The organism is Leptotrichia sp. OH3620_COT-345 (assembly GCF_003932895.1).
In the GTDB taxonomy this organism is placed as follows: Bacteria; Fusobacteriota; Fusobacteriia; order Fusobacteriales; family Leptotrichiaceae; genus Pseudoleptotrichia.
This window is the reverse complement of sequence record NZ_RQYW01000017.1, coordinates 1-47,436: the sequence shown is the minus strand read 5'-3', so window position 1 is coordinate 47,436 and position 47,436 is coordinate 1. Positions and strand designations below refer to the sequence as shown.

The 47,436-nt window shown below is 29.2% G+C and carries 43 protein-coding genes; 8 read left to right on the top strand and 35 right to left on the bottom strand.

Features of this window, described 5'->3' with window-relative positions; all coding sequences use genetic code 11:
* The first annotated feature begins 524 nt into the window (after positions 1-524).
* Genes msrB through EII29_RS09455 form a run of 5 tightly spaced genes read left to right on the top strand, consistent with a single transcriptional unit; the run spans position 525 to position 5,284 of the window.
* Positions 525-1,634, top strand: a complete 1,110-nt coding sequence (msrB, locus tag EII29_RS09475; RefSeq protein WP_125237291.1) for a peptide-methionine (R)-S-oxide reductase MsrB — start codon at positions 525-527, stop codon at positions 1,632-1,634.
* 15 nt (positions 1,635-1,649) lie between these two features.
* Positions 1,650-2,294 (top strand): cytochrome c biogenesis protein CcdA, encoded by a 645-nt coding sequence (locus EII29_RS09470; RefSeq protein ID WP_125237290.1) that lies wholly within the window; start codon positions 1,650-1,652, stop codon positions 2,292-2,294.
* A gap of 35 nt (positions 2,295-2,329) precedes the next feature.
* Entirely contained in the window at positions 2,330-2,803 is a 474-nt protein-coding gene (locus tag EII29_RS09465; RefSeq protein WP_125237289.1) for a redoxin family protein, read from the top strand.
* A complete protein-coding gene (locus EII29_RS09460) occupies positions 2,804-3,583 on the top strand; it encodes a response regulator (RefSeq protein ID WP_125237288.1) in 780 nt (259 codons plus the stop codon).
* 33 nt (positions 3,584-3,616) lie between these two features.
* The gene (locus EII29_RS09455; protein ID WP_125237287.1) at positions 3,617-5,284 is read left to right on the top strand and encodes a sensor histidine kinase; all 1,668 of its coding nucleotides are present in this window, start codon (positions 3,617-3,619) and stop codon (positions 5,282-5,284) included.
* A gap of 522 nt (positions 5,285-5,806) precedes the next feature.
* On the opposite strand, the gene upp is transcribed toward EII29_RS09455, so the two are convergent.
* From upp to EII29_RS09375, 16 genes are all read right to left on the bottom strand, one after another.
* The gene (gene upp / locus EII29_RS09450) at positions 5,807-6,430 is read right to left on the bottom strand and encodes a uracil phosphoribosyltransferase (protein WP_125237286.1); all 624 of its coding nucleotides are present in this window, start codon (positions 6,428-6,430) and stop codon (positions 5,807-5,809) included.
* Positions 6,431-6,524: 94 nt separating this feature from the next.
* Positions 6,525-6,764, bottom strand: coding sequence for a type B 50S ribosomal protein L31 (locus EII29_RS09445; RefSeq protein WP_125237285.1), 240 nt, complete (start codon positions 6,762-6,764; stop codon positions 6,525-6,527).
* A gap of 187 nt (positions 6,765-6,951) precedes the next feature.
* Positions 6,952-7,344, bottom strand: coding sequence for an adhesion protein FadA (locus EII29_RS09440; RefSeq protein WP_125237284.1), 393 nt, complete (start codon positions 7,342-7,344; stop codon positions 6,952-6,954).
* Between the two features lie 2 nt (positions 7,345-7,346).
* On the bottom strand, positions 7,347-7,727 hold the full coding sequence (locus EII29_RS09435; protein ID WP_125237283.1) for an adhesion protein FadA: 381 nt from the start codon (positions 7,725-7,727) through the stop codon (positions 7,347-7,349).
* A 145-nt stretch (positions 7,728-7,872) separates the two neighbouring features.
* A complete protein-coding gene (locus tag EII29_RS09430) occupies positions 7,873-8,949 on the bottom strand; it encodes an OmpA family protein (RefSeq protein ID WP_125237282.1) in 1,077 nt (358 codons plus the stop codon).
* Positions 8,950-9,251: 302 nt separating this feature from the next.
* The gene (gene glyS / locus EII29_RS09425) at positions 9,252-11,282 is read right to left on the bottom strand and encodes a glycine--tRNA ligase subunit beta (RefSeq protein ID WP_125237281.1); all 2,031 of its coding nucleotides are present in this window, start codon (positions 11,280-11,282) and stop codon (positions 9,252-9,254) included.
* Between the two features lie 671 nt (positions 11,283-11,953).
* Positions 11,954-12,823, bottom strand: a complete 870-nt coding sequence (glyQ, locus tag EII29_RS09420) for a glycine--tRNA ligase subunit alpha (RefSeq protein WP_125237280.1) — start codon at positions 12,821-12,823, stop codon at positions 11,954-11,956.
* 24 nt (positions 12,824-12,847) lie between these two features.
* Entirely contained in the window at positions 12,848-13,321 is a 474-nt protein-coding gene (gene lspA, locus EII29_RS09415; RefSeq protein ID WP_125237279.1) for a signal peptidase II, read from the bottom strand.
* Positions 13,322-13,494: 173 nt separating this feature from the next.
* Positions 13,495-16,281, bottom strand: a complete 2,787-nt coding sequence (gene ileS, locus EII29_RS09410; RefSeq protein WP_125237278.1) for an isoleucine--tRNA ligase — start codon at positions 16,279-16,281, stop codon at positions 13,495-13,497.
* 215 nt (positions 16,282-16,496) lie between these two features.
* Positions 16,497-18,053, bottom strand: coding sequence for an L-lactate permease (locus EII29_RS09405; RefSeq protein WP_233573304.1), 1,557 nt, complete (start codon positions 18,051-18,053; stop codon positions 16,497-16,499).
* Between the two features lie 101 nt (positions 18,054-18,154).
* Positions 18,155-20,320 carry a Tex family protein gene (locus tag EII29_RS09400; protein WP_125237276.1) on the bottom strand — a complete coding sequence of 722 codons (2,166 nt, stop codon included), beginning with the start codon at positions 20,318-20,320 and terminating at the stop codon, positions 18,155-18,157.
* A gap of 185 nt (positions 20,321-20,505) precedes the next feature.
* Entirely contained in the window at positions 20,506-20,823 is a 318-nt protein-coding gene (trxA, locus tag EII29_RS09395; RefSeq protein ID WP_125237275.1) for a thioredoxin, read from the bottom strand.
* Positions 20,824-21,311: 488 nt separating this feature from the next.
* On the bottom strand, positions 21,312-21,989 hold the full coding sequence (locus tag EII29_RS09390; protein ID WP_125237274.1) for an N-glycosylase/DNA lyase: 678 nt from the start codon (positions 21,987-21,989) through the stop codon (positions 21,312-21,314).
* Between the two features lie 34 nt (positions 21,990-22,023).
* A complete protein-coding gene (locus EII29_RS09385; RefSeq protein WP_125237273.1) occupies positions 22,024-22,899 on the bottom strand; it encodes an alpha/beta hydrolase fold domain-containing protein in 876 nt (291 codons plus the stop codon).
* Between the two features lie 739 nt (positions 22,900-23,638).
* Positions 23,639-25,156, bottom strand: a complete 1,518-nt coding sequence (locus EII29_RS09380; protein ID WP_125237272.1) for a YifB family Mg chelatase-like AAA ATPase — start codon at positions 25,154-25,156, stop codon at positions 23,639-23,641.
* Between the two features lie 94 nt (positions 25,157-25,250).
* Positions 25,251-25,898: a YafY family protein gene (locus EII29_RS09375; RefSeq protein WP_125237271.1), complete on the bottom strand. Its 648-nt coding sequence runs from the start codon at positions 25,896-25,898 to the stop codon at positions 25,251-25,253.
* Between the two features lie 108 nt (positions 25,899-26,006).
* Here EII29_RS09375 and EII29_RS09370 point away from each other — a divergent pair, with 108 nt between their 5' ends.
* Both EII29_RS09370 and EII29_RS09365 read left to right on the top strand, forming a co-directional pair.
* Complete coding sequence (locus EII29_RS09370; protein ID WP_125237270.1) at positions 26,007-26,429, top strand: pyridoxamine 5'-phosphate oxidase family protein; 423 nt, start codon at positions 26,007-26,009, stop codon at positions 26,427-26,429.
* A gap of 8 nt (positions 26,430-26,437) precedes the next feature.
* Positions 26,438-27,001, top strand: a complete 564-nt coding sequence (locus EII29_RS09365) for a DNA-3-methyladenine glycosylase I (protein WP_125237269.1) — start codon at positions 26,438-26,440, stop codon at positions 26,999-27,001.
* Positions 27,002-27,154: 153 nt separating this feature from the next.
* Here the strand turns inward: EII29_RS09365 and EII29_RS09360 are convergent, their stop codons facing one another.
* A complete protein-coding gene (locus EII29_RS09360) occupies positions 27,155-28,096 on the bottom strand; it encodes a YafY family protein (protein WP_125237268.1) in 942 nt (313 codons plus the stop codon).
* Positions 28,097-28,215: 119 nt separating this feature from the next.
* On the opposite strand from EII29_RS09360, the gene EII29_RS09355 reads away from it, so the two are divergent.
* Positions 28,216-28,989 (top strand): alpha/beta fold hydrolase, encoded by a 774-nt coding sequence (locus EII29_RS09355; RefSeq protein ID WP_125237267.1) that lies wholly within the window; start codon positions 28,216-28,218, stop codon positions 28,987-28,989.
* Positions 28,990-29,174: 185 nt separating this feature from the next.
* Here the strand turns inward: EII29_RS09355 and EII29_RS09350 are convergent, their stop codons facing one another.
* The 18 genes from EII29_RS09350 to EII29_RS09265 all read right to left on the bottom strand — a co-directional run bounded on the left by EII29_RS09350 (position 29,175) and on the right by EII29_RS09265 (position 47,149).
* Positions 29,175-29,939 carry a hypothetical protein gene (locus tag EII29_RS09350; protein WP_125237266.1) on the bottom strand — a complete coding sequence of 255 codons (765 nt, stop codon included), beginning with the start codon at positions 29,937-29,939 and terminating at the stop codon, positions 29,175-29,177.
* A gap of 216 nt (positions 29,940-30,155) precedes the next feature.
* The gene (gene nusB, locus EII29_RS09345; RefSeq protein ID WP_125237265.1) at positions 30,156-30,560 is read right to left on the bottom strand and encodes a transcription antitermination factor NusB; all 405 of its coding nucleotides are present in this window, start codon (positions 30,558-30,560) and stop codon (positions 30,156-30,158) included.
* A gap of 29 nt (positions 30,561-30,589) precedes the next feature.
* Positions 30,590-31,234: an alkaline shock response membrane anchor protein AmaP gene (amaP, locus tag EII29_RS09340; protein ID WP_125237264.1), complete on the bottom strand. Its 645-nt coding sequence runs from the start codon at positions 31,232-31,234 to the stop codon at positions 30,590-30,592.
* A gap of 15 nt (positions 31,235-31,249) precedes the next feature.
* Positions 31,250-31,651, bottom strand: coding sequence for an Asp23/Gls24 family envelope stress response protein (locus EII29_RS09335; protein WP_125237263.1), 402 nt, complete (start codon positions 31,649-31,651; stop codon positions 31,250-31,252).
* Positions 31,652-31,693: 42 nt separating this feature from the next.
* On the bottom strand, positions 31,694-33,049 hold the full coding sequence (accC, locus tag EII29_RS09330; RefSeq protein WP_125237262.1) for an acetyl-CoA carboxylase biotin carboxylase subunit: 1,356 nt from the start codon (positions 33,047-33,049) through the stop codon (positions 31,694-31,696).
* A gap of 54 nt (positions 33,050-33,103) precedes the next feature.
* Positions 33,104-33,502 carry an acetyl-CoA carboxylase biotin carboxyl carrier protein subunit gene (locus EII29_RS09325; protein ID WP_125237261.1) on the bottom strand — a complete coding sequence of 133 codons (399 nt, stop codon included), beginning with the start codon at positions 33,500-33,502 and terminating at the stop codon, positions 33,104-33,106.
* A 68-nt stretch (positions 33,503-33,570) separates the two neighbouring features.
* Positions 33,571-37,038, bottom strand: coding sequence for a DNA polymerase III subunit alpha (gene dnaE, locus EII29_RS09320; RefSeq protein ID WP_125237260.1), 3,468 nt, complete (start codon positions 37,036-37,038; stop codon positions 33,571-33,573).
* A 30-nt stretch (positions 37,039-37,068) separates the two neighbouring features.
* Positions 37,069-37,866 (bottom strand): Cof-type HAD-IIB family hydrolase, encoded by a 798-nt coding sequence (locus EII29_RS09315; RefSeq protein WP_125237259.1) that lies wholly within the window; start codon positions 37,864-37,866, stop codon positions 37,069-37,071.
* 16 nt (positions 37,867-37,882) lie between these two features.
* Complete coding sequence (locus EII29_RS09310) at positions 37,883-39,772, bottom strand: DUF4032 domain-containing protein (RefSeq protein ID WP_125237258.1); 1,890 nt, start codon at positions 39,770-39,772, stop codon at positions 37,883-37,885.
* Between the two features lie 22 nt (positions 39,773-39,794).
* On the bottom strand, positions 39,795-40,367 hold the full coding sequence (locus EII29_RS09305; protein WP_255411033.1) for a metallophosphoesterase: 573 nt from the start codon (positions 40,365-40,367) through the stop codon (positions 39,795-39,797).
* A 31-nt stretch (positions 40,368-40,398) separates the two neighbouring features.
* Entirely contained in the window at positions 40,399-41,541 is a 1,143-nt protein-coding gene (locus tag EII29_RS09300) for a cysteine desulfurase family protein (RefSeq protein WP_125237256.1), read from the bottom strand.
* Positions 41,542-41,588: 47 nt separating this feature from the next.
* Positions 41,589-42,242, bottom strand: a complete 654-nt coding sequence (locus tag EII29_RS09295; RefSeq protein WP_125237255.1) for a hypothetical protein — start codon at positions 42,240-42,242, stop codon at positions 41,589-41,591.
* A 38-nt stretch (positions 42,243-42,280) separates the two neighbouring features.
* Positions 42,281-43,096 (bottom strand): energy-coupling factor ABC transporter ATP-binding protein, encoded by an 816-nt coding sequence (locus EII29_RS09290; protein WP_125237254.1) that lies wholly within the window; start codon positions 43,094-43,096, stop codon positions 42,281-42,283.
* A gap of 43 nt (positions 43,097-43,139) precedes the next feature.
* Entirely contained in the window at positions 43,140-44,003 is an 864-nt protein-coding gene (locus tag EII29_RS09285) for an energy-coupling factor ABC transporter ATP-binding protein (protein WP_125237253.1), read from the bottom strand.
* Positions 43,991-44,740, bottom strand: coding sequence for an energy-coupling factor transporter transmembrane component T (locus EII29_RS09280; RefSeq protein ID WP_125237252.1), 750 nt, complete (start codon positions 44,738-44,740; stop codon positions 43,991-43,993). The genes EII29_RS09285 and EII29_RS09280 overlap by 13 nt, the downstream gene beginning before the upstream one ends.
* Before the next feature lie 19 nt (positions 44,741-44,759).
* Entirely contained in the window at positions 44,760-45,356 is a 597-nt protein-coding gene (locus EII29_RS09275; protein ID WP_125237251.1) for an ECF transporter S component, read from the bottom strand.
* Positions 45,357-45,389: 33 nt separating this feature from the next.
* Complete coding sequence (locus tag EII29_RS09270; RefSeq protein WP_125237250.1) at positions 45,390-46,286, bottom strand: alpha/beta fold hydrolase; 897 nt, start codon at positions 46,284-46,286, stop codon at positions 45,390-45,392.
* A gap of 68 nt (positions 46,287-46,354) precedes the next feature.
* On the bottom strand, positions 46,355-47,149 hold the full coding sequence (locus EII29_RS09265) for an SDR family oxidoreductase (protein ID WP_125237249.1): 795 nt from the start codon (positions 47,147-47,149) through the stop codon (positions 46,355-46,357).
* Between the last annotated feature and the right edge of the window lie 287 nt (positions 47,150-47,436).

The window sequence follows — 47,436 nt, the reverse complement described above, 5'->3', positions numbered from 1 at the left end:
CCGAAGCCGTCTTTGTTACTCTTGTCCCTATACTTGCAGGATCAGGTATTACCTCGGAAAATATATTGAAATTAAAAAACAGCAGCATTACAAAAGCTGCTATTTTTCTCGGTAATTTCTCTTGGAAATATCCTTTAAAAAATTTCACTTTAATTTTCATAATTATTCTCCTTTTCAAATTTAAAATGCGTTTATTAATTTTATTTTTATTATTCAATACATTCTAACCCAATTTTTCAAGAAAAGCAACAGTCATTTTGAATTTTAAATAAATTTATATTTATTTTTCAATATTTTTCTTTCGTAAAAGTGCAGTTAAATTATGACAGTAATAGAAAAATAAAATTGAAATATAAGTAAAAATCTAACATTCAAATTTTTTATAAAAAAATTACTAAATATTGCTATAATATGATAAAATTATAAAAAAAAATTATTATAATTTATTATAATTTCATTTTTTATGAGATATAATTTCTTCACAAGCCAAGAGAAAGAATTTTGAAAATCATAGGGAGGAAATTATGAAATACAAAGGATTGGTATTATTCGCCATATCTGCTACCCTTCTTTCAGCAGCTATGGTAATGAAAAATGACAATATGTCAAAAAAGAAAACGGAAACAAAAAATATGAATAAAAAGGACGGCACAATGATGAATGACAAACAAATTACAAAATCCGATATTAAAGAGGATATAAGAGAAATTTATCTCGCAGGAGGTTGTTTCTGGGGGATAGAAGCGTATATGGAAAGAATTTACGGAGTTAAAGATGCTACTTCAGGTTACGCTAATGGTAAAACAGATTCTACAAATTATCAGATTTTACACGGAACTGATCATGCAGAAACAGTACATGTAAAATATGATGCAAATAAAATTTCCCTTGACAAATTACTGAAATATTATTTTCAGGTTATAGATCCTACAAGTATAAACAAACAGGGAAACGACAGAGGAAGACAATACCGTACAGGTATATATTATACAAATATTAAAGATAAAGAAACTATTGTTAGAGAAATAAAAGAACAACAGCAAAAATATAGCGATAAAATCCAAGTTGAAGTTGAACCGTTAAAACATTATATATTAGCTGAAGAATACCATCAGGATTATTTAAAGAAAAATCCTAACGGATATTGCCATATAGATTTGGAACAAGCTGATAACATTATTATAGATCCTAAAGACTATCCTAAACCAAGCGACAAAGAATTACAGGCAAAACTTACACCTTTACAATACAGCGTTACTCAAAAGAAAAATACTGAACATTCATTCAGCAATGAATACTGGGATAATCATGAAGCAGGACTTTATGTAGACATAACTACAGGCGAACCTTTATTTTCTTCAAAAGATAAATATGATTCGGGTTGCGGTTGGCCAAGCTTCACTAAACCTATTGTAAAAGATGTTGTAACTTATGAAAAAGATACAAGTTTCAATATGATAAGAACCGAAGTTTTAAGTAGAAGCGGGAAAGCTCATTTAGGACACGTGTTTGATGACGGCCCGAAAGACAAAGGCGGACTTAGATATTGTATAAACAGTGCCGCAATAAAATTCATACCGTTAAAAGAGATGGAAAAACAAGGTTACGAATATCTTGTAAATTTAGTTAAATAATTTAAGGAGTAAAATATGTTTGGACAGCAATTATTAATAGGAAGTGTGTTTTTAGCAGGACTTGCTTCATTTTTTTCACCTTGTATCTTTCCTATTGTTCCTGTATATCTCGGGATTTTAAGTAAGGGCAAAAGAACTGTAATAAATACGTTTCTATTTATAATGGGATTATCCCTCACATTTGTAAGTTTAGGGTTCAGTTTCGGATTTCTAGGAAATATTTTTTTTAACGACAACATAAGAATAATCTCAGGAATAATAGTTATAATTTTAGGAATACATCAGATGGGTATATTGAAATTTAAACAGTTAGAAAAAACCAAACTGCTTGAAATAAAAACTGACGGGAAAAGTTCATCTCTTGAAGCGTTAATATTAGGATTGACATTCAGTCTAGGCTGGACTCCCTGTGTGGGACCGATTTTAACATCAGTCCTTGCCCTTTCAGGAGACAGAGGTTCTGCAATATACGGAGGAATGATGATGTTTATTTATGTTTTAGGACTGGCTACACCTTTTATCCTGTTTTCATTTTTTTCTAAAGAGCTGTTAAAGAGAACAAGATCTTTGAATAAATATCTGGATAAATTTAAAATCATCGGAGGAATACTTATTATTTTTATGGGCATTTTACTTATAACAAATAAATTGCATTTTTAAATAAAAACATAAAGTAAAGAAAGGATTTGAAAACTATGAAAAAAATTATCACGTTATTACTTGTAATATTAAGTTTTAATATTTTAGCCGCAGGAGGTAATTCATTGAACGGAATTCAATTAAAAGATATAAATAATAATACTGTTTCACTCAGTAAATATAAAGGAAAAAAAGTTTATGTAAAAATGTGGGCTTCTTGGTGTCCTATATGTCTTTCAGGACTCCATGAAATAGATGTCCTTAGTGGAGAAAAAAATAAAAATTTTGAAGTAATAACTATAGTTTCTCCGGGGCATAAAGGCGAAAAACCTAAAGATAAATTTATACAATGGTATAAAGGATTAAACTATAAAAATGTAACCGTATTGTTAGATGAAAAAGGGGAAATACTTAAAAAAGCCCAAGTTAGAGGATATCCTTCAAATTTAATATTGGATGCAAACTTAAATATTACAAAAGTATTACCCGGTCACCTGAATACAGCACAAATAAAAGGAGCTTTAAAGTAAATGTACAGTCTTTTAATAGTTGATGATGAACCTATAATAAGAAGGGGAATAAAAACATTTATAGATTTTGATAAATATGGAATAACTGATATATATGAGGCGGAAGACGGAAACTCCGCCTCTAAGGTATTTTCTGAAGTTTTACCTGATCTTGTACTTCTCGATATAAATATGCCTTTTAAAGATGGACTTACCGTTGCAAAAGAAATGAAAAATATAAAAAAAGGAACAAAAATTGCTATAATAACCGGATACGATTATTTTGAATATGCTCAGAAAGCTCTTAAAATAGGTGTAGAAGACTATATACTCAAGCCTGTTTCAAAAAAGGATATAAACGAAATTATAACAAAGCTTGTGTTTGAACTTAATGAAGAAAAAAAACATATTGAAGCTGAAAAGCTTATAAATAAAATTAAAAATGAAACTACAGATACTCTAACTTCAAATAGCAAATACAAAAGTATTATTTCAAAAAAAATTGAAGACAATTTTAGCGATGTTTCTTTTAACTTAAATTCTCTTGCGGATGATCTGAGTTTATCTTCAGGATATTTAAGTTCTCTTTTTAAAAGTTTGTTCGGTGTTCCTTTTCAGAATTATTTGAACAATGTACGAATGGAAAAAGCAAAATTACTTTTACTTACAACCGATTTAAAAAATTATGAAATAGGAGAACGTATCGGTTTTGAGAATGTTCATTACTTCAACTCCAAGTTTAAAAAAACTTTTGGGATAACACCTAAAGAATTTAAAAAAAACATAGTTGAAAAAAATTAATATATAAAAACATTTCGCACAATAGGAGAAATTATGAAATTATTAAAAAAATCCATAAGAAAATCCATGATGTTTCAAATAATAATCTACTATTTAATAGGTAATTTCCTGTTTATATTTTTTTTAAGCAGCATTTTTTATTACAGTTCAAAATATATTATAATGAAAAAGGAAATAGAATCAACACGAAAAAGTGCTGAAAAAAGTGCGGAATATGTTTCTTTGTATATGGACAAATTGAAAAATCTTATAAATCTTCTATCTGTCAATACTGACATTGCAGAAACTTTAATAAATCACAATGAAATTTCCAGAGAAAATGTTGAAAAAATGATTCAACTCATAATAAATGAAAATAATGGAAATATAAAAAGTATAACTATTATAGGAAAAAACGGGGATATTATTTCCAATGAAAAATCAGTCAATATGGATATTTCAGCTGATATGATGAAAGAAAGCTGGTATATCAGTGCTATAAACAATACTGACCATCCTGTCTTAAATCCTATCAGAAAAAAACAGACTTCTATGGATATGACAAGTTGGGTTTTATCTATAAGTAAAGATATAAAAAATAAAAGTGGAGAAAATTTAGGCGTTATTGTCTTTGACATAAAATATCAAGCTTTAAATGAATATTTGAAAGACATTTCTGTCGGAGAACACAGTGATAATCTCATAATTGACGGACAAGAAAATATTATATATTACAAAAATGTAAACTGTTTTATAAATAAAGAATGTCTGGATAAATTTTTATCTCAAAACGAGGAATACTATAAAAACAAAAATATAGCTTTGACAAAAGTACATATAGAAAATACCGATTGGCAATTAATAAGTTTTTCTGAAATGAATGACCTTGTTCTTTTGAAAAAAAGTTTTTTTGATGTTATTATAGCTATATTTCTTATTTCTCTCACATTCACTACCATTGTCACTTACTTGATTATAAGAAAATTAATTCAGCCTCTTATAAAGCTGGAAAATCATATACAAAAATTTGAAAATTCTTTAAGTGAATTTTCTCTTGAAAAAAATACAAGCTATGAAATTGAAGTTTTGGTAAAACATTTTAACTCCATGATTAATAAAATTAAATATTTGAGAGAATATGAAATTAAAGTGCTGCACAGTCAAATAAATCCTCATTTTCTTTACAATACTCTTGACACTATCATATGGATGACTGAATTTGGTGACAGTGAGCAAGTTATTACAATAACAAAATCCCTTGCGAATTTTTTCAGATTATCTCTTAGTAACGGAAATGAAAAGATTTCATTAAAGGATGAGCTTACTCATGTTCAGGAATATTTATTTATTCAGAAACAGCGATATGAAGAAAAACTTACTTACAATTTTAAAGTAGATGAAAGTTTGCTGTCTACAGTAGTTCCTAAAATAATTATTCAACCTATTGTTGAAAATTCTATTTATCACGGTATTAAAAATATTTTGGGTAAAGGAATTATAAATATCACTGTTTCCAAAAACAATAGTTACTTAAATATTATAATTGAAGATAACGGAATTGGATTTGAAAAATCGAAGCAGTTCAAAAAAACTAAAATCGGCGGTGTAGGAATAAAAAATGTAGATAAAAGAATAAAATTTTATTACGGAAATGAATACGGAATACAGATAGAACCGGTTTCTTCAGGTTCAATCGTTATATTGAAACTACCTTTAGATTAAAATTTTTAAAAGATATTTTAATAAAATTATTCCATAAGTTAAAATAATCTTTCAACTACAAACTATATATTTAAAAAATCAAAAATATTGTCTTTACTGCTTCTATAAAATATAAACTTATAATTTAATATATTTTTCTACCTTATTGGAACAGTTTTAAGTAAAATTATTTTATAAATAAAAAATATTCCAAAATTATAAATAATATTTTCAGAAAAATATAAATTGTTAATTTTAATTATAAAATCTAACAAAATGAAAAGAGAAGCTTACGGAATGAAAAATTTGATAAAATAACCAAATTAATTTTTTAAACTTTTTTATTCCCATTTCTCTTCGGGATATCCATGAAAATAATATAAAACATACGGAACAGTACATTTTCTTCGATTCTCTATACATTTAAATTTACTAAACCTTTTTAGCATTTATATATAACAAAATTTCTAAAAGATTTTAAAAACTTTACTACAAACTTAAAAATCATGGCTGACAAAATTTCTTCCATGATTTTTTACTATTTTATTTTGTTCCGAAAATTCTATCCCCGGCATCTCCCAATCCCGGATATATGTATGCTTTTTCATTAAGTCCTTCATCTATTGCCGCTATATACAAATCCACATCGGGATGCTTTTCAATAACTTTCTTAATCCCTTCAGGAGCACCGATAATACAAAGCATAGTTATATTTTTTACGCCTTTTTGTTTTAAATAATCAATTGTATAAATCATCGATCCTCCTGTAGCTAACATAGGATCAGTTATAAATACCTGACTTTCTGCTACATTTAAAGGCATTTTAGCATAATAATAAGTCGGTTCAAATGTCTCTTCATTTCTATATACCCCTAAATGTCCGACCTTTGCATTAGGAAGTAATTGCAGTATCCCTTCAACCATTCCGAGGCCTGCCCTTAAAATAGGTACTAATGTAACAGGTTCATCTAAAATCTTTGTTTTTGTTTTCTGAATAGGTGTTTCAGTTTCTATTTCTTTCAGCTGTAAATGCTTTGTAGCTTCATAAACCATTAACCCCGCGATCTCATTCAAACTCTCTCTAAAAAGTTTCGTATCAGTATTTTTATTTCTCAGATTTGTTAGCTTATGCTCAATCAAAGGATGCTTCAATTCATAAACTGCCATTAGTATAATCACTCCGTTTCATTATTTAAAATTTTTTTAATTTCTTAAAAAAAAACAGAGAATACTACTATTAAAAATAGTAACTCTGTTTATATTATAAATTATATTTTTTCTTAAATTTATCAACTCTTCCAGTTTCATCAACAAACTTAGACTTACCTGTATAAAAAGGATGTGAAGTAGAACTTGTAGCAACTTTAATTACAGGATATTCTTGACCTTCAAAAGTTGTCGTTTCTTTTGAGCTTTTTGTAGATTTCCCTAAGAACTTATCTCCATTACTTGTATCTTCAAATACAACAAACTTATAATCAGGATGTATATCTTTTTTCATATGTGACTCCTTTCTATCTATTTAGGATATTATTTCCATTAATTCAAATAATAATATCATACTTTCAGGTTATTTTCAAGTATTTTTTAACAGCAAATCGGAAATAAAAAATAGGTTTCAATACAAATTCATATTTCAAACCTATTTTTCACTAATTAAATAATCTTTTTAAGTTATTATCAAATAATTATCTTAAAGATTTTAACAATTCAAAGTCTTCTAATACTTTTTGTTCTTTTTTAATCTCTTTATCCAATTCAGCTCTTAAAGATTTGAATTCTGACATTTTTTGTTTAAATTCTTTTCCAAAGATACTTTTATCAGCATTTGCTTCGATATCAGCTATTCTTTGGTCAATAGTTGCCTGCATTGCTAAATATTTGTCTAATCTTTGTTGTGCTGCTTGTGCTAAAGCTGCCTGCTCGTTAAATTTTTGTTGTTCCATTTGGTCCAATCTTTGAAGTTGTTTTTCCAAATTGTTTAAACTATCTTCTAAAGAAGATTTTTTTGCCGGTGCAGCACCGAAAGCCATACTACTTAATACTAATACTCCTACTAAAACTGCTAATTTTTTTTTCATTACTAATTTCCTCCTTTTAATTCTTCTACTTTATCAAAGTTATTTACTACTTTAGATAATGAAGCTATTTCAGCATCTAATGCTTTTACTACATTTTTGTATTCTTTTACAAGATTTTCATATTCACCTTTAAAATATTTTGTATTTCTTGTCTGTTCCAATTTCGACATTTTTTCTTCAATTGCTGCTTTTAAAGCTTGCTTTTCTTGTAACGCTTGAGTAGCTGTTTCAGCATTTCCTCTCAATTTTGCATATTGCTGATTTTCCATGTTAACAAGCTGGTTATATTCGCCTTCCAGTTTGCTAAATTTTGCATTTATTGTTTGATAATCTGCGAAACTGATCGCACTTAACAATACAAATAAAATTCCTAATTTTTTCATAACATCCTCCTAAAGATATTTAATTAATTGTATTTCCAAATAAATCTTTTATATATTATATATTATTTATATTTCCTTGTCAATCTTTTTTAAGAAAAAAGAGCTAAGTAAATAGCTCTTTTTAAAATATTCAATTATATTCCGATTATTGGTTAATTAATCTTACGTTATTGAAATCTACATTTTGGAAGAATAATTCAACTCTTCTGTTATTGTATCTTCCACCAACAGTTTTGTTAGTATCAGCAGGTTGAGATTCTCCTCTACCAGTGATTGTTCCATAAGAAATTGAATTTTTCAATCCGTATTCTCTTAACAATCTTGCAACATTCTGTGCTCTTGCTACTGATAACTTTTGGTTATAAGCATCAGATCCTGTAGAATCTGTATGTCCAACAAAATCAATTGTTCCACCATCAGCAAATTGATTAATTACATTTGCAATAGTTCCTAAATCTCTTGCTTCTGATTGATTAGGTACTCTTCCATCAACTTTAAATCCTTTAATTACACATTTTTTCTCTTCAACTGAACAATTGAAAGGGAATACAGCAGTTGCAGTATTTATTACTTTCGGTTCTGGTTTTGGTTCTACTTTAATAGTTTCAGTTATTGTTTGAGTAATCACTTTAGGTGATCTGTCGTTTTGTAATTTTCCAAATCTATATCCTAATTTTAATCCGAATGAATCTACTTTTCCTCTTTCTCTTTCATTAGCAACTTTAAATTTCAAGTTTGCTCTTTCGTAAACCGCTTCCAATGATACAGGACCGAATTCAGTTCCTATACCTGCTGCTGCATACAGCCCACCGGAAACATCTACTCCTGCTCTTCCAAGCTCTTTTGATTCATTAGCGAATGCGTATCCTGCTCTTCCTAATACATATAATGCATCATTTCCTGAATTTGTAGTGATTATGTTGAATTTACCTAATGCATAAACAGGAGCAACTCTTGCAATTTTATTTGTTTTATCTTTTTTATCCACTAACTTTCCAGATTTTGGAGATAATTTGTATTCTGCTCCTAATCCCCATTCAAATTCACCTTGATTATCAAAAATGTATTCAGCACCTAAAGTTGGTCCACCTTTAAGTTTAAGATCATCACCATATCCGGATTTCACTTTTCTAGTGAAGTCATATCCACCTTTAAATTGGATTTCTGACGCTACAGCATTTAATGCTAATAAAGCTGTTCCTAAAATAACTAACTTTTTCATTTAATTTCCTCCTTAATATTTCAAACATTTGATTTTCCAAATAGTCTCCCTAATCTTCTTCTAAGATTATACTATATGTTGCCAAAAAAATCAACTATTTTTTTACTTTTTATTTTTGAACTTTTTTATTTTTGTCTTACTATAAATTTCTATTTCTCCAATTTTCCGACTTTTTCTTCTTAATGTTGAAAATACTGGAAAAAAAGCATTTTCTCTTTTTAAGGAAAGAAAGAAATTTTTATTTAGTTTCGTCATTTTCAAAAATTAAATTTTGTAAAATAAAAATTATTTTTTAATTAATTTTATAAAGTTATTATTTTATCAACAACTTTTTCCAATTTTTTTAAAAGTGATATCCTGTTATTTTTAATTGTTGTATTTTCATCATTGATTTTTACTTTGTCAAAAAAGTCATTTATAACGTTTTCTTTTTTCAACAACATTTCTATACACTCTGAAAAATCTTTATTTTCAAGATTTTCCAATTCATCCGAAAATAGAAGTATCTGTTTTTCTTCTTTTGTACTGAATAAACTTTCATTTACAGGAACTTCGCTTTTTTCTTCTTTTACTATATTTTTTACTCTTTTAAGAAGATTTACAAGTTTTCCAAAATTTTCAGTTTTTGATAATTCTGATAAAATAAACAGTCTGTTATCTAATTTTATAATGTCATTTTCAAGATTGATCTGATAATTAATTAAATCTTTACTATATTTTTCGGATAATACATTTATTATTCTTTGTCTGAAAAATTCTATTACATCTATAATCACATTTTCTTCAAGAACTTTTTTACTTTCTGCAAATATTTGATAAGATTCTTTTACCAGCTCCTTATAATCATATTCAAGCTTTGCATTTAACGTAACATATACTATTCCCTGAACGGCTCGTCTTAAAGCATAAGGATCTTTTGAACTTGTAGGTTTCAAGCCTACTGAAAAACATCCGACAACTGTATCTATCTTATCACTGATTCCTGCTATTGCTCCTTCTACTGTGGTAGGCAGACTGTCTCCCTGATATCTTGGTAAATAATGTTCAAATATTCCTAAAGCAACATTTTTCTCTTCTCCTTGTTTTTCAGCATAAATTGAACCCATAAATCCTTGTAATTTAGTAAATTCCTTTTCCCCTATTACATTTGTAACAAGATCCGCTTTTGCCAATTCTACTGTTCTTAATATATTTTTCTTTTCCGACTGCTTTCGCGTTTTTTCTATAAGATATTCAGCAATTCTTTTACTTCTTTGTATTTTGTCATATATAGTTCCCATATCTTTCTGAAATGTAACTTCTTTCAGTTTTTTTACATTATCGGAAAATTTATTTTTTAAATCTTCCTCAAAAAAGAACTTCGCATCTGCAAGTCTAGGTTCTATAACTTTTTCATTACCTTTTTTGACTGTTTCAGAATGTTCAGGAGCATTTCTCACAAGTACAAATTTATTTGTCAGTTTGCCATTTTTATCTTTTACGGGAAAATATCTTTGATGAGTTTCCATAGTAATTGTAATAATATCTTCAGGAAGTAATAAATAATTCTCACTGTATTCACCTTTTATTGCATAAGGATATTCAACAAGATTTACAACTTCTTCAAGTAAATAATCATTTATTATAACCTTATCTCCGTCTTTCTCACAATTTTCTTTTATACTTTTCAGAATTTTATCACGCCGTCTCTCTTTTTTCACAATTACAAAATTTTCCAGTAATATTTTTTCATATTCCGAAGCTTCATTAATTACAATATTCTGAGAAGCGAAATATCTCATTCCTCTTGTTTTATTTGAGGATTTTATCCCTTCAAATTCAAAATCCAGTACTTTACTTCCAAGAAGTGTAATAAACCATTTTATAGGTCTTGCAAATCTGAACTGTTTCTCTCCCCATTTCATTGATTTTTCAAATTCTATCTTTTTCAATATATTATTTAAAATTTCAGGAAGTATCTCTTCTGTTTTTCTTCCTTTTAAAAATTTTTCGATGGAAATATATTTACCTTTTTCATTTTCTATTATTTTAATGTCTTCGTTTCCGGCATTTTGAGATTTTACAAATCCTTCTCCGGCTTTAGTCAGTTCTCCGTTTTTATATGCTACATCAACTGACGGACCGATACTTTTTTTATTCAAATCTTCCTGTTTTTCAGATATATTTTTTACTATTACTGCAATCCTTCTTGGTGTACTGAAAGATTCAATATCTGAAAAAGAGAGTCTCTCATTTTTCAACTCGTTTTTAATCAATTTTTCCAAATCAGCTTCAGCTTCATTTATATATCTTGAAGGAAGCTCTTCCAATCCTATTTCAAAAAGAAAATTCACTGTTCTCTCCTTATCTTATAAATTAGTTTTTATATTAATCAGAATACCACGTATTCATGACTTTTTCAAGTTACTCTTTTTATAATATTTACAATTTTTCTAAAAATAAAATTTACATTTTATTTTAATATTAAAATTTCTTAATTTTATTTCTTTTTTTAACTATTAAAAATTTTTATTAAACTGTTTGATTTTAAATTTATTAACTTTACAATTTAGACTTTATGATGACTTTTCAAATATTTTTTGAATATCTCGCCGGTTTACTGTTTGATATTTGTAAATTCATATAGAGATGTCTTCGGGAAACTAGAACTCTATCATAAGTATATATTATTACTTCATAATTTTCAAAAAATCTGAAATAAAAAAACAGCATAAAAACGCTGTCAGTTTTCTCACAGATTCACATTCTAATTTTTTCAAAAAAAATAAAACTTGTTTTGTATCCATACAGTATCGCCCCTCCTGTACTAAAACTTAATTTCTATCCCGGATTCATTTTATTAATGAAAAATTAAATTTCGATTTTTTCATAATTGACAAAACTATCATATATTATAAGTCTAAAAGCTGTACTGAATTTACATACTATTTTAGAATTATCCGGTTAATTATAAACCTTATTATTTCATTTACAGCTTATAGACTTATATAAAAGCTCTGTTTCTTTATTTTTTCAATAGCGGATGTCCTAATTTTCTTCTCACTTCTACAAACTGCTGTGCACATTTTTTAGCCAAATCCCTTACACGTAATATATAAGACATTCTTTCTGTAGTACTTATAGCTCCTCTTGCATCAAGATTATTAAATGTATGAGAACATTTTAAAACATAATCATATGCAGGTAATACAAGTTTGTGATTCAGACAGTTCAAAGCTTCCTTTTCATACATATCAAATAATTTAAACTGCATTGGAACATCAGCTATTTCAAAACTGTATTTTGACATTTCATATTCATACTGGTATCGTCTTTCTCCATATTTAACGTTTTTTGCCCATTCCAGTTCATAAACATTTTCTTTATCCTGTAAGTAAAGTGCTATTCTTTCAAGTCCGTATGTAAGTTCAGCAGGAGTTATTTCCACTTCGATTCCTCCTACTTGTTGAAAATAAGTAAACTGTGTTATTTCCATTCCGTCAAGCCATACTTCCCAGCCAAGTCCCCATGCTCCCAATGTAGGACTTTCCCAATTATCTTCTACAAATCTTATATCATGGACTTTCGGGTCTATTCCTAACGCTACAAGACTTTCCAAATAAAGTTCCTGTATATTTTCAGGAGAAGGTTTCATTATTACCTGAAATTGATGATGTTGATACACTCTGTTTGGATTTTCTCCATACCTTCCGTCTTTAGGCCTTCTTGATGGTTCCACATAAGCTACATTCCACGGTTCAGGACCTAACGACATTAAAAATGTATCAGGATTAAAAGTTCCTGCTCCGGTTTCCATATCATAAGGATTTCCTATTACACAACCTCTTTCACCCCAGAATTTCTGAAGTGTCAGTATTATTTCCTGAAAAGTCATACTAAACATCTCCTTTCTCAATTTTCACATTTTCTTTATCACTCTTTTTTTATGCTTTCTTACAAGATAATCAATTACAATAATGTATATTCCTATGTGAATATACATATCCGCAACATTAAATACAAATTTCCATATGCCGTTAAAGTCTATCATATCGACTACAAAACCTCTGAATATCCTATCAAGCATATTTCCCAAAGCACCTGCGGCTATTATTGAAACACCTATTTTTGTCCATTTCGTATAATTTTTAAAATTTTTAAATTCTGAAAAAACTATATAAATTATTAATAATATGCTTATTACTGTAAAAACATTTATTTTTCCTTGAAATAAACCAAATATTCCCCCATGATTTTCTACATAAGTAAAATGGAAAAAATCCTTTATCACAGGTATTGAATAACCGATGCTGCTATCTGACATTCTAACCATTTCATATTTAGTAAACTGATCTATAGATGTAAGTACTAATATTATTAATATGTACAACATATTTCCTTCCTTATATTAAATCTATCATCTGACTTGATTTCTTATATTGAAAATTTCAATTAAAAAACATTCTAAGTAAAATGTTTTAAAAACACTTTATTTTATTAGTATTCCTATTTTATTAAAAATTTTCGTAAATACAGGAATATCAATCAGATTTTTTACAAAACAACTTATGCTTTTAAAACTTTTGCACATCTTGGACATACATCAGGATATTCCGGATCATTCCCTACTTCTTCATGATATTTCCAACATCTTTCACATTTCTTTCCTAAAGCTTTTATTACTTCTATGAAAATTCCTGAAATCTCACTGTTTTCAAGCTCATCCGCTACAAATTTCGTCTGTGAAACAATAAATAAATCTGATATTTCATCTTCAGTATAATTTTTCAGAAATAAATATTCATCGCTATCAACTTTTAATAGAACCCTTGCATCAAGAGAATGTCCTATAAGTCCTTCCTGCCTCGCAGCTTCAAGCTTTTTGTTTACTTCTTTTCTTAAATTTTGAATTTTACTCCATTTTTTTGCCAACTCATCATTCTTATATTCCGGCTCTAATTCTATCCAACCCGATAAATGGACACTTTCCTCTTCTTTAATTGTTTCAGGTATTCTTTCCCATATTTCATCTGCAGTAAACGAAAGAACAGGTGAAATAACCCTTACAAGAACTTTCAAAACTTCAGTCAGTACAGTTTGTGCACTTCTTCTTTCAAGCGAATCTTTTTCTTCACAGTATAATCTGTCTTTTACTATATCCAAATAGAAAGAAGACATATCTATTGAACAAAAATAAGTGATTTCCTGAAATAAACTGTAAAATTCATATTTGTCATAATACTCAGTCGTTTTTTCTTTCAGTTCCTCCAATTTATGCATTGCCCATTTATCTATTTCATACATATCTTCATAATTTACTTTCTTGTTCACATAGTCAAAATCATTAAGATTTCCCATTAAAAATCTTGCAGTATTTCTTATTCTTCTGTAGGCATCAGACATTTGCTGCAATATATTTTCGGAAATTCTCACATCTTCTCTGTAATCTACTGAAGAAACCCAAAGTCTCAATATATCCGCTCCGTATTTTTCAATTATATCTTTAGGTACAATTGTATTCCCTAATGATTTCGACATTTTTCTTCCCTGTCCATCCATTACGAAACCGTGTGTAAGAACTCTCTTATACGGAGCATCTTTCGTACTTGCTATTGATGTAAGTAAAGATGACTGAAACCATCCCCTATGCTGATCGCTTCCTTCAAGATATAAATCTGCAGGTCTAGGTAAATTTCTCGGAATCAATACTCCTCTATGAGAAACTCCCGAATCAAACCATACATCCATTATACTTTTTTCTTTTCTCAGCTTTATATCTTTCAAATTATATTTTTCGAGTAGATCTTCACCTATAATTTCTTCAGCTTCATACTTCCACCATATGTCCGTTCCCTCTTTTTTCACCGTTTCAATTACTCTATCCATTATTTCAGGTTCATATATGACTTCACCAGTATCCGCATTATAAAATAAAGGTATCGGTACTCCCCAAACTCTTTGTCTTGAAATAGTCCAATCAGGTCGGGTTTCTAACATTGCATTAATCCTGTTTTTTCCCCATTCAGGTACAAATTCGACATTTTCAAGTGCTTTAAGAGACTTTTCCCTTACATCACTTTCATCAACACTTATAAACCACTGTTCTGTAGCTCTGAAAATGACAGGTTTTTTACTTCTCCAATCATGAGGATATGAGTGGGAAAACTCACTATAAGCCATTAAATGACCTGAATTTTCCATATCTTCAACTATAACTTTATTTGCTTTTTTATAAAATAAACCTTCGTATTTTCCTGCTTCTTTAGTCATATGTCCCTGATTATCCACAGGAGATAGAACCCCTATTCCATATATCTGTCCGACCGCATAATCTTCCACTCCGTGTCCCGGTGCAGTATGTACCGCCCCTGTTCCCGCTTCAAGAGTTACATGCTCTCCCAATATTACAAGACCTTCTCTGTCTAAAAACGGATGTTTGTAATGAGTTTTCTCTAGCTCACTTCCTTTAAATTCCTTTATAAGTTCATAATTCAGTTTCATAGCTTCAAAAGCTTTTTCTGCAAGTTCTTTAGCTAATATCAGATTTCCTTTTTCAGTTTTATACACTCCATAATCAAAATCTTTATTTAATGCTATTCCTAAATTTGCAGGCAATGTCCACGGAGTAGTTGTCCATATTATAATACTTACTTCATCTAATCCGAGTTTATCCGTCAAATCTTTTGAACCTTCCATTTTCACATAAATTGAAGGAGAAACCACATCCTTATATTCAATTTCAGCTTCCGCCAATGCAGTTTCAGTGGTAGGTGACCAATATACAGGTTTAAGACCTTTATAGACATATCCGTTTTCATAAATTTCCTTGAAAACTTTCAGCTGCTCCGCCTCATATTCAGGTTTTAAAGTAATATAAGGATTTTCCCAATTTCCTAAAATTCCCAATCTTATAAATTCATCTTTTTGCTTTTCTACCCATTTCAGTGCATACTTTTTACACTCCTGACGTATTTGAAGAGGAGTCATATTTCTTGCTTTTTCTCCGTATTCTTCCATTATTTTCCATTCTATAGGTAACCCATGTGTATCCCATCCCGGAATATAAGGAGCATTATAACCTCTTAACCTTTTATATTTCAATATTATATCTTTCAAAACTTTGTTTAAAGCATGACCTATATGTACATTTCCATTTGCATAAGGAGGACCGTCATGAAGCACAAAAAACCCGCTTTCCCCTCTCAATGATTTTTCATAAATTTTTCCTTTTTTCCAATCTCTTAATGTCAACGGTTCCTTTTGTGCAAGATTTGCCTTCATTTTAAAACTTGTTTTAGGTAAATTCAGTGTTCCTGCATAATCAACTTTTTCAACATTTTTTTCTTCCGACATTTTTCCTCCAATTTCTTATATTTTATTAAAGGGATTGATTTCCCTTAAATTTTCCGTTATATTCTATATTTCATAATTTTTTTATGTATATTACTTTTTCTTGAATATTCAATTTTTTATAAAAATCCTGAATAAATATTTTAAAACATTTAAAGTTTGCGAATCAAAAACTTTTTAAATATTCTCATATAATTATTTTAAATTATTCCAAAAACCTACACAATAACACTTCCTACAAATACAATCAATCCTAATACTATGGCATAAATTAAAGAATATTTTAAAGTCGTTCTTAACATATCTCCCTCTTTACCCATAAGTCCAACTGTTGAAGCGGCAATAGCTATATTCTGTGGAGAAATCATTTTTCCTCCTGTCGCTCCTGCAGTATTTGAGGCTATAAACAGTTCTTTTAACGGCTGATGTCCTGCTTTCAAACCTTCGGCTACATTATATTGCAAATTTCCGAATAAAAGATTTGATGACAAATCACTTCCTGTAACAAATGTCCCTATTGTTCCGAGAAAAGGAGAAATTAAAGGAAAATTTTTCCCCATAATTTGTACAAATCCATCAGCTATACTATTTATCATTCCACTATGCTTCATAACTACTGACAATGCTACTATCCCCATTATAACTGCAATTGACGAAAATTTATGCTTCACCGTATCTTTAAATACCGAAATCATATCTTTGACTTTAGCTTTTTGAAAAAATCCTGCTATTATAGTTGCCGCAATAATAGGAATTCCAGGTGCCAATAACCATTTAAATGTAACATTTGCCTTCGCAATTTCTCCGTTAATGTCTCTAAATGCCGAAGAATTTCCAAATGTAAAATTAAACACCGAATTTGTATGTTCCAGCAATTCATGTACAGTATGAACTACAGGGCTTGTCCCTACAATTAAAACAACCATCAAAATATACGGCAACCATGCCAGAACGCCTTCTTTTAATGTTACCGGATGCTTTTCGGTATTCTTTTTTTCCTTGATAAATATTTTTACCGCTCCTATCATCAATACCATTGCAAGTAAACTTGACAAAATTGTTGGCAATTCAGCACCGGTTGTCTTTGCTATTAGCGGCTGCATGGAATATCCGATTATTGAAGCTACAATAACAGGTATTATACCGTCTCCGAAAGCTTTACTTCCCTCTTTTCTCTCATTATTAGCCATTTTCACAAGTATAAAAGGAATAACAAACATTATCGGCCATAAAAGAAGCGAAACAAAAAAGCTTATTTCATTGGGACTTAAACCTAACAAACTACTCATTGTAGTAACAGGTAACCCCACAGTTCCAAATGCAGTAGGTGTAGTGTTAGCTATCAGACATATAATTGCTGCATTTAGAGGATTAAAACCTAATGATACCATTATTGCAGCAGGAATTGCCACAGCTGTTCCATATCCTGCAACTCCTTCTATAAATCCTCCGAATCCCCATGCAAGTATAAGAGCTTGAGCTCTCTTATCAGTTGTTATATTCCCGAGCATTTTTTTTATAACATTGATTTCTCCTGTTTTGACTGATAATTCATATGCAAATATGGCAGCTATTACTACCAATCCTATTGGCATCCATGCTACAGCAAATCCCTCTATAATGGAACCTATTACTCCAGTTACCGGCATTCTCCATTCTTTAACAATAAAATTCAAAAGTATTGCTATTCCTAAACTTGTGTATGCACTTAACATAGGTGAACATTTTAGTAATGCCAACATAACTAAAAATAATATGATCGGTACTAATCCCATAAAAAACAAACTCATCTTTTTTTCCTTCTTTCTTTTTTATATATTACAGTTTTTAATAAATATAATATTACTGTATTTCACTATATAATCTCCTTTTACTTTTATACCCCTTTTTTTGTCAGACTTACTCTACCTCTTTCTTTATCCAGAGACAAAATCTTAACTTTTATTATCTGCCCCACAGACAGTACTTTTGTAGCATCTGAAATGAATTTATCCGATATCTGGGATATATGTATTAACGCATCATTCTTAAGTCCTATATCTACGAAAACCCCAAATTTCGCAACATTTCTAACCGTTCCTTCAAGTATCATACCTTCAGAAAGATCATCCATATTAAGTATATCCGATCTCAATAACGGTTTTTCAAACTCATCTCTAGGATCTCTTCTGTCTTTCAGTAATGCTTCATATACATCTTTTGCCGTTTGAGGTCCGAAATCATTTTCTTTTATAATTTTTCCCAAATCGACTTTCTGAAGTTTCTGTCTTACATCATTCAGATTTTCTTTTAAATCGGAAACCTTACAACCTGCCTCTTTTAATATCATTTCAGCAATATGATAGGATTCAGGATGAATTATAGTATTGTCCAGAGGGTTATCACTATCAGGAACTACAACAAATCCTGCCATTTGTTCAAATGCTTTATCTCCCAGACCTTTTACTTTTTTAAGTTCTTTTCTGTCCTTAAAATCCCCATTTTCATGCCTGTAATCGACAAGGTTTTTTGCCACATTTTTCTTAATTCCTGAAACAAAACTTAATAAAGCCCATGAAGCCGTATTTATATTTACTCCGACATTGTTTACTACATGTTCTATTGTCTGTTCCAGCATTTCATTAAGTTTTTTCTGATTCACATCATGCTGATACATTCCTACACCTATAGATTTAGGATCAATTTTTACAAGCTCTGCCATAGGATCCTGTATTCTTCTGGCTATGGAGATTGCTCCCCTTGCAGTAACATCCAAATCAGGAAACTCTTCTATGGCAAGTTTTGAAGCGGAATAAACTGAAGCTCCCGCTTCATTGACTATCAAATAGGAAACCTGTTTCTTGGCTTCTTTTATTATTTTGGCTACAAAACTTTCCGTTTCTCTTGAAGCCGTTCCATTTCCGATAGCAATTATATCGACATCATATTTATCTATATAATTTAGTATTTTCTTTTTAGCTTCTTCAAGTTGTTTCTGATTGTGCATTTCTTCTACTAAATAAAGTACATCATTTGTTTCATAAAACCCGTCTCTGTTAATTATAACCATTTTACAGCCGGTTCTGTATCCGGGATCCAAGCCCATAAGTGTCTTTTTTGATAGTGGCGGTTGTAACAACAGTTTTTCCAGATTTTCGGAAAAAATATTTATTGCCTCTTCTTCGGCTTTTTCAGTATATATATTTCTCACTTCATTTTTAATAGAAGGATATGCCAGTCTATCCAAAGAATCTTTTATTATTTCTTTATAAAAATCTGTAAGGTTTTTATTTCCGAGTGATTTTAATATGAAATTTATTATAAATTCTTCCGTTTTTTCATCTACTTCTATATCAACTTTTAAGATTTTTTCCTTTTCTCCCCTATTCAATGCAAGAACTCTGTTTGAAGCTGATTTTTCAATAGATTCGGAATACTCATAATAATCCTGATATACTCCTTTTACATCTTCAGCTTTATTTTTTTCAATTACTTTTGAAATGAGAATACCGAATTTTGCGATCCTTTCTCTTAAAAATTCCCTGATTTTAGCATCTTCAGATATATTCTGTGCAATAATAAGATGAACTCCTTCTATGGCATCTTCCACACTCAAAACTTCTTCTGTAATATATTTTTCAGCTTCAATTTTCAGAGAATCCATAGTGGTATTTGGAAGCAATGCAAATATTGACAATGGTTCAAGTCCTTTTTCTTTTGCTATATCTGCTTTTGTTTTTTTCTTTTTCTTGTAAGGAAGGTACAAATCTTCTACCTCCTGTAACTTGACAGCATTGACTATACTTATTTTCAATTCTTCAGTCAATTTCCCCTGTTCTTCTATTAATCTTATTACTTCTTCTTTCCTTTTTTCAAGGTTTCTGTAATATGTAATTTTTTCAATTACTTCTCTTATTTGTTCTTCATCAAGGTTTCCTGTAACTTCTTTTCTATAACGTGCAATAAAAGGAACCGTTCCCCCCTCATCAAACAAATTCATCGTATTTTCTATCTGAGAAGTCTTTAAATTTAATTCTTCTCCAACATTCTTTATTATATCCAAAACAATCCTCCATATAAATGTCTTCAATGTTATTTTTCAGTTTTATTTTTTAGACTATTAAATATTTTAGCATAATTTACATAAAATAACCAGTTTTTCAAAGAATTTTTTTTAAAATACATTAATAAAAGAAAGACCTGTTTTAATCTTAATATTAAAGATTAAAACAGGTCTTTTTTAAATTTTTACTTATGTGCCTGAACTTTTTTATCAATTTCATCCTGTGTCAAAAATCCTACAAGAGTTTCTACAGGTTTTCCGTCTTTAAATACAACCATTGTAGGAACACTTCTTACTCTGAATTGGGCAGCAAGCTCACTTGCCTGATCCACATCTACTTTTACAATTTTATAGTCAGCACTATTTGACAATTCATCCAGTACAGGCCCCAGCATTTGGCACGGTCCGCACCATGTTGCAAAAAAATCTACCAATGTAATTCCGTTTGCCACTAATGTCTCATTTTCAAAATCTTCTCCTGCATAATGTACTACTTTGCTCATATATATTTCCTCCTAATATAAATTTGAATTTTATCTATACATATTATAACATTTTTAATATGTATACGCAAATGTTTTCACATTTAGAAATACATTTCTTTTATTATACATCTTATTAAATTTTTTTTCAATATCCTATCTTTAATTATACTTACTTTTCACTTCCTCTTTTTTATCTGCTCTTATCTAACTTTTTATTTATTTTTTCAACCATCTAATATCCGATTTATAATTATATTTATTTTATATCTGACTGTTTTCTATTCCTATAATTTATTTATCCTTATCTAATTTTTCCTGACTTTTTGTTATCAAAAAGACTTTCCCCCTTTTATTATCTCTAAATTATTTAATTCTCATACTTCATCTTTACATATTTAAATTGATTGTAATTTATAAATCCGTCAGCTTCTTAAATATTATATTAATTTAAATTTCCGGATAATGTAACTAAAGTTAGAATTAAATTCTGATAAATGTTTTTATCTCTATTTAAATACTTCTCCCGCTTCTTTATACCACAGAACTAAATCAAGTTCATCCATTCTTATCCCTGAGTATTCAGAATATTCTCTCATTTTTTCTTCTATTTCATAATATTTTTTTTCGGTAATGGACTTCGGAACTTCATCAATTATATTAAGTTCCACAAGATTTCTTAATATATGCCTATCAAGTATGGCAATTTCCTTCCCAAATCCTAAGTTTCTAAGAACATGGTTAGCCTCTTTCATGCCCATTCCTTTTATATTTTTAAATATCCACTTTCTTTTCTCAAAAGTATCTCCTTTTTCAGAAAGAATTTTTTTTGGTTGTAACTTTCCATTTTCAGTCATCAATTCTCTCAACTCCACAAGGTATCTCGACTTATTATTTTTAAATCTTACAATATTAAGATACTCTGCTATTTCTTCGGCTTTTCCATTAAAAAGCAACCCGTTATTTACTAATGTAATAATAGCCTGCCATGCATTCTTTGCTTTTGATTGGGGAGTCAGTATACAAAAAGCCACTTCGGCAAATATTTCTTTTTCATTTTTTCCCCACGATTTTTTATATCCTTTTATAGCTTTATCTATATCTTTCTTAATTTTTATATATATCTCCAATATTTCATTATGAAGCTCTTTATTGAGTCTTTTTTCAAGTCTGTTTTTTTTAGTCAAATTATTTCCTCCTTACATTATTTGTTTCTCTTCGTTATTCAAGATAAAATTTCCCTATTGAGTCAAGAGCTTCTTCAGTTTCTTTTAAAGGAGCAAGAATCCAGTCATGACATAAATTTTCTCCAATATAAAGTTCTATTGTCGTTCCTACTGCAGTATCAATCATATCACTAAATTTCATACAATCGGGATACAATACTTCATTTGTTCCGAAAAGAAGCATTATTTTACCGAGATTATCCATATTCCCATAAATAGGTGATACAAGATTTGATTTTAAATCTATATTTCCTGCATACTTTTTTCCCGCTTTTATTAATCCTTCAACCGGTAATAACAGATCTTTATCTTCAAAATCTTTAATTTCACTATTTGTCATAGTTATATCTAACCAAGGCGACATAAGTACCGTTTTTTCGGGAAAAGGCAAAACTTTTTTATCTCTCATTTCCTGTAAAAAAGCCAATGCCAGTCCTCCCCCGGCGGAGTCCCCAAAAAAATAAAATTCATCATCTTTATTTTCTGCGGTAACCAATTTATAAGCCTTCATCATTATGTCATGAGCTTTTTCCGCAGTATATTCAGGAGCTAAGGGATAATCAATAAAGGTAACTTTCAGATTATATTTTTTCACCATTCTTTCAACAATATTTTTATGACTTCTTACCGCTCTCAGGACATACCCTCCTCCATGAAGAAAAATAACATGACGGTTCAAAGATTCTTTACACTTTACCGTAAGAACTTGAAATTCATCAATAAAATATTCCTCTGTCTGAAAACTTTTATCAAAATTATTCTTATTGAAAAAATCCGTGTCTCTTCTGGGATTTTCCATTGCTCTTTCATTTCCTCTTTTTGCATTTACAAGCTTTGCTACCGGTACCGCTATATCAGATAATAAACTCATTGTTCTGCAATTACTGGTTATGTAATTGCTCTCCTCTCTCTGTTCTGTTTAAGATTTTGATATTATACCATTTTTAAGAATTCTCTTCAATTTTATATTTTTAAAGATATATACAATCGGGCATTATTTTATATTTAAAAATAATCGATCTCACACTGTAAATTAATAAAATGTTCCAAATTTTGACAAAAATGAAATATTTTTCCAATCTTTTTTGTAAAAAAAGTTGTACCAAAAAACTATCCAACTCAAATTATTTCTCTCTCAAAAATACTTTATTCGCTAAAAAATCACAAACTCGTACCGTTCAAACAGTAATTTCTCATTATTAAAACTTCCCTATCTTGTGTAACCGCATACTGTATGATCGCTTCAAGTATAAACACAAGTACGCCCTCTTTCTTTATTTTCTTTCTGAACTTATTCTCACGCTTTCATATCAAACCAGCTACAACTTACAGATGTCAATATTATTAGAATATTTTCATATAATCCGTCTATATTTCTTTATTACTTTAATTAAATTATATCTTAATTAAAAAGAAAAAATTAACTTTCGAAAAAGGTTTTTTATCCTCATTTCATATTATTACTATTTAAGTTTTTCAACATATTTTCGCTTTTTTTATTCCTGACATTTAAATTTTAGTGCAAAAAATATAAATTTATTTTAATTACATAAATAACTGTTTGAAAATATATAATTCTACTTTTATAAATATAATGAACAATATCTTACTTAATACTTTTTTCTGTAATTCAATGCTTCCAATAAATGTTCAATCTCTATATTTTGAGAGCCGTCCAGATCTGCTATTGTTCTTGATACTTTTAGTACTTTATCATACATTCTCATGGATAAATTCAGTTCTTCCACAGCTTTTTCAAATATCTGTTTTGTTTCTTTATTTATTTTACAATATTTTAAAATCTGTTTTCCGCTCATTTTGGAGTTAAGAAAATCGGAATTAAACCTTTTTTTCTGTATTTCTCTTGCACTTATAACTCTTCTTCTTATTTTTTCCGATGTTTCAGATAACTCCTCACTAAATATTTCGTCTTTGTTCAGTCTTCTCATTTCAACGTAAATATCCATTCTATCCAGTAGAGGTCCTGAAAACTTTTTCTGATAATTTTTTATATCTCTCAAACTGTCCTTACAACGGGGATCATCAGCAAAAAAACCCCCGGGCGTCGGATTAGAAGCTGCTATAACTATATTATTCACAGGATATGTAATTATAAGATTAGCCCTTGAAACAGTGACATTTCCATCTTCCAAAGGTTGCCTTAATGCTTCCAATGTCTTTGTGCTGAATTCCCCCAGTTCGTCCATAAAAAACACACCGTTTAAAGCCAATGTTATTTCCCCTGCTCTTAAAGCTCCACCTATTAATGCCGTTTGAGTAGCTGAATGATGTGGTGCTCTGAAAGGTCTCCTTTTTATTATCGGTTCCACATCCGAAAGCATTCCCGATATACTGTAAATTTTAGTCGTTTCTATTATTTCACTCTCTGTCATCTCTGGCAATATCGTAATAAATCTTTTGGCCAACATTGACTTACCCGAACCGGGATCTCCCATTAAAAATATATTATGCCCTCCTGCCGCTGCAATTTCCAGTGCCCTTTTAGCCAAAATCTGACCTTTTACATCAGAAAAATCCGAGATTTCCACAGATGTTTCTCCAATATCTACCTTACAGTATTTTTCAGCATTTTCTCGAAGTTTCTCATAAAATATTTCTTCATTTAAGAAATCGGCAGCTTCCTTTATTTTAGTTACAGGAACTACTTTTACACCTGAAATAAGTTTTGCTTCATTGTAATTTTCCAGAGGTACTATAACCCCCTTTATTTTTCTTTCCTTAGCCAATATTGCAGCATTTATGGCCCCTTTTATCGGTTTTATATCTCCATTTAAAGATATTTCTCCCAATATAAGATAATCTTTAAATTTTTCCATATTATTAATTTTTCCGATATTTGCAAGTATTCCTAAAAATATCGGCAAATCGAAATGACTTCCTTTCTTACGAACATCTGCAGGAGAAAGATTTACAAGAACTCTTTTTATAGGGAATTCCAGTTTCATATTTTTGAAACAGTTCCTTATCCTTTCCTTACTTTCTTTAATTGCCTGATCTCCCATTCCGACAATATTGAAAACCGGAAGTCCGTTAGATACATCAGCCTCCACTTCCACAATATATGATTCAACTCCTAAATAACTACAACTTAACACACTTATAGCCACATTTCCCCCTTTTATTTTTATTAATCTTTTTTTAATAATTTAACATTTTTACAAAATTTTTGCAATATATTTATTTTTTAATAATTTACTAATTTTATTCAAAATTTTTTAAAGTTTCTAATTCTATTTTTTCTATAAATAAAATTTTTTCACACTCCAGAATATCTTTTTTTCGGGTTTTATAATCGATTATTTCAACTTTCCATTTTCCACAAACTGCAAATACTCTTAAAAATTGTACTTTTTTTTCTTCCTGTACTATTTTTCCTTTGTATGATATTTCACACACTTTATTTTCAATAATTGCTTCCAATATTTCTTTTAATATCGAACTGTTTTTCATATACTTTTTCATTTCAATCCGTAATATTTTTTCTATCATTGTCACTTTTTCCATCTGTTTTTCTGAAAGACATGTCTGAAATTTACTTTTCAGTTTTTCAATATCAATATTAAATGGACACATATCATAAGTTTCCAGTGTAAGTATCGCAAAATATAAAGAATGTATCTCATCTACAGTAAACATAATTGGAGATAAAATTTTATTATTCAGAAGCCTGTATTTTCCATTTCTTCCCAATTCAGAGTATATAGCCATCCCGATTCTTTCCAGAGATTGAATATCCCTTAATGCTGTCCTTTTGGAAATCCCATATTTTTCAGTTATATCTTTCAAATTAAAATAAGTTTTTTTATTGAGATATATCATCATATCATTTATTCTTTCAGATTTATTCATATACTCTCCTATTCTCCTTTTTTCAAAATTTTACAATTAATAGTGTCAATAATTGTCACCTTTAAATAGTATAATATAAATAAATAAAAAAAGAAAGGCGGAAAAATTATGGACAGACTACAGGAAGAATTTAAAAATATAATGAAAGAACAGACTGAAATAGCACTGGCAACATCAGTAAACAATATCCCCAATGTAAGAATTACATGTTTTTACTATGATGAAGAAACCAAAATCTTATTTATGTCGTCACTTAAAAATCATAAAAAAATAGGAGAATTTTCCAATAATGACAATGTTGCATTTACGACTATTCCTAAGACTTCGAGTAAATATGTAAGAGGGAAAGGAAAAATAAAAAAAAGTGACAAATCCGTATACGACTTAAAGGATAAATTTATAAATAAAATTCCCTATTTAGAATATATTATTGAAAAAGTAGGAGATTCTTTAATACTTTTTGAAATACCTCTTTCTGAGATCACTCTTACTTTAGAAAATCAGGATATTCACAAAATTAGCATTTTATAGGAGAAAATATGAAAGAAAATAATCGTTGCCCATGGGCAAAAGAAGAAGAAGACATTCATTATCATGATACTGAGTGGGGCGTCCCTTCCCGTGATGATAACTATATGTTTGAAATGCTTATACTTGAGGGCTTTCAAGCAGGACTTAGCTGGAATACTATTTTAAAGAAAAGAGAAAATTTCAGAAAAGCTTTTGATAATTTCAATTATAAGAAAATTTCAAAATATAACCAAATCAAACTTGATGAACTGATGAAAAACGAAGGGATTATAAGAAATAAACTCAAAATCAATTCTGCTGTGACAAATGCTCAAGCATTTATTAAAATAAGAAAGGAATATGGCTCTTTTTCAGATTATATATGGAGTTTTACAAATAACAAACAAATTATAAATAAATGGGAAAATCTGTCACAAGTTCCTGCTACTACGGAACTTTCCCACAAAATCAGCAAAGAACTTAAAAAACAGGGGTTTAAATTTGTCGGCTCTACAATTATTTATTCTTTTCTACAAGCAATCGGTATAATTGACGACCATTTAATTTCCTGCCCATATAAGACAAAATCATAATAATACATTTTAAAATTATTCATAATATTAGAAAAATACTTAAATTACAAAATTTTATATAAACCGTTATTTTAATAAAATCAAATCAATAAAATAGCGGTTTATATTTTTTTATGAAATATTTTCTATTTATAAAGCCGTCTCATCTTCTTTTTACAAATTATTAAAATGAACAGCAAGTTTTTTGATTTCGTTCCTAATAAATTCCTTTAGCTCTTGAGGCTCTATGGAAATTATATTTTCTCCATATTTTAAAAAATAATCCGCTATAAATTTTTCTTCATTTTCATTATAAAAACCCTTTATTATATTTTCCCCGTTGTCGGTAACTAATCTCATGGAAGGATAATTTTCTTTGTAAAATATATCCAATGCTTTTTCTGAAATTTTAATTTCAAAATCAACTGATTTTTCATTTCTATATATTTCAGGAACTTTTTTAAGAATATCTGTTATCCTGTATTTTGAACATTCTTCTATTTTATCCACAAATATAATTTTATCACATCGAAAAATTCTTATTTTCCCATTTTTACAGTTAATTCCTTCAGCATACCACTGTGCATAACTAGCACATATTCTAAAAAATTGAACTTTATAATTTTTTAAATTTCCTTTTTTATTATATTCTATGTTGCAAATTTTATTTTCTATTATTGCTTCCAATATTTTTTTCAGTAAAGGACTGCTATTCTTATGTTTATAAATCTCAAATTGCAATACTTTTTTCATAATTTCAATTTTTTTTAGCCTCTCATCCGGCAGACAACTACGGAATTTTTCCTCCAGTTTATCTATATTCAAATCAAACGGTGTTGTTTCATAACCTCTAAGTGTCAACATACAGAAGTAAAGAGCATGTATTTCATCTATAGTAAATATGACAGGTGCAAGAAGCCTTTTACTTAAAATTCTGTATCCTCCGTTTTTCCCTTTTTCAGAATAAATAGGCACTCCGATTCTTTCGACAGTCTCTATATCTCTTAATGCTGTACTTCTTGAAATATTATATCTTCTTATTATATCTTGTAAATTAAAATAACTTATTTTATTAAAATACATTATCATGTCATTTATCCTCTCGGATTTATTCATTTTTCCTCCTATTTTGATACTTTTTCTGCCTTTAAATTATATCAGACAAAAGTTTCATAGTCTGACACTTTTTTACACTATACTTTATTATACTCTAAACATGAAAGGACAAAAAAACAATGAAAAGAAAATATTTTATTTCAAATAATTTAAAACTGTCTTATCTTGAAAACGGATTATCAGGAAAGCCTGTTATTATCTGTCTTCATGGACAATTTGGAAATGCAAGGTATTATTCAAATATCCTAAATTTTAAAGATTATCATGTATTTAGTTTAGATTTTCGGGGACACGGTTTCAGTCAACATTCAAAATATGGAAATTATAAAATTTCCGATTTTTTAAATGATTTTTCGGTATTTTTGAGTAATATTATAAAATCTGAAAAGATTACAGTTATAGGACATTCTTTAGGAGGATTAGTCGCATATCATGCTGCTGCACTATATCCGAAGATTACCAAAATTATTTCTGAAGATATAGGAGTTTTCATAAATGAAGATATTTCATTTACCAAAGAAATACCTGATTATGAAATTAGTTTGAGAAATCTTGAAACCGGTTTAAAAAATTTAGGTATAACGGAACCCGCTTACTTTCTTGAAAGTGCAACAGAAGATGAAAAAGGCTGGAAATTTCGTTTTGATAAAAATAATATATGGAAACCTGAAAACACATTAAACGGCAATTACTGGGATATTTTTTTGAAAAGTAGCTGTCCGATACTTTTAATACACGGTCGCCAATCTTGGGTTGTATCAGATGATGAAATTTTTGAAATGGAACAAAAACGACCAAACACAAAAGCTGTAATAGTCGAAAATTCTTCTCATGGAGTAAATATGGATAATCCTGATGAATTTATCAAGAATGTGATTAAATTTTTACAATAAAATTTGATAAAATATAATAATAACTGTTCCGTAAGTAAAAAAACGATTTTTATTCCACTATAAATCAATATATTTTAAAAATCAAAAAAAATTCTGATATTTTAAGAAATATTGTATAACCGGACATCTTTTTTACTTATAGAACAGTTTTTTATTTTAAATTAGCACTGTTATAAAATTATTATTTATTTTAAAAACAACTCCGTAACTGCTAAAAATATTTCTCCCAATGCTATAACGGTTCCTATTACTGCAAATATTATGTTCCACTTTTCCCTTGTTTTTTCTTCTCTTTCTTTTTCCTTTTCTTCTTTTCTCTTTAATTGATAAATACCTATTTCTCTAATAAAATTTAAAGTTTTTTCCAGTTCATTTATTTGATCCGTGATATTATATTTTTCCATTAAATATTCTAAATACTTTGAAGTTTCTCTTTCTTCATATATAGGATGTCTATAATATACTTTAGCAAAAAATATCATTATTTCCTTTATTATTTTCTCTACTTCTTTCAGCCTTTCTTCTTCAAATCCTTCATACATTTCTTCTATTTTCAATTCCGCCGCTTTTTCCTGATAATATCCTATCATTTCTTTATAATAAATCAATATCAAAGTTGATGTTATTTTCAGTCTTTTACTTTCTACAATATCATTTTCATTATTGCCATTGAATATTTTAAAAGCTTCTTCACTCAATATAAATCTTGTCACAAAATTTTCCGAAGATTTGAAATAATAATAAAACTCCCCTGTATCTCTATGTTTTCCCATGAAAATGTTATTTCTTAAATTAGGTTTCAATGAATTTCTTTTTGATATATTATTATCATTTATAAATTCTATATTTTTTTCAAATTCTTTTATATTTATTTTTTCAGGTTTCAATATTTCTTCGATGTAACTTCTATAAATTATTTCATCTCTTTCATTATCTCCAAAATTTCCCATTTCTTCTCCTTATTTTTAAATTATTGCTAAATAAATCAAAGAAGCTTTTCAATATATTCTATTCACTGAAAGATATATACGAAAAACTCCTTTACCAACTGTTATTCCATATTTTGTTTTTATGATTGCTATTTACAATAATAATTTTTCAAACCGATACTGTTAAAAAATCACCCCATAAACTAGTTCATTTACACTTTTCTATTTTTCATATTCTTATATAAAATTTTCCATAACCAACTTTGCAAGTATACCGTTTAAAAATTCCTTTGTATCATCATAAGAGTATTTTTTGGCAATTTCCAAAGCTTCATTTATTGCTATTTCATACCCTATTTTTTTTATAAGAATTTCATAAAAGGATATTTTCAGCAAAACTTTTTCCAGAACTCCCAATCTTTCATAAGTCCAACCATCCAGTATATTTTTTATTTTTTCTATTAAAAAATTTTCATTTTCTATTATTTCAATAACATAAGATTTTAAAAATTCAATATGTTCCTCTTTTTTTATTTTATTTTCTTCTATTACTTCGTTAATTCTTTTATTGATATTATTGTCAATAAGTTCTTTTTCAAAAAGAAGTTTGAATATTTCTTCTCTAATTTCTCTACGTGTCATTAAATTACCCTTTCTAAACCGAACTTATATTAATCAATTTTTTCTTCATTGACAGTTTCCGGAACAACCGTTTCACTCATTTTTTCTTCCGTATTCATTACAATTTCCACATTACTTTCTTGAGGTGCTTCTATTATTTTCTTTTCTACAATTGTTTCCCCTAAAACTTTTTTCAGCTTAACTTTACTTTTTTTGACTGAAATTCCTGTAGAATTAAACACATACTCGGAAAGTTTTTCCTGTATTTTTAAAAGTTTATCATTTAAGTTATCTACATTATAAGTATCTACAACAGCTTCTATAACTACAGCCCTACCTTTAGGATGAGATTTTACTTTTGAATTTTTAATAATTTCCTGAGAACTCAGAAAATCCTTTGCTACTTCATTTATTGTTTTTATAGTAACTTCTATTTCTCCGGTTTTTGTTTTAACTTTTCTATTTTGAGAATATTTTGTAACTTTATTAATGTATGACAGTAAAAATATAAGTAAATACAATATTGAAAGTAATCCGAATATTACTTTCACTCTTACACTTCCCAAATCTACCATATTATCAAATTTAGCCAAATAATCCGTTTTCATTATAAGATCAGATACACTTGCAAAAGCTGCCCCCAAAATTCCCGCTATTACTGACAGTTTTGCTAAAAAGCCTAATATTGTTATCATAAATCACTCCTTCTCTTAATTATTTTCTTCCGCTATTTCCACAGGTTCCGGTATTTCGGTAAGATTCTCATGAGTATCTTTTACCACTTTTTGTATATAGACATTAACTTCCTGTACTTTCAAACCTGTCATTTCAGTTATGGCTTTAACTACTTTTGTCTGTATTTCTCCTGCCAGTGCCGGAAGCTGATATCCCAGTTTTGCAATGATATACAAGTCAAGGGTACACTCCGTTTCACCTACTTCAACATCAATTCCTTTATTTCCTGTTGAAGAAACACTCTGGAAAAACTTAGTTATTTCATTTTTCGGAGCATTACCTGCCAGACTATATATTCCGTCAATTTCTGTTATTACAGATTCTGCAATAGTTGCAACAACATCTGATGATATACTTATATTTCCTAACTCGTTCATTTTATTACCTCCTATTTTTTATTATAAATTTAGTATTATTAACTATTTCCCTGATGAATCTTTAAAATGTGTTTCTATAAAATTCGTATATACTGTTCCTTTATTAAACTCCTTGTTATCAAGAACTTTCAAATGAAAAGGTATCGTAGTATCTACTCCTTCAACTATAAATTCCTTTAAAGCTCTTTTCATTCTTTTTATGGCTTCTTCCCTTGTTTTCCCTTTTACTATAAGTTTAGCAATCATTGAGTCATAATAAGGAGGGATTTCATAATCCTGATAAGAATGTGAATCCACTCTTACTCCTATTCCTCCTGAAGGAATATATTTTTCAAGAGTTCCCGATGAAGGTAAAAAACCGTTTTCAGAATCTTCAGCATTTATCCTGCATTCTATTGCATGACCGTCTATCTTTATATCCTTTTGAGAAAAACTCAATACTTTTCCTGCTGCTACTCTGATCTGCTCTTTTATTAGATCTATTCCTGTTATTTCTTCACTTATTGTATGCTCTACCTGTATTCTTGTATTCATTTCCATAAAATAAAAATTCATATTTTTATCTACAAGAAATTCAAGAGTACCTACACTGTCATAACCTATGCCTTTTGCCAGTTTTGCCGCAAATTTCCCCATTTTTTCCCTTGTTTTTGCATCAATTCCTGCTGAAGGTGCTTCTTCTATAAGTTTCTGGTGTCTTCTCTGAATGGAACAGTCTCTTTCACCTAAATGTACCACATTTCCAAACTTATCTCCTATAACCTGTATTTCTACATGTCTCGGCTCTTCCACATATTTTTCAATATAAACATCAGGATTTCCAAAAGCAGCTTTCGCTTCATTTTGTGCAGCTATAAAATTTTCTGTCAATTCTTTTTCATCATGAGCAATTCTCATTCCTTTTCCTCCACCTCCAGCGGTAGCTTTTATCATAACTGGATAAGTTATCCATTCAGCTATTTTCTTAGCTTCCTCCACATCGGGAACTATTCCGTCAGAGCCTTTTGTTATAGGAACTTTATTTTTTATAGCTGTTTCCCTTGCAGTTGCTTTATCTCCCATCATGTTAATCAATTCAGGTTTCGGACCTATAAATACTATATTATTCTGTGCACATATTTTCGCAAAAGAAGCATTTTCAGCTAAAAATCCATATCCCGGATGAATAGCTTCACTTCCCGTTATTTGTGCAGCTGATATTATATTAGGAATTTTCAGGTATGAATCGGCACTACTCGCAGGCCCTATGCAAACCGCTTCATCAGCCAGTTTCACATGTAATGAATCCGCATCAGCCTCGGAATATACTGCAACGGTTTTTATGTCCAGTTCTCTTGCCGCTCTTATAATTCTTACTGCTATTTCTCCTCTGTTTGCTATTAATATTTTTTTAAACATTGCTCCTCCCAAAATTTATTTACTATGTAAAATTATTTTTGTCAAGTTATTGTATTACAATACTTCTATTACAAATAAGGATTTAGCATAGTCCACTGTTGACTGATCGGAAATGAGTATTTCTTTTAATATGCCGTCAACATTAGATTTAACGTCAGTATCTATTCCTATTGTTCTAATCTTTGCTAATTTCATACCTTTGTAAACTTCCATTCCTTTTTCAAGTCTTTCGAGTATTATTTCACCCACATTTCGAGATTTTATAACTTCCTCTTTGATTGTACTTTCTATTTTTTCAGATGTTCCTATTCTTTTTGTTTCCTGCGGTGTTTCTTTTGAAGATATTTCGGAATTAGTCAATACAAGCTTTATTTTCCCATATCTAACTTTCATTTCAGCCATTTCTTCCTGTTTTAATATCTTCATCAGTTCCTTTATATCTCTAAGTTCCATTTCTCCTCCTATGAGTTTATTTATGAAATCTTTTTATAATTTTAACATATAGATTGAATTTTTTCAATCTAACGTACTTTTATTTTTTTTAATCCTATAAGTTCCACCAGTTCAGTTAAAAATTTCTTTGATAAATTAACATTATATTTTTTATTCAGTTTTATAATTTCTTTTTTATTTTCATCTGTATTCACTGCAAGAAAAACTTGATTATTCCCTTTATTATTTATTATAAGTTTTTTTATTGCAGATACCTTTTGTTCACTTTCCCTATCAATTAAAACGTATAAATTCAAATATTTATTTTCATTTAACTCATCAATACCATAAATTTCATTTATGACAATTGAATGTCCACTTTCCTCACTATTCAAATGTCCTTCTACTATAACAGCTTCATCTTCGATTATTTTATAACCGAGATTTATAAAATCTTTAGGAAAACATATAACTTCTATCATACCTGTAAAATCTTCCAATTCAAATTTTGCCATAGGTTCCCGTGATGCTTTCGTCACAATTTTATTTACATTTTTTATTATTCCCGCTATTCTTACTTTGGACATTTTTCCCTTTTTATTGCTTATTTTCATATTTTCCAGTTCTGAAATTTTTATATGCTCCACTATTTCAAACTGTTTTCTTTTATCATCCATCGGATGACCCGATACATATATTCCCAAATATTCCTTTTCATTTTTAAGTAAAGTTTTTTTCGGATATTCTTCAAGTTCTTCCATTTTAAAATCTCCGACTTTTTTACTCTTACCTCCGAACAGTATCATTTGCAAATCTTCTTCAGCCTCATATTTTTTTTGACTCCACTCCATTACTCTGTCAACAGATGAATATTTTTGATTTCTATTTCCGTAAAGGCTGTCCAGACTTCCTGAAAAAATAAGAGATTCCATTTGTTTTTTATTAAGTCCCTTCTGTTTCATCCGATAAGTAAAATCCTCATAAGAAGTAAAAATACTGTTTTTTCTTTCTTCCATTATTTCCTTTACAAAATTTCCCCCTATTCCTTTTATGGCAACAAGACCGAATCTTACACCGGTCTTTTCGACTTTAAACTCATAATCAGATAAATTCACATCAGGGACAAATACATTTATCCCCTTTTCCCTTGCTTCATTTATAAATAATGACAGTCTTTCTATATTGTACATTTCCGTGGTCATTACAGCCGCAAAAAATTCTACAGGATAATTTGCCTTAAAATATGCAGTCCAATATACTATGAGAGCATAAGCTGCCGAATGAGACTTATTAAATCCGTATCCTCCGAATTTATCTATAAGATTGTATATTTCATTTGCATTTTTAGCGGAGACATTGTTTTCCACAGCCTTTTGCACAAATTTCTCCCTGTTTTCCTCTATTAGTTCAGGTATTTTCTTTCCTATTGCCCTTCTCAGCTCATCAGCTTCTCCTAAAGAATATTTTGCCATTTCATTTGCTATTTTCATGACCTGCTCCTGATAAAGTATAACACCGTATGTTTCTTCAAGTATTTCTTTCAGGGATTCATCAGGATATTTTATTTCCGCTCCTGTATTTTTAGCTGCTATAAAATCTTCGACCATTCCGCTACGTAACGGACCCGGACGATATAAAGCAAGAAGAACCATTATATCTTCAAATTTTTCTATTTTTACTTTTTTCATCAATCTTCTTATCCCCGATGATTCACACTGAAATATTCCCAATGTATCTGCATCAGTCATAAGTTTATAAGCTTTTTCATTTTCAAGGTCTATATTTTCCAACCTCAAAATTTCTCCTCGACTTTTTTCGATATTTTCCACAGTTTTTCTTAAAATTGTTAAGTTTTTCAGACCTAAAAAATCCATTTTAAGTATACCGAGGTCTTCGAGTTCTTTCATCTGATACTGGGTAGAAAGTACGGAAGTTTTACCATCAGAGTAAGTAGGTATTTCCTCATCAAGTACATCTTTTGAAATTACTACTCCTGCTGCATGTACTGAAGCATGTCTTACTCTACCTTCTATTTTTAAAGAATAGTCGATTACTGTTCTGATTTCAGAATCTTCATCATACATATTTTTCAGGTTACGGACTATTTCAAGTGCTTTACCCAAATCCATATTAAAAGGTATCATTTTTGCAATTTTGTCAATTTTTTTAAGATTTATATTCAGTACACGTCCTACATCTCTTATTGCCGCTCTTGCTTTTAAAGTCCCGAATGTTATTATATGAGCTACATGCTGTGTACCGTATTTGTTTAATACATAATTTATAACCGTTTCTCTTTGTTCCTGATCAAAATCTATATCAATATCGGGCATTGATATTCTTTCAGGATTTAAAAATCTTTCAAAAATCAGATTATATTTCAGAGGGTCTATTTCAGTTATATTAAGAGCATAGGAAACAAGGCTTCCGGCTGCCGAACCTCTTCCCGGTCCTACATATACTCCGTTTTCTTTAGCATATTTTATAAAGTCCCATACTATTATGAAATATCCATTATACCCCATATTATTTATTACTTTAAGTTCATAATCAGCTCTTTGAAAAACATATTCCATTTTTTTGGAAGTCAATTTTTCTTTTATTTCATCCTCTTGTTTTTCCTTTGTTATTTCAATGTTTTCTTTCAGATACCTTAAAGCTATGCCTTCATAAACAAGCTTTCTTATATAAGAATTTTCACTGACACCTGAAGGAAGTTCATATTTCGGAAATTTAAACACATCAAATTCAAAATCCATACTGCAATTTTCAGCCAAATTAAATGTATTTTCAATTCCTTTATTAAAAAAATCTTCCCCTATATTGGAAAAACTTTCTTTTATTTGTTCATATGTCTTTAAATACAGATCATCATAAAATATATTTTCCTGAACAGTTTCTATTTTATTCCCCTCTTTTATTGAAGACATTATTTTCTGAAGTATCGCATCTCCATTATGAGGATAATACACATCATTTGTTATTACATACGATATCCCCGTTTCTTCTACCATCTCCGAAAGACTTTTTCTCACATTTTCAAGTCTTTTTACAGCCGGAATTTCTATAAAAAAATACTCTCCGAAATCTTTAGCCAATTTCAAGGCAACTTTTTTAGCTTCAGAATATTTGTATTCTATTATTCCTTGTGTTATTTCACTGTATATTCCTCCTGAAAGAATATAAATATTCTGTGAGTGTTTAAGCAGCTCTTCATACTTTATTTTATTTCTTCTCTTATTAAACCTGCTGTATGAAAGTGAAGAAAGTTTTGACAAATTTCTGTATCCGCTTTTATTTTTTGCAATCAATGTCAGGGAATATTCTCCCTCGGATACAATTCCATCCAAAAAGACTTCAAGCCCTATTATCGGTTTTATCCCTGATTTAATACATTTCTTATAGAATTCCACTGCTCCGAACATGGAAGTATCGGTAATAGCAAGAGTTCTCGCTCCAACAGTAAGAGCTTTTTCCATGTATTCGTCAATTTTACCTACTCCTTCAAGAAGAGAATATTCAGTATGCAATTTTAAATGCACCATTTTATTTTCCATTATATCACCTTTATTATAGGCTATTTACCATTAATTTGAAACAATATTTTTCAGTACATTGTAAATACCGTCATCATCATTGGATAATGTTATCCTGTCTAAAAAAAACTGTTTTTTCAGCTCATCTGTAGCATTTCCCATTAAATATCCGTACTTTACACTTTTAAGCATTTCAAGGTCATTCCACTGATCTCCGAATGCCATTGCTTCATTAGAAGAAATATCATATTTCCTAAGCATTTCCAAAACTGCTGTTCCTTTATTCACTTCTTTATTCAAAACTTCTAAATATGTAGGTTGAGAAAATACAAAATTTACATCCGACAGTTTTTCATCAAGTTCTTTTTTCAGCTCTGTCAATATTCGGTTTTCTGCCAGAAATAAACCCTTTGTCGATGTTTTCTTCTTAAATTCATCAAAATTAATTAATCGATAAGGTATTCCCACACGTTCAGCATAGCCTATTCCTTCTTCACTTTCCTGTTCTATATATAATTCATCATCGTTGTAAAGGTTCAGATGTATCCCTTTTTCCCTTGAGATTTCTATTATTTTTTTTACATTTTCCACATTTACAGGCTTTTCATAAACCACTTCTCCTGTATCGGGAATGACAATTCTTCCTCCATTATATGTAATGACTGGTGTTGTAATTCCCAATTCTTTCACAAAAGGATACGAAGATCTGAAACTTCTACCTGTAGAAATAAATATTTTAATTCCTTTTTCTTGAAGTTCTTTCAATTTTTTCTTTAATTTCAAAGATATTGTATGATCACTTTTTAAAAGTGTACCGTCCAAATCCATAAATATAGCTTTTATTTTCATCTGTCCTCCCATTTTTCTAATTCCGTATATTTCTTTTTTCCGAATAATGTAGCTCCATATCAAGAATATCTATATCCATCTCTATATTTTCTATAAAATTCCCCTTTTCATCTTTTATGCTATTTTTTGTAAAAAATAATATATCTACATAAAAATCTATAAACGAATATTTACTGTTACCCTCCGAAATGCTTTCTCTTTTTTCTGACAATGCATCATCCAGCTCGAAAAAAACCGTTTTTGTTTTATAATCAGAAACAATATTTTGTGATACGGACATTTTTTTCAAATCCGTCTTCAATTTTTTTATAAATTCCTTTTCTCCTAAAATATCAAGCATTTCAAACAGTTTTACAAAAGTTTCATATTTCCTAATTTCCCCATATTTTTTATATATTTTCAAAAAATCTTCAGTCTTTTTAAGATTAATTAAAAATTCATTATATTTCTGATGTATTAAAATTTTCTTTATGTCATAATACTTACTTTTATTTAAAGAAAATAAATGTCTAGTTACTTCATCTGAAATTATATTTTCATATTTTACAGATTTTCCTTCTTGTAAAAGATATTTCCTGACTTTAAGTATATAAAAAAATTCCTTTTGAATTTTTTCATACATATTTAAAAATTTAACTCCGAAGTCTCCCCATTCATTATTTTTTTGTTCTGAAAAAGAAACAACAGGTATAAATATTTCTATAATATAATTTAAAACCGATATTTCAGAAATTCCCTCACTGCTTTCGTTTCTAACATTTTCATATTCAATAATAAAATTAAATATTCTATTTATTTTGAAATATCCCAGATAACTACTATATTTTTCTGGAAGCATATTGACTTTATCTATAAAATGCCATGTTAATTTTTTATATTTATCTTCATACCATTTTTGAATGGTATCATATTTTTTTATATCTTTAATTAAAATTTTGTTATAATCAAAATTTATTCCTATCAGCTCATATAATTTTTCATTTATGATTATTTCCTCTTGTAAATGTGTAAGTTCTCTATCAATCTTTTTTAACTTACGGCAGCATTCTTTTAATTCTTCTCCGTCAATTAGACACTTATAGTCAAAATTTTCATTTTCATTTGTTTTAACCATATTTATAAAATCAATTGCACTGAAAAGATATCCTATATTTTCTCCCCTGTTTTTACTTAAAAAATATTTATGATCTAAAATAAATAAAAATAAATCATTAATATTTTCTCCATTAAAATTTTTAAGTATATTATTTTCTTTTATAAGAGTCTTCACAGGAACAAATACATTTCTGTTCCAATTTTCAGCAGCTTTTTTATAATCTACATTTTCATTTTTTTTCTTATGAAGAAAATTCATATAATTTTCAATTTCATTTCTTAAATATTTATATTTTGAGGGATTTGTTAAAATGACATTTCCTATCCCTGTTTCTTTTTCAAAAAGCATACTTTCTCTATAGATTATTTCATCTGTATCATCCTTTGACGGCAAAAATTCTTCCACTTCCGCTTCAATCGAAACAAAATTTAAAAATTTCGCAACAGAAATTCTGTGATTTCCGTCATAAACATAATAACTGTCCTTTATTTTATATAATATTACAGGAGGTAACATATTCTCATCAATATATCCTATATAAATACTCATCCATCTTTGTTTTATTATATCTTTTGCAGGTACAAAATTTTTATTAAAATCCTTATATTTTTCTACACTTCCTACAATTTTTTCCAAGGAAATTTCTTTTATTCCTATATAGACACTGTTATAGGCATTCTCCCTTTTCTGAACCTCAGAAAAAGATTCCAGATTTTCCTTTTTTTTCAATCCAAAAAGTCCCTTTGATGATTTTAAAAATTTTTTATATGCTCTATCCGCTTCAAACAAATGGGCGGAATTTCTATCCATGTTTCCATTCCTCCGACAAATATTATTTTTCAATAGTAAATATTCTGTATCCGAACGTATTTGAGACTATCGTTTCTCCAACTTTCGTATCCTGATGATCCATAAAATTATGCAAATGTATATGTCCATGTATCCAAAGCTTAGGCTTAAAACGTTTTATAATCATATGAAAAGCTTTAAATCCATTATGTACACCATCATTTACATCATGTATACCTTCAGGAGAAGCATGACTCAAAACAATGTCCACTCCTTTCAATAGATGAAAAATATTTTTTAAAATTTTTATTTTCATCTGTTTTTCAGTATATTGATGTTCCTTAAATGAATACACTTTACAACCATCCAGTCCCAAAATCCTGAGCCCTTTATACTTTAAAAACTTTCCGTCTATAACTTTGGCAAATGTTATGGGATAATCTTTATGATAAATATGATTTCCATTTACACATATTATATCTTTATTTAGTACGGATACAAGAAAATCAAGATATCTGTTGGAAACATCACCTGCAGACATTATAAAATCAATATCTTTAAATCTCTGCTTTAAAAATTCTTCTTCCATATTACTTAATATTTCAATATCGCTTATACATAAAAATTTATATTTTCTTTTAATAACTTTATTCTCCTCTTTCTATCTTTACAATTTCCTTTAAATTATCTATAAAATAATCAATTTCTTCTTTTGTTGTATATCTTCCGATACTCACTCTGAAAGAATTTTTCAGTTCTTCCTTTGACAATCCCATTTCTTTAAGCACATATGAATCTTCATGAGCTCCCGACATACAGGCTGAACCTCCGCTGACACATATTCCCCTTAAATCAAGAGCAATAAGCATAGTCTGCACATCACATCCACTGATACATATGTTGGAAATCATATTTATCCTTTCTGCTTTTTCTCCATTTATTTCTAATCCCTGTATTTCATTTTTCAGGCGTTTTTCCATATATCTATGGAGTTCTTTTTCCTTTTCATCTTCTTCATACATTGTCTTATACATTTCTTCCATTGCAGTTCCGAGTCCGATTATCCCTTGTATATTTTCAGTCCCCGCTCTCCTGTTTCTTTCTTGAGAGCCCCCCCATATTTCCTTTTCCACAAGAAAATTTTTATCAAGAAATATAAATCCGATACCTTTCGGTCCGTAAAATTTGTGAGCTGTGGCCGTTAATGCACTTATTCTCATATTTTTAGGAAAAATAATCTCCTTTCCTATTGCCTGAACTGCATCAGTATGAAAAAGTATACTTGTTCCTTCAAGTATCTTTCCTATTTCTTCTATAGGTTGTTTTACTCCCGTTTCATTATTTACATACATTATTGAAACTAAAACCGTATCTTTCCTTACGGAATTTTTCAACTGCTCAATATCAATAATACCTTCTCTGTCGACATCTATATATGTTACTTCATATCCTTCCCTTTCCAGCTGCTGACATGTTTTCAGCACTGTAGAATGTTCTACTTTCGATGTTATAATATGCTTTCCCTTATATCCATAAGCATTTAAAGCTCCCCTCAAAATAAGATTATTCCCTTCGGCTCCTCCTGATGTAAATATTATCTCATTAGCTTCCACTCCCAGACATCCCGCTATAGTATTACGTGTTTTTTCCATTATACCTTTCGCTTTTTGACCGAGTCTGTGAGTTGAAGAAGGATTGGCATAAATTTCCTCATAAGACTCTGTAATCTTTTCAATGACTTCAGGCATAATTTTTGTTGATGCAGCATTATCCAAATAAACTAATTTCAAAATTATTTCTCCTTTTCTCTTTTTCCTTCTGCAACTTTCTCTCCGAATTACATTTTATTGGGATTCTGTTTACTGTTCTGAATATTTAATAAATAATCATCTTTTAAGTCATTTTTTATTACTTGAAGTATTTCCTGATTATCATTTACTTTTCCATCTTCAGATATGAGTCTTATAAGATTTTCTTCAGAATCAAAATAATATTTTGCTTCTTCATTTTTTGATTTTTTCAAATCAAAATACTCTGTATCCCCGCTTTCTTTAGCTTTTTTCTTAGTCCAGCCTACAGGTCGATTATATGTTATTTTTTTCTGATACAAATAATATATTTTTCCGTCTTTTATATAAAACTCCTGTATTAATCTCCCTGTTTCAGCAAAATGTTTGACTACAAATTTTTTCAGTTCTTTGTTTTTGTTATAATAATTTATATATTCACTTTCTTTCTCTCCGTCAGATTTTATTTTTTTACGTAAAGTTTTATCTTTATCTGTTTTTTCTATTTCTTTTTCCGTTTTTTCTATTATTTTTTCAATATCTACCCTCACAATGTCTGATTTTTCCACTGCAGTAGTACTTTTATTCCGAGGATTCGGATTTTTCACAGCACAGCCCAAAGTAAAAATCCCCATAAATATCAATATGGACATAAACTTTGATTTATTATCCCTAAATATCTTGATTTTATATCTCTTCTGCATACATATTCACCGCCTTACTTATTTTTAGATTCCAAATATTACCTTTCCTGAATTCTTTCCGAAAAATCATTAATAAAATCTTCTATTGTAAGAATCTTTCTACTCATAGAAAGTTCATTTGCCAGTTCACTTATATACGGACGTTTTATTTTCCCTTTTACAAGTATTTCTTCCTCTTTAAAAATATCCTTTTTATCACCGTCGGCAATTATTTTCTTATTTGCCATTACTATTACCCTGTCAAAGTTATTTACTACAAATTCCATATCATGAGTAATTGTGATTAAAGTTTTTCCCTGTTCAACTAGTTTTCCTATCAGTTCATTCAGTATAATAATACCTTTTAAATCCTGACCTGCAGTAGGCTCATCCATTATGATGACATCAGTCCCCATTGCAACTATTGCAGCTATTGTAACAAATTTTCTTAAAGAATAAGGCAAATTATACGGATTTTCCCTTATATAACCGCTTAGTCGGGTCAATTCCACTGCCTGTTCAATCATTTTCTTCACTTCATTTTCAGTATATTTTAATTTTTTAGGTCCAAATGCTATTTCATCATAAACATTATTATGAAAAATCTGATCCATAGGATTCTGAAATACATATCCTACTTTTCTGCTCATTTGTGCAGTTGTATAGTCTTTGGTATTCCATCCTCCCACAATGATATTTCCTTTTACAGGCTTTAAAAGTCCGTTCAACATTTTTACTCCGGTAGTTTTCCCTGCACCATTTTGACCGATAATTGCTACATTTTCTCCTTTTTCTATATTTAAGGATATATCATCTATTGCCACAGTTCCGTCAGGATAAATAAAACTAACTTTATCCATTTCTATAAAACTCATTCAGTTCCTCCCGATTCCATTGATACCTAATCCAATTTTCCTGTTATTTATTTCTATTTTTAATTTTTCCGAATTCATTTAATGTATCTTCCTTTGTTACGGGTATCTTTTCAAACTTTACTTTATCAGAAAATTTCCTTTCGAGTTCATAAGCAAGCATTGTATATCTGGGTATTCCTATCTCCTTTTCTATGAGAATCTTATTTTTCAATATTTCCTTCGTATCTCCTGTCAAAATTATTTCTCCCTTATCAAGAACTATAATTTTTTCAGCATATTCAGCAATCATTTCTATTTTGTGTTCAACAAGTATTACTGTCTTTCCTTTTTTTGAAAGCATATTTATTATTTTAAATATTTCTTCAGTCCCCTGAGGATCCAACTGAGATGTAGGCTCATCAATTATAAGTATTTCCGGATCCATTGCTATTATTGAAGCAAAAGCTACTTTCTGTCTCTGCCCTCCTGACAGTTCATAGGGATTTTTATCTTTCAGATACTCTATCCCGATTAATTTCAATACTTCTTCTACTTTAGCCCTTATATAATTTACTTCAAGCCCAAGATTTTCAAGTCCAAATGCAGTTTCTTCAAAAACGGTTTCTTTTACACCGCTTATCTGAGTAAAAGGATTTTGAAATACGAAACCTATTTTTTCAGTAATTTCTTTCGGTGAATATTCTGACAGTTTTCTATTTTCAATTGTCACTTCTCCTAACAGCTCCCCTTTGTAAAAGTCAGGGATAAATCCTCTCAACAAATTACAGAGAGTAGTTTTTCCACTTCCGTTTTTTCCTATAACTGCCCAAAATTCTCCTTTTTTTATATCCATATTTATATTTTTTAATACCCAATTTTCTGATAGAGGATATTTGTAATTTATGTCTCTTAATTTCAAATATTCCATAATTTCCTCCAAATAATACACAATACAATAAAAACTACTAACAATATCCTGAACAGTAAATCATATGAAACTTTTTCAATATCGTATAACCTTGTTTTTTTTACCCCCGATGAAAATCCCCTTGCTTCAAGCGTTATAGCCCTTTCTTCAGTATTTTCTATAGAAGAAAGTATAAGAGGAAAAAATATAGGTATAAATGCTTTTGCTCTCACAAAAATATTACTTTCAGTTTCTACTCCTCTTGCTTTTTGTGAATCCATTATGACATTTGTTCTTTTCATCATTTCAGGTATTATCTGTAATGTAAGCAACACTACGTAAGCCGCTTTTGAATTCATTCCCGCTTTTTCAAGAGAAATTACAAAATCTCTTATCGGAGTTATTTGAAAAAACATTGTAAAAGCTGAAACAAAAGCTGTAATTTTAGAAGTCAGGTTTACACCTTTCATAATCCCCTCCTTATACACGGAAATAAATCCCAACTTGAACCAAATTTCACCTTTGGAAATCAATATCCCTTGTATAATAAAAATTATTATGAAAAGTAGAATTAAACTTTTAAATACCTGCTTTGTATATTCTTTTAATTTCCCGCAGAAATAAACTATAATACCGCATATCAAAAATATTAAGTAGGAATATATATAACCGGGTATAACAAATGCTGACATTATCAAAGTAAATGTCATCATTAATTTTGTAGTCGGATAAAGTCGCCTAAATATGTTTTTTTCCATATCTATCCCCCTGCTACACTTAATTTTTGGATTTATTTATATACTTTTCTCCATATTTGAATTTTATAAGATATCTTGATGACATACTTCCCAATATTAAAATACAGATTATTACAGTTACAAGTTTATCAGCAAATTCTGTTATTATTGAGGAGCTTATAACAGCGGACCATATTTGCTGTCCTGAAGCCAAAAACAATGCAGTTATGGAAGAAGTCATGTTTCCTGTGACTCCTCCGAATACAATTACTGTTATCGGGGCAGAAATAACTACTGCAATTATCGTAAGCACTAATGAAGAAATCGCAATTTTTATTATATTATTCCCGAACTTAAACCTTGTCAAAAATCCTGCAGTCAGGGCCAAACCTACAGACGTAGGAATATATGCCAGATAAACAGGATCAAATATCCCGCTTACTACACTTGTAAGTATCGCTGCTATAGCTCCTATCCAAGGACCTGCAAGAAAACTTATAAAAACCGTTCCTACTGTATCTAAAAATATAGGAAGATTAAGCAGTTTTACAAGACCGAAACCTGCCATATTTATTGCCACGGCAACCGGTATTAACAAAATAGACATTAATGAAAAATCTTCTTTTATACTTTTCATAATAATTTCCTCCCGTTTTTTTATATTTGATATTTATTTTTCTCTTTCATTGAGCCACTTGAGGATTTCATCATAAATCATATATTTATTTATTTCATTTAATGATTCATGCCGTCCTTTATCATTTGCAATTACATTAATTCTTCTTTTCTTTTTTCTCAAAACTGACAAAATTTTATTCACATGTTCAATATCCATTACTTTATCTTCAGTTCCGTATACTATAAGAATATTTGCATCTGTCCTTATTTTTTTATACTTTTTATTTAAAAAACTCATTGTTTTCAATATTCCCGAAAAGACTTTTGGTGAGAGAAGATATCCACAGAAATCACTTTCCTCATATTTTCTAACTTCTTCTGTGTTTCTTGTCAACCAGTCAAATTTGGTTTGATTTGGAGCAAAAAAAGCATTGTATTTTTTAAACTCCTTATTAAAAAACGATTTTTTCTTAAAAATCATCATCCTTTCAAAAATAGAAAGTAAACTTGCTTTAAAGACTTCTGATTTCTTCTTTAAAGGAAATCCTGACAGAATAAAATATTTATAATTATTTTCAATAGCCCATTGAGTAGTTATCAACGCTCCCATACTGTGGCCGAATATTGTTGTATTTTCAGGTTTTATACCTCTGGAAATAAGTTCCTTTTCAAAAAACACATCTATATCCTTAAATACACTTTCTATTCCTTTTTTTCCAAAGTCTCCTATTTTTTCTGTTTTAAGTTCTCCATGTCCTCTAATTTCAGGAATAAAAACATTGTAACCATTTGCACATAAAAAGTTGCCAAATTCTTCATATCTCCATACAGGCTCTGCAATTCCATGTAATATAACTATGTCATTTTTAAACTGTTCTCCTCTGTTCGAGCCGAAATACAAATACGGGATTTTTGTACCGTCAAAACTCTCAAAATATCTCTTTTCCATCCATTCTTCCTTTCCTTATTTCATTATTCTATTTTAATATCCAACTTTGAAATAACAATTTATTTATTTCATTTTTTCTTTTCCTGAATTTTTTTTATAACTTTAATTACCAACTTTCTTGGAAGAAATTTTGACCCTAGTACAGCTATTTTATTTATAATTCCCGGAATAATAATCCTTTTTTTCCGTGTAAAATCCTTATAAGCTATTTTCGCCACTTTTTCAGCTGGCATTACCTTCATTTTTGAAAATAATCCTGCTTCAGTTAAGTTTGAACTTTTTTCAAATTCCGTTTCAGTTGGGCCGGGACAAAGTACTGAAATATATACTCCTGTATTTTTCAGTTCCTCTCTTAACGCTTCAGAAAATGAAAGAACAAACCCTTTACTCGCATAATATGTAGCCATAAGAGGACCGGGCTGAAATGCCGCAACAGAAGCTACATTTAAAATCCCGCCTTCACCTTTTTCCAGCATTTTATTTACAAAAATTTTAGTAAGTTCAACTAATACCTTTATATTCAAATTAATCATTTTATCATTTTTTTTCATTTCTTTTTGAGAATATTCTGAAAATGCTCCGTATATTCCTACTCCTGCATTATTTATCAATAAGTCAATTTCAATATTCTTTTCTTCCAGAATATTAAATAATTTATATGAGGCATTTTCTTCTGCCAAATCGACACGTACTATTTCAATTAATATATTCGAATTTATATTTTTCAATATAATATTTCTCAATTCTTCCATTTTTTCAAAACGTCTTGCAACAATTACAAGATTATAATTCTTTTCAGCATATATTTTTGCCAGTTCGTATCCAATACCGCTGCTCGCTCCCGTTATTAAAACCGTTTTCATAAATCAAACTCCTAAGAAATGTTACTTTCATTATACCAAAAAAAGAAATAAAAAGAAATAATAAATAAGAATATTAGAAATAAGAATAAAAAGTGTAAATATATATTATAAAAACGGATAAAAAATTAATTTACTAAAAAATATTCTTTTATTATAAACTAATATATAATTTTTGCCTTATTAAAATAAATTACTAAAAAAATATCCTATCAAAAAAACATTCTTTTATCTTAACATCAAAAGAAAATACTGTAATTATAAAAATTTCTAAACCCAATTAAAATTTT

Bases quoted from the DNA above. Each gene is read 5' to 3' on its own strand.
- EII29_RS09435 (WP_125237283.1), bottom strand. From the start codon at position 7,727: ATGAAAAAATTAGGAATTTTATTTGTATTGTTAAGTGCGATCAGTTTC.
- EII29_RS09265 (WP_125237249.1), bottom strand. From the start codon at position 47,149: ATGAAAACGGTTTTAATAACGGGAGCGAGCAGCGGTATTGGATACGAA.
- ileS (WP_125237278.1), bottom strand. From the start codon at position 16,281: ATGTCGGAAGAAAAAAATGTTGAAAAAGTTGATTATGCAGGAACACTG.
- EII29_RS09285 (WP_125237253.1), bottom strand. From the start codon at position 44,003: ATGGAATATTTGAAATTAAGAGACATAAATTACAAATATCCTCTATCA.
- EII29_RS09455 (WP_125237287.1), top strand. From the start codon at position 3,617: ATGAAATTATTAAAAAAATCCATAAGAAAATCCATGATGTTTCAAATA.
- EII29_RS09365 (WP_125237269.1), top strand. From the start codon at position 26,438: ATGAAAGAAAATAATCGTTGCCCATGGGCAAAAGAAGAAGAAGACATT.
- lspA (WP_125237279.1), bottom strand. From the start codon at position 13,321: ATGTTGTACATATTAATAATATTAGTACTTACATCTATAGATCAGTTT.
- EII29_RS09470 (WP_125237290.1), top strand. From the start codon at position 1,650: ATGTTTGGACAGCAATTATTAATAGGAAGTGTGTTTTTAGCAGGACTT.
- trxA (WP_125237275.1), bottom strand. From the start codon at position 20,823: ATGAGCAAAGTAGTACATTATGCAGGAGAAGATTTTGAAAATGAGACA.
- upp (WP_125237286.1), bottom strand. From the start codon at position 6,430: ATGGCAGTTTATGAATTGAAGCATCCTTTGATTGAGCATAAGCTAACA.
- EII29_RS09295 (WP_125237255.1), bottom strand. From the start codon at position 42,242: ATGCAGAAGAGATATAAAATCAAGATATTTAGGGATAATAAATCAAAG.
- EII29_RS09385 (WP_125237273.1), bottom strand. From the start codon at position 22,899: ATGAGTTTATTATCTGATATAGCGGTACCGGTAGCAAAGCTTGTAAAT.
- EII29_RS09460 (WP_125237288.1), top strand. From the start codon at position 2,804: ATGTACAGTCTTTTAATAGTTGATGATGAACCTATAATAAGAAGGGGA.
- EII29_RS09355 (WP_125237267.1), top strand. From the start codon at position 28,216: ATGAAAAGAAAATATTTTATTTCAAATAATTTAAAACTGTCTTATCTT.
- EII29_RS09335 (WP_125237263.1), bottom strand. From the start codon at position 31,651: ATGAACGAGTTAGGAAATATAAGTATATCATCAGATGTTGTTGCAACT.
- EII29_RS09350 (WP_125237266.1), bottom strand. From the start codon at position 29,939: ATGGGAAATTTTGGAGATAATGAAAGAGATGAAATAATTTATAGAAGT.
- EII29_RS09280 (WP_125237252.1), bottom strand. From the start codon at position 44,740: ATGGAAAAAAACATATTTAGGCGACTTTATCCGACTACAAAATTAATG.
- EII29_RS09465 (WP_125237289.1), top strand. From the start codon at position 2,330: ATGAAAAAAATTATCACGTTATTACTTGTAATATTAAGTTTTAATATT.
- EII29_RS09405 (WP_233573304.1), bottom strand. From the start codon at position 18,053: ATGGGATTAGTACCGATCATATTATTTTTAGTTATGTTGGCATTACTA.
- EII29_RS09360 (WP_125237268.1), bottom strand. From the start codon at position 28,096: ATGAATAAATCCGAGAGGATAAATGACATGATAATGTATTTTAATAAA.
- EII29_RS09325 (WP_125237261.1), bottom strand. From the start codon at position 33,502: ATGGAACTTAGAGATATAAAGGAACTGATGAAGATATTAAAACAGGAA.
- glyQ (WP_125237280.1), bottom strand. From the start codon at position 12,823: ATGACTTTTCAGGAAATAATACTGACACTTCAGAAATTCTGGGGTGAA.
- accC (WP_125237262.1), bottom strand. From the start codon at position 33,049: ATGTTTAAAAAAATATTAATAGCAAACAGAGGAGAAATAGCAGTAAGA.
- EII29_RS09445 (WP_125237285.1), bottom strand. From the start codon at position 6,764: ATGAAAAAAGATATACATCCTGATTATAAGTTTGTTGTATTTGAAGAT.
- EII29_RS09310 (WP_125237258.1), bottom strand. From the start codon at position 39,772: ATGGATAGAAATTCCGCCCATTTGTTTGAAGCGGATAGAGCATATAAA.
- nusB (WP_125237265.1), bottom strand. From the start codon at position 30,560: ATGACACGTAGAGAAATTAGAGAAGAAATATTCAAACTTCTTTTTGAA.
- amaP (WP_125237264.1), bottom strand. From the start codon at position 31,234: ATGATAACAATATTAGGCTTTTTAGCAAAACTGTCAGTAATAGCGGGA.
- EII29_RS09270 (WP_125237250.1), bottom strand. From the start codon at position 46,286: ATGGAAAAGAGATATTTTGAGAGTTTTGACGGTACAAAAATCCCGTAT.
- EII29_RS09275 (WP_125237251.1), bottom strand. From the start codon at position 45,356: ATGAAAAGTATAAAAGAAGATTTTTCATTAATGTCTATTTTGTTAATA.
- EII29_RS09430 (WP_125237282.1), bottom strand. From the start codon at position 8,949: ATGAAAAAGTTAGTTATTTTAGGAACAGCTTTATTAGCATTAAATGCT.
- EII29_RS09290 (WP_125237254.1), bottom strand. From the start codon at position 43,096: ATGAGTTTTATAGAAATGGATAAAGTTAGTTTTATTTATCCTGACGGA.
- EII29_RS09440 (WP_125237284.1), bottom strand. From the start codon at position 7,344: ATGAAAAAAAAATTAGCAGTTTTAGTAGGAGTATTAGTATTAAGTAGT.
- msrB (WP_125237291.1), top strand. From the start codon at position 525: ATGAAATACAAAGGATTGGTATTATTCGCCATATCTGCTACCCTTCTT.
- EII29_RS09375 (WP_125237271.1), bottom strand. From the start codon at position 25,898: ATGAATAAATCTGAAAGAATAAATGATATGATGATATATCTCAATAAA.
- dnaE (WP_125237260.1), bottom strand. From the start codon at position 37,038: ATGGAAAATAAAATGGTGCATTTAAAATTGCATACTGAATATTCTCTT.
- EII29_RS09315 (WP_125237259.1), bottom strand. From the start codon at position 37,866: ATGAAAATAAAAGCTATATTTATGGATTTGGACGGTACACTTTTAAAA.
- EII29_RS09370 (WP_125237270.1), top strand. From the start codon at position 26,007: ATGGACAGACTACAGGAAGAATTTAAAAATATAATGAAAGAACAGACT.